We start from the raw sequence: 56,269 nt of genomic DNA, 5'->3' as shown, positions 1-56,269 counted from the left end.
TCGGGGAGCCGGCACTGCCAGTTCGGCGTCACCAGGCAGAACGAGTCCCAGCGCCGGTCCTGCCACTCGTGCCCGGCGGTCTCCGCCTCGAGCACGAGATGATCGACGTCGTGGTGGGCGAGCCACCGGCTCACCGACAGGCCGGCCTGCCCGCCGCCGACGACCACGACGGAACGGTGCGCGCCGTCGAGGTCGGACGTGGCGGGGGTGGGATCGGGGACGGCGCGCAGGTGGGTGGCCGGCTGCGACGGGGACATGAAGGATCAGCTCCTGAGGGGCTCCGACAGCGGTGGGGTCTGAGCCGGACCGTGACTGGCTCGGGGACCAGTTCACGGCGGAGCCGTTGCCGGGATGTGTCATCCGGAACGCATCTGTGTTTCCGGATCATGCTCATGTTGCGGCGAGGTGAGATCGGAGCAGCGCTCTCGCTCGGACGGGCCGGTGCACGGCCCGCTCCGAGGCCACGGCGAGAGCGCTTCGCGGGATCGCGGTGTTCGCGTTTCCGGGAACTCTCGCCGACCCTGTGCGGCCCCGCGACGAAATAGGCCGTGGAGTGAGCGAGCCGGGCCTGTCCGGACGCGGTGGAGTGCCGTAGGTCTCACTGCGACGTGCGCGATGTCCGAATCGTGGAGCTCGCAGCCACGACGCCGCCGGAGAATGCGCCACCGGGCCGAGGAAAGAGGTGTTGGGCCGAACAGCGCAACGGCGGCGGGAAGCGAAAGTCGCACGCTGCGGAAACCGGCCTCCTGCGGTCGCGTGAAGATCCGCTCGAGGGGTCGGTGCGCGTCGGACATCCCATCGTCTCCGGCCCTGGACCGCCGCGGCCCGCGGGCCGCGGTGCCGCCCTTCGCGCGCTCCGGCGGCCCGTGCCGCTTCGGCCCCCCGTCGAGCGTCCCGGTGGGGCCGGAGGTGATCCGCTTCGCGCCCTCCCCGGCCCCGGCGGCGGTCCGACCGGTCGGACCGGCTACCGGCGGCTCGCCTCGCCCCGCGGCCCGACTCCCCCTATGGTGCGGAACGGACGGGAGCGTGGCGAGGGTCATGCTCCGTGACGGGCCGTGGCAGAGCGCGACGCCCAGTAGGGCTCCCGGCGCCGAGGCGTCCGTGGGGTCCGACCGGGAAATCGGCGATGCACCTGCGGAAACCGCGGTGACCATTCGGCGCCCCGGGCGGTGCCCACAATTCGCCGGCATTAAACGATGTTGTGATGACGATCACGGAACCTCGCGATCGAATGTTGTCGACAACCGCCGACAGGTGCAGGTTCGCAATACCCCTGTTACGTTCGTTGGCCATGACCGCAGCCACCACCGACACCTCGGAACCGTCCGGCGACGAACCGGAACTGACGGTGGGGCCCCCGACGGTCGACGACGGCGTCGACCTGTGGCGGATGGCGGCGGAGTCCGGCGTCCTCGACGTGAACTCCCGGTACGCGTACCTCCTCTGGTGCCGCGACTTCGCCGCGACCTCGGTGATCGCGAAGCTCGACGGCCTGCCGGTCGGCTTCGTCACGGGGTACCGCCGCCCGGACGCCCCCGAAACATTGCTCGTCTGGCAGGTCGCCGTCGGCGCCGCCGCCCGCGGTCGCGGAGTGGCGGGCCGAATGCTGGACACGCTTTTCGCGCAGGTTCCCGGCGTCCGCTTCATGGAGACGACGGTGACGCCCGACAACGACGCGTCGAACGCCATGTTCGCCGCATTCGCGCGCCGCAACGACGCGGAGGTGTCGAGAACGGAATTGTTCCCCGGATCCCTTCTCGGCGACGGACACGAATCAGAGATCCTCTATCGAATCGGCCCGATCCCGACCGAAGGATGATGAGAAGAGAATGACCATCTTCGAGGACGTCGAGTCCGAGGTCCGCTCGTACTGCCGCAACTGGCCCGTCGTGTTCGACACGGCGAAGGGCGCTCGCCTGTGGGACGTCGACGGCAACTCGTACCTCGACTTCTTCGCGGGTGCGGGCGCGCTGAACTACGGCCACAACCCCGAGCCCCTGAAGAAGAAGCTGCTGGAGTACCTGTCCCGGGACGGGATCACCCACGGCCTGGACATGTACACCACGGCCAAGGGCGAGTTCCTGAAGACCTTCCGGGAGAAGATCCTCGCCCCGCGCAACCTGGACTACAAGGTCCAGTTCCCCGGTCCGACCGGCGCCAACGCCGTCGAGTCCGCGCTGAAGCTCGCCCGCAAGATCACGGGCAAGGAGGCGATGGTGAACTTCACCAACGCCTTCCACGGCATGACGCTCGGTGCGCTCTCGGTGACCGGCAACTCGATGAAGCGCGGCGGGGCCGGCATCCCGCTGGTGCACTCCACCCCGATGCCGTTCGACAACTACTTCGACGGCAAGGTGCCGGACTTCCTGTGGTTCGAGAAGGTCCTCACCGACACCGGCTCGAGCCTCAACGAGCCCGCGGCCGTGATCGTGGAGACCGTGCAGGGCGAGGGCGGTATCAACCCGGCGCGGATCGAGTGGCTGCAGGGCCTCGCGGACCTGTGCAAGCGCCACGACATCCTGCTGATCGTCGACGACGTGCAGATGGGAGTCGGGCGCACCGGCCCGTTCTTCTCGTTCGAGGCGGCCGGCATCGAGCCGGACATCGTCACGATCTCCAAGTCGATCTCGGGTTACGGGCTGCCGATGGCGCTCGTCCTGATCAAGCCCGAGCACGACGTCTGGGGCCCGGGTGAGCACAACGGCACCTTCCGCGGCCACAACCCCGCGTTCGTCACCGGTACCGAGGCCATCCACCAGTACTGGAGCGACGACACGCTCGAGCGGGACGTGATCCGCAAGGGCGAGAAGGTCGAGGAGGCCTTCAACCGGATCGTCGCCGACACCAAGACGACCGAGCTCACCGCGAAGGGCCGGGGCCTGGCCCGCGGCCTGCAGTTCGCGCAGGAGGAGCAGGCCGCCAAGGTGTGTGCCGCGGCGTTCGAACGGGGACTCCTGATGGAGACCTCGGGCCCCGAGAGCGAGGTCATGAAGATCCTCGCCCCCCTGACCATCACCGACGACGAGCTCGACGAGGGTCTCGCCGTCGTCGCCGAGTCCGTCAAGGCCGTCACCTCCGGAGGCTGAGCACTACATGATCGTCCGCAAGATCGAGGACGTCACCGGCACGAAGAACCACGTCGACACGCCCGGCTGGTACTCGCGCCGCATCGTCACCGCGCACGACCGGGTCGGTTTCTCCGTCGGCGAGACGGTGCTGCGGGCCGGCTCGACGAACGACTTCTGGTACGCCAACCACGTCGAGGCCGTCTACATCGTCTCCGGCGAGGGCGAGCTGTACGACAAGGACAACGACGAGACGTACCAGCTCGGCCCGGGCACGATGTACCTCCTGGACGGCAACGAGAAGCACCAGGTGCGGGTCAGGTCCGACATCACCTGCGTGTGCGTGTTCAACCCGCCGATCGTCGGCACCGAGGTGCACGACGAGAACGGGGTGTACCCGCTGCTCGAGCTGCCGCCGGAGCCGGCCGGCCAGGCCTGACGCCGTCGCGGCGCACCGCCGGGTCCGATCGGGCCCGGCGGTCGCGCCGTGTACCACCACCGCACCACCGAACGACCGCCGCACCCAACCGCAGAGGAAGGGCGGATCCACTCCCGCAGGGACCGACGAGGAAAGGAAGGGACGCATGTCTGCCCCGAGCAGCAGCCAGACCCGGACCACCCAGGACCGCTACTACACGCGCGTGTCGAGCGAGCCCGCGCTGATCGAGCGCGTCGAGCCGACCGTCTGGGGGAGCGAGTCCAGCGCCGGCATGTACGGCGCCCAGGAGCTGCACGGCCACGCCGAGAAGGGCTTCAGCCAGGTCCCGCAGCTGCTCACCCCCGACGAGGTCGCCGGGTACGCCGCGGAGCTCGACCGGCTGGCCGCCGACCCGCTGGTGCGGGCGGACGACCGCTGCATCGTCGAGAAGAAGTCCGACGAGGTGCGCTCGATCTTCGAGGTGCACAGGATCAGTGACGCCATCGCGCGGCTGGTCGCCGACGAGCGCGTGGTCGGCCGGGCCCGGCAGATCCTCGGCGGCGACGTCTACGTCCACCAGAGCCGGATCAACTACAAGCCCGGCTTCGGCGGCGGCGGCTTCTACTGGCACTCGGACTTCGAGACCTGGCACGCCGAGGACGGCATGCCCACCCCGCGCGCGGTGAGCTGCTCGATCTCGCTGACCGAGAACTACGAGTACAACGGCTGCCTGATGATCATGCCCGGGTCGCACAGGACCTTCGTGAGCTGCGTCGGGGAGACCCCTGAGGACAACTACCGGTCGTCGCTCAAGGAGCAGGAGATCGGCACGCCGGACCCGGACAGCCTCACGGCGCTGGCCAACCGGCACGGGATCGCCATGCTCACCGGCAAGGCCGGGTCGGCGACCTTCTTCGACTCGAACTGCATGCACGGGTCCGGGGACAACATCACCCCGTACCCGCGCTCGAACATCTTCGTCGTGTTCAACAGCGTGGACAACGCCTGCGTCGAGCCGTACTACGCGCCGAAGCGGCGCCCGGAGTACATCGGCGCGCGGGACTTCACGCCGGTGCGCTGACACCCCGCGCACCCATCGCGACGGACGGGGCGGCTCCACCCGGGAGCCGCCCCGTCGGCGTCGACAGGGTCAGACGGCGGGGAAGGAGCGGTTCAGCCGCTCCAGCGGGGCGAGCTCGGGGCGCTTGGGCAGGTAGCCGTCTCCGGTGTGCCCGCCGCGCAGCCGCCTGCGCACGTACGGCATCACGTGGTCGCGCACCCAGGCGAGGTCCTCGGCCTGGCGCGTGCGCCAGTTGGCCTGCTCGGCCACGGGCCACGGGGTGCGCCAGTCCGACGGCACCGGCTCGCCCAGGACCTCCAGGGCCCGCAGCGAGACGCGCTCGTGCGCCTCGGGGGTCAGGTGCAGCCGGTCGCTGGCCCACGCCCGGGGGTCGGCCAGCACGTTCATGCCCCAGAGGTCGACCACGCGGCAGCCGTGCCGGTCGGCGCTGGCGCGCAGGTTCTCGTTGAAGGTGGCCACGCGGCCGCGCAGCCGGCGCAGCAGCACGTGCATGCGGCGCAGGTCGAAGCCGGTGAAGATCAGCACGTCCGCCCCGGTGGCCACCAGCCGGGCGAGGGCGGCGTCGAAGCGCACCGCGAGGTCGTCGGGGTCGCACTGCAGGCCGATGATGTCGTTGCCGCCGGCGCAGAACGAGACGAGGTCGGGGCGCATCGCCTCGGCGACCGGCACCTGGTCGGCGACGATCTGGTCCAGCAGCTTGCCGCGCACGGCCAGGTTGGCGTAGGTGAAGCCGGGGCGCCCCGCGGCGAGCCGCTCGGCCAGTCGGTCGGCCCATCCGCGCGGCGACCCGTCGTCCCGGAGATCGTCCAGGCCCTCCGTGAAGCTGTCGCCGACGGCGACGAAGCTGTTCCACCGGTTCACGGCCCCCAGCTCCCTTCGCATCCGTTCTTCTGGTGTCCATCAGGGGGACACCTCATGCTCGAACAGGATCACCCATCCGTCACACAATCCGCCAGCACGGGGTGATCTCGATACCGGGATAGGGCACCCTTGCCTCTCGTGAGCACACCCGAGGGACCCGCGGGCCGTCCGGACGGCGGCCCCGGGAGCGACACCGAGCACGAGGGCGGGCGCGACGCGCGCCGGGAGGGCGCGGAGTCGCTGCGCGCGATCCTCGGCGGGCGCGGCGGGGCGATCGACGCCTCCGTGCCGGTCGTCGCGTTCGTGCTGGTCTGGCTGCTGGCGGGGGCGCTCGGCTGGTGGTCGCCGGTCGGCATTGCGGCGGGGGCGGCGATCCTGGCCGGGATCGCCGTCGCGGTCGTCCGGCTGGTCCGGGGCACCCGGCCGCGGGCGGTGCTGTTCGGCCTGCTCGGCGTGGCCGTCGCGGCCATCGTGGCGCTCTACACCGGCCGGGCCGAGGACTTCTTCCTGGTCCAGATCCTCGGCAACGTGGCGAGCGCGCTGGCCTGGGCGATCTCGATCGTGGTGCGGTGGCCGCTGCTGGGCCTGATCGTGGGCACCGCGCTCGGGCAGAGGACCCGGTGGCGGCGGGACCCGTACCTGCTGCGCGGCTACCAGCGGGCGAGCTGCGTGTGGGTGGCGCAGTACGTCGTGCGGGTGGCGGTGTTCCTGCCGCTCTACCAGGCGGAGTGGGTGTTCGCGCTCGGCGCGGCCCGGGTCGCGTTCAGCCCGGCGCTGGTGGCGTTGAGCGTGGTGCTGTCGTGGCCGGCGCTGCGGTCGGCGCTCCCGCCGGACCATCCGGGGATCCGGCACCCCCGGGTTCCGGGGGCCGATCCAGGAGGCCCTACGGTGGACGGTCCGCCCACGGACGGGTGACAACTCTCACTCATCGTGATCGTCAGGTGCGTTCACAAGATCGCCCACGTTCATATGGGGTGAGGAACCCCGGCAGCCCTCGCGTGATGTGAAACGGAGTCATGGCCCAGCAGCACCCCCGCCCGCAGTCATCCCGGTACCCGCAGGCCGGGCCCGGCCCGAACGGCCGACCCGTCCCGCCGCAGCCCGGCCCGCCCGACCTCCCGCGCACCGGGGCCGCCCAGCGGCCCGGCGCCGGACGTCCCGACGACCGCCGCCCCGGCCACCCCGGGCCGCAGCGCCGGTCGGGATCGGGGGGCGCCACGAGCTCCCGGGGCAGGGGCGCCAGCGGCGGCAGCGGCGGCTCGGCCGGTTCGGGCGCCACCCGTCGCGTGGGGCCGCCGTCCTCCGGGCTGCCCACCCAGGTCGCGACCACCACGGGACCGCAGCCGCGCACACCCTCCGGCGGGATGCCGACCCGCGCCACCTCGGCGGTCACGTCCGGGGGCGTCCCCACCGCGGCCGTCTCGGCCACGGTCGAGGAGAAGAAGCCGGACCTGACGGTCAACAAGATCATCGCCGGTGCGGGTGCCGCCGCCACCACGGCGGTGTTCGGCTCCTTCTTCGGTGCCACCGGCACGGTGGCCGGCGCGGCCCTCGGCTCGGTCGTGACGACCCTGGGCACGACGCTCTACCAGCGCTCGCTGGACCGCACCAAGGAGACGGTGCTGGCTCGGGTCAAGATCCCCGGCCAGAAGGACGCCGTGGTGATCGCTGAGCCGGTCGACCCGCTGGCCACCATCCCGCTGCAGCGCCGCGCGGACGAGGGCGCGGGCCCCACGATGCTCCAGCCGGCGCTCGGCGACGCGGCGGCGGAGGGCGCCCCGGAGCAGACCCGCCCCTGGTACACCCGCAAGCGCCTGCTGCTGGCGGCGGCCTCGACGGTCGTCGCGTTCGTGGTGGGCCTGATGGTGATCACCGGCGTCGAGTGGATCAAGGGCTCGCCGATCTCCGGCGGGACCTCCGGCACCTCGGTCAGCCGGGTCGTCTCCGGGACCCCGGTCACGTCGGACGAGAACACCGACCAGGGCGGCAGCACCGACACCACGGAGAGCTCCACTCCGACGACCACGCCGGAGCCGTCGGACGAGCAGGGCCGTTCCACCGAGCGGACCGGCAGCGACGAGCCGTCGCGCAACCCCACCGCGACCACGACCCCGCGGACCGGGTCGCCGACCCGCACCACGTCGCCGAACTCGGGGGACAGCGGTTCGGGCTCCCAGCAGGGCGGCGTCGACGGGCTGCTCGACGGCGGCGGCAACAGCGGCAGCGGCGGCGAGAACAGCGCGAACTAGATCGGTCCGGGCGGCGGTCCGGGTCAGGGCAGGCGCGCGCGGAGGGCCCGGGCCGCGGCCTCAGGGTCCTCCGCCTCCGTGATCGCCCGGACGACCACGATCCGGGTGGCGCCGGCGGCGAGGACCTCGTCGAGGTTCCCGCCGTCGATACCACCGATCGCGAACCACGGCCGGGCCGGTGCGCGGTCGGCGACCGTGCGGACCAGATCCAGGCCGGGCGCGGGCCGGCCGGGCTTGGTCGGGGTCGGCCAGCAGGGGCCCACGCAGAAGTAGTCGACGCCGGGCTCGTCGGCGGCCCGCAGGGTCTCCTCCGCGCTGTGCGAGGAGCGCCCGACGACGATCTCCTCGCCGGCCACCCGCCGGGCCCACCCGACTGGCAGGTCGTCCTGCCCGAGGTGCAGCACGTCGGCGCCCGCGGCCAGGGCCACGTCCGCCCGGTCGTTCACGGCGAGGAGCCGGTCGTGCTTCGCGCAGGCCCCGGCCAGGACCTCGAGGGCCTCGAGCTCCTGCTTCGCCTCCAGCGGCTCGCCGCCCTTCTCGCGGAGCTGGATGACGTCGACGCCCCCCGCGAGGGCGGCGTCGGCGAACTCGGCCAGGTCCCCACGGTCCCGTCGGGCGCCCGTGCACAGGTAGAGGCGGGCGTGGGCGAGCCGGGTCAGCAGCGTCTCACGGTCGAGTCGGGGCACGGTCCGGGAGCGTAGGCTGGGCGACCGGAAACGAGAGCTGTGGGTGCAGGGCACGGGAGTCCGCGCGCGAGCGGGCTGAGAGGGGACTGGCCGGTCCCGACCGTCGAACCTGATCCGGGTCATGCCGGCGCAGGGAGGAAGCAAGGTGGAGGACCTCGTCGTCGTCGGTGGCGGCGTCATCGGGCTGAGCTGCGCGTGGCGCGCGGCGCAGGCGGGACGGCGCGTCACGCTGCGGGACCCCGCTCCGGCGAGCGGGTCGTCGTGGGTCGCGGGCGGGATGCTGGCCCCGGTCACCGAGGCGTGGCCGGGCGAGGAGGGCCTGCTCGGGCTGGGCCTGGAGTCGCTGGAGATGTGGCCGGCGTTCGCCGAGGAGCTCTCCGCGGCCGCCGGGCAGCCGGCGGGGCTGCACCCGGAGGGCACCGTCGTCGCCGCGACCGGCTCCGGCGACCGCGCCGAGCTCGACGCCCTCGCAGGGCACCTGGGCCGGCTGGGCCGGCCCGTCGAGCGGCTGAGCGGGCGGGAGCTGCGCCGCCTGGAGCCCGGGCTGGGCCCGGACGTCCGCGGCGGGCTGTCCGTCCCGGGCGACCTGTCCGTGGACAACCGCGCGCTGCTCGCGGCCCTGCGGGCGGCAGCGGAGAAGGCCGGCGTGGTGGTGGAGGAGCGGGCGTGGGAGCCCGGTGACACCACCGCCGACACCGCCGCCGGGACCGTGCTGATCTGCGCCGGCGCCCACTCCGCGGCGCTGCACCCGGGGCTCGCCGGGCTGGTCCGGCCCGTCAAGGGCGAGATCCTGCGGCTCACGCACCGGCACGGGGCCTTCCCGGTGCCCACGAGGACGGTCCGCGCGCTGGTCGACGGCCGCCCGGTCTACCTCGTCCCGCGGCCCGGCGGCCTGGTCGTGGGGGCCACCCAGAGCGAGCACGGCTTCGACACCGAGCCGACCGTCGGGGGCGTCCGCGACCTGCTCCGCGACGCCGAGCGCATCCTGCCGGGCATCGCCGAGTACACGCTGGCCGAGGCGGCCGCGGGGCTGCGCCCGGGCAGCCCGGACAACGTGCCGATCGTCGGCCGGCTGGACGGGCGGACGCTCGTCGCCACCGGGCACAGCCGCAACGGGATCCTGCTGGCCCCGCTCACCGCCCGGCTCGTCGTGGGGCTGCTGGAGGGCGGGCCGGTGCCGGCGGAGGTCGACCCCGCGCGCTTCGGGAGGACGGGAACGTGAAGGTGGAGATCAACGGGGCCGCGCACGACCTCGCCGACGAGGCGACGGTCGCCGACGCGCTGGCCGCGATCGACGCGCCGGGGAAGGGCATCGCGGTGGCCGTCGACGGGCAGGTCGTGCGGCGGGCGGACTGGGCGTCGACCCGGCTGGCGGCGGGTGCCGCGGTCGAGGTGCTGACGGCGGTGCAGGGAGGGTGACAGTGCACGGGAACCTGGCGGACGAGACGCTGGTGGTGGGTGGCCGCAAGATCGGCTCGCGGCTGATCACGGGTACCGGCGGGGCCGCGAACCTGGAGGTCCTGGAGCGGGCGCTGGTCGCCTCGGGCACCACGCTGACCACGGTCGCGATGCGCCGCATCGACGCACGGACCGGCACCGGGGTGCTCGACCTGCTGCGGCGGCTGGGTATCGAGGTCCTGCCGAACACCGCGGGCTGCCGCACCGCCGCCGAGGCCGTGCTCACCGCCCGGCTCGCGCGGGAGGCGCTGGAGACGGACCTGGTCAAGCTCGAGGTCGTGGCCGACGAGCGGACCCTGCTGCCGGACCCGATCGAGCTGCTCGACGCCGCCGAGCAGCTGGTCGACGACGGCTTCACCGTGCTCCCGTACACCAACGACGACCCGGTGCTGGCCCGCAAGCTCGAGCAGGTCGGCTGCGCGGCCGTCATGCCGCTGGGCTCGCCGATCGGGACCGGGCTGGGCATCCGCAACCCGCACAACATCGAGATGATCGTGGCCGAGGCCGGGGTGCCGGTCGTGCTCGACGCGGGGATCGGCACCGCCTCCGAGGCCGCGCAGGCCATGGAGCTGGGGTGCGACGCCGTCCTGCTGGCCACGGCGGTGACCCGGGCGGCCGATCCGGAGCGGATGGCGCACGCGATGCGGCTGGCCGTGGAGGCCGGGTACGCCGCGCGGCACGCCGGCCGGATCCCGCGGCGGTACTGGGCGCAGGCGTCGTCGCCGGAGATCGACTGAGTGAGCGTGCGGAACGAACAGGGGCACGGGAGGAGCGTGCGGAACGAACTGTGGCACGGGCCCCGCATCGACTGATCCCGGCCGCGCTCGTGGCAGGGTGAGGCGGTGCCGCTGTTCTCCTTCGAGGGCCTCGCCCCGACCGTCCACCCGACCGCCTTCGTCGCCCCGACCGCCACGCTCGTGGGCGACGTGCGGGTCGAGGAGGGCGCCTCGATCTGGTACAACGCCGTGCTCCGGGCCGACTTCGGCCCGATCGTGGTGCGGGCCGGGGCCAACGTGCAGGACGGCTGCGTGCTGCACGGTGGCGACGACCCCGTGACCGAGATCGGCGCGGGCGCCACGATCGGGCACCTGTGCGTGGTGCACGGCAGCGTGATCGGCGCGGAGTGCGTCGTCGGCAACGGCGCCACGATCCAGGACGGCGCGCGGATCGGCGCGCGGTCGCTGATCGGGGCCGGGTCGACGGTGCCGCCGAACAAGGTGATCCCCGAGGGAACCCTGGTCCTGGGGCCGGCCGCGGCCACCAAGGGCGGCCTGACGCCGGAGGCCGAGCGGTGGGTGCGCACGAACCCGGACATCTACCGGGAGCTCGCGCAGCGGCACGCCAAGACGGTGACCCCGGTCGTACCCTGACGCGGTGTCCGCGCGGGGGCAGGGGCGCCGCGGGCCGCCGGTGGCGGCCCTGCTGACGGCTGTGCTGGTGGGCCTCGCGGGGTGCGGGGGCGGCGGAGCTCCCACGCCGCCGGCACCCACGACGACCGTCCCGGCCCCCGCGACGACCCGGCTCCCGGCCGCGGCCGGCGGCCTCGTCGTCTGGTTCGTCGGCTCGACCCCGGCCGGGGACCGGCTCTACCGCGAGCGCCGGGCGACCACCGAGGGCGGGCCGGACGGGGTGGCCCCGGACCCGGCGGGCGATGCCGTCCGGGAGCTGCTCGCGGGGCGTCCGCAGGACCCCGACCACCGCTCGGACTGGCCGGCGGGGGTGACCCTGCGCGGCCCGGTCACGCTCGCCGACGGGGTCCTCACGGTCGACCTGGCACCGCCCGGGCCGCTGCCGGGTCCGGCCGGTCTCGCCCTGCAGCAGCTGGTGCAGACGGTGCAGGACACCACCGGCAGCACCGCACCTGTGCGCGTGCTGGTCGACGGCCGCCCGGCGACCACACTGCTCGGGGAGGACGTCTCGCAGCCGCTGACGGCCGACGACCCCTTCCGCGTCCGGGCCCTCGTCCAGCTCGACGACCCGGTGGAGGGCGCCGTCGTCGGCTCGCCGGTCGTGGTGTCCGGCGAGGCGGCCGTGTTCGAGGCCACGGTGCTGTGGGAGGTCCGGGACCCGGCGGGCCGGATCGTGCGCTCCGGGTTCGCGACGACGAGCGAGGGCCAGACCTTCGCGCCCTACCGTTTCACCGTGCCGCTCGACCCCGGCACCTATGACCTCGCGGTCTCCGAGGACGACCCGAGCGGCGGGGAGGGCCGGGGGCCGATGACCGACTCGGCGCGGATCACCGTCCGCTGACCCGGGGCGCCCGGAGGCCGAGGGACCGCAGCTCGGCCTCGGCCAGCGCCGCGACGGCCGCCGGGTCGCCGGAGCGCCAGGCCTGGGCGGGGTCGGGCGCGATGCGCAGCAGGGAGCGCAGGGGGCGGTGCGTGAGCGCCCGCAGGGCCAGGACGTCCGGGCCGGCCTCGCGCGCCTCGGCGGCCGCCGAGGCCCGGCGGGCGTAGCGGACCCGCAGCGGCAGCCACAGCGCCAGCACGGGCAGCAGCCCCAGCACCGCGACCAGCACGCCCGCCCCGGTCGCCACGGCGGCGACGGTGTCGATCTGCTGCTGGCCCGCCGCCACGAGCGAGGACCCGGCGTCGGCCCCGGGCGCGAACGCCCCGGCCAGCCGGTCGCCGACGAACGGGACCTCCCCGGCGCCGCGGGCCGCGCCGTCGAACGCGCCGCGGATCGACTCGCCGGCCTGGACCAGCGTCCGGCCGGGGCCCTGCAGGCGCAGCAGCAGGTCGTGCGCGGCCACCCCCAGCCAGATCCAGAGGACCGCCCACGCCACCGCCACGACGTCGGCCAGAACCTGACCGGCGGCCCGCTCCGGCCGCTCCGCATACACCCGCATGGGGAGCGTCCTACCGGGCGCGGCCGGGTCGCGCGACCCGACCGGATCACGGCGGGGCGGCACCGGACGCCGGGCCGCCCGCCGCTCGGCCACCGCCGGGAGCCGGATCAGGCGTACGGTGGCGGTGTTCAGTTGGGCGGGCATCGTCACCCCCTGTGGACGGCTCGTGCCGTGCAGGGTTGCCGCTCGGCATTCGCGCCGCACACCGTTCGCGGCCGTGCGGCCTGCCGGAGGAGAACCGATGAGCCGCACCGCGCACGGATTCGGTAAGGACGACCAGGGCCGTTGGTCCGCGGCCCAGGCCGCCTACGAGGTCAGCTGCGAGGCCCAGAGCAGGCGGGCCCGGCGGGTGGTCGCCGGCATGGCGGTCGACGCCGCGGACTGCGCGGAGCTGCTGGACATGCTCGGCCTCGCCGGGAGGCCGACGACCCCGGCCTGAGCCGCGGGTGGCCGGCGCCGTTACTCCGCGCCGGCCCTCAGAGCAGGCCGAGCTTGGTGGCCGCGTACACGGCCTCGGCGCGGCGGGAGACCATCAGCTTGCGCATGAGGTTGCCGACGTGGAACTTCACCGTGGTCTCCGAAATGAACAGCTCGGCCCCGATGGCGCGGTTGGAGAGCCCGCGGGCGAGCAGCCGCAGCACGTCGAGCTCGCGCTCGGTGAGCCGCTCCCGGTCCGGGACGCCGCCGGAGAGCGAGCGCACCATCGCGGAGGCGCTGCGGGCGTCGAAGGCGCTCTCCCCGCGCGAGACCGCGCGGATGGCGCGGACCAGCTCGGTGGTGTCGACGTCCTTCACGACGTACCCGCGGGCGCCCGCCTGCACGGATTCGACGACCAGCCGGTCCTCGGCGAACGTGGTGAGCACCAGCACGCCGATGCCCGGGTGGGCGGCGCAGAGCTTGCGGCAGACGTCGAGCCCGTCCGTCTGCGGGCCGGACGTGAGCTTGAGGTCGAGCAGCACGACGTGCGGGCGGGTCGCGGCCACGGCGGCGATCGCGTCGGCCGGAGTGCCGGCCTCGCCGACCACCCGCAGGTCCTCCTCGCGCTCCAGCACGGCGCGCAGCCCCTGGCGCATGATCGAGTGGTCGTCGACCAGCACGATCCGCACGGGCATCGGGCGCGCCCGGTGCATCGGGCGCGGGGGCTGGCCCCCGGGCGGTGCGGTGCGAACGGCGCTCATGACGCCACCCCTCTCTCGTCGCTCCGGGCCTCGCCCTGCGCAGTGCCACAGCCCTGGGCACTGCCGCGGCCCTGGGCACTGCCGCGATCCTGGGCACTGCCGCGGTCCTGTGCACTGCCGCGGCTCGTCCGCCGCCCGCCGTCGGCCCCGCCGGCCGGCACGTCGACCTGGACCTGCAGCCCGCCCATGCGGGCCCGGCGGAACGTCACCGTCCCGCCCATCTCCACGGCCCTGGTCTGCATGTTGACCAGGCCGCGGTGCTCGCCGGACGGGGACAGCGCCGAGGCCCGCAGGCTGCGCCGGACCTCCTCGGGCCGGCCCTTGCCGTCGTCGGACACGGTCAGCCGGACCGCACCCGGCCGGTAGGCCAGGCGGATCGACGCGCGGGAGGCGTCGGCGTGCATGGCCGTGTTGAACAGCGCCTCGCCGGCGATGCGGAACAGCGACTGCTCCTGCTCGGCGGGCAGCCGCACCGGCTCGCCGCCGATCCGGACGTCGATGCGCAGCTCGTCCGGCATGTGGACCGTGGTGAGCTGCCGCAGCATCGCCGGCAGGTCCTGGTCGGCGCTCTCGTGGTGGTTGAGCGCGTAGATCGCCGAGCGCAGCTGCTCGACGGCCCGCTTGGTGAGGTCCTTCGCGGTGTCGAGGTGCTCGAGCAGCCGCGGCTCGACCAGCTCGCCGCGGACCAGCTCGATGTGCATGCCGGCGGACAGGGCGTACTGGGTGACGCTGTCGTGCAGCTCCCGGGCGATCCGGTGCCGCTCGTTGTCCAGCACCTCGCGTTGCCGGGCGGCGCCCAGCTGCTCCTGGGTGCGCTGCAGCTCGGCGTTGCGGGCGCGGAGGTCCTCGGCCTGGCGGGCGGTGCGGGCGTAGAGCTTCTCCGAGCGCTCCAGCAGCGCACAGTTCTGCAGCGCCGACGCCGTCTGCCCGGCCAGGATCCGCATGACCGAGTGGTCGGTGTCGTCGACCTCGCGGTCCCGCGGGGTCCACGCCACGAACCCGCCGACGGTCCGCCCGTCGAGCCGGACCGGGACGTGCAGGTGCGTGCGGGCGGTGTCCCGGTCGTGGGCGGGGCCCTCGTGGCCGGTGTCGTCGCCGCACCGGACCTTCTCGACGTGCGCCCGGACGGTCGCGGGCACGAGGTCCAGGTTCGTCCACTCCACGCCGTCGGGCCCCAGGACGAGGTGCCGCGGGCTGGCGTCCTTGAGTCGGCCGTCGACCAGCGCGAAGGCGACCCAGTCCGCGGAGAGGTGGTCCGCCGCGGCGTCGACCACGGCCCGGACGAGCGCCTCGGAGCCCTCCATCGTGCGGACCAGCGCGGCGGAGATGCGCTCCAGCGCGAGGATCACCCGGCGCAGCCGCACCGCCGACACCCGGTACTCCGGGTAGAACGACGGCTTGCCGGACCGCAGACCGGTCAGCGCGTCGAGGTCGGGGCCGGGCCACGGGCGGCCCGCGGGCGCCGGCGTGTCGGCCCGCCGCGGCGGCCAGGGGCCGGAGGAGGGCACGCTCGTCACCGCGGTTTCCTCACAGGGCGGCCCGGAACAGCGCCTCGACCTCGTCGACGGAGGCGGGGCGGGGGTTGGTGGTCAGGCAGGCGTCGCCGAGGGTCAGCACCGCGAGCCGCGGGATGTCCGCCTCGGTCACGCCGAGCGCGCCGAGCCCGCTCGGCACGCCGACCTCGTCGCCCAGCTTGCGGATCTCCGCGGCGACCATGTCGACGGCCTCGTCCCCCGGCACCCCGTACCCGGCCAGGCCCATCGCCTGTGCGATGGGCACGAACCGCTCGGGGGTGACGGCGCCGTTGAACCGGACGACGTGCGGCAGCAGCACGCCGTTGATCACCCCGTGGGGCAGGTCGAGCATGCCGCCGACCTGGTGGCTCATGGCGTGCGTGGCGCCGAGGATCGCGTTGGTGAAGGCCAGCCCGGCCTCCAGGGCGGCCTGGGCCATCGCCTGCCGGGCCCGGTGGTCCTCGGGCCGGACCATCGTGTGCGCCAGGTTGGCGTTGACCAGCGACACGGCCTGCAGGGCGTGGTGGTCGGTGAGCGGGCCGTGGGCCAGCGAGACGAACGCCTCGATGCCGTGGGTCAGCGCGTCGAGCCCGGTGGCCGCGTTGAGCCACTCCGGCATGGTGACGAGCAGCCGCGGGTCGATCACCGAGACGTCCGGGACCAGCGCCCGGCCCATGATCGTGATCTTGGTGTGCCGCTCGGTGTCGGTGACGATGCAGAACTGCGAGACGTCCGCGCCGGTCCCCGACGTCGACGGCATCATGATCAGCGGCGGGATCGGGTTGGCGATCCGGTCGATGCCCTCGTAGTCGAGGATCCGCCCGCCGTTCGACGCCAGCAGGGCCACGCCCTTGGCCGCGTCGATCACCGAGCCGCCGCCGAGGCCCATCACGACGTCGCAGCCGGAGGCCACGTAGTCGTGGTAGCCCTGCTCGATCTCGTGGTCCTTGGGGTTCGGCGTGACGTCCGTCCACAGCCGCGGCGCGAGCCCGGTCCCGCGCAGGTGTGCGAGCAGCTCGCTCGGCCAGCCCGCCTCGAACACGCCCGGGTCGGTCACCACGAACGGCCGCCGCGCGCCGAGCCGGACGGCGGCGTACGCGGCCTCGCGCAGCGAGTCCGGGCCGAACACGATCTCGGGGGCGTGGAACTTCGACAGCCGCGGGTTCGTGGGGCCGGCCGCCGGGGCGCCGCAGCCGCCGCCCCGGTGGACGGTGAGGTCCGGCTCCCGCTCGGCGGCGTCGTCCCGGAGCACGTCGTCCACCAGCACCGTCTCGCCCGCCCGACGGCACGCGTCGACGGTCCCGGTCGCGGGGATCCTGCCCTCGAGAGCCACGCTGCCCTCCCACACCTCGTCCGACCGCACACGACGACGTCCGGATACCCGGGGCATCCGGAGCGTGTGAGCCACGCTACTCCGCAGGGTGCGCTCGGGGTGCTCCGTGACGGGGCCGGCGGAGGCGGTGGGCACGGTGCGCGGCACCGGCATCAGCGGCGCCGGAGAAGGGGGCGGGACATGCGGGACCTCCTCGTCTGCACCCCCGCACGGTAGTCCGCCCGACGGCCCGGGGGACCGGTCCGACGGAGGGTGCGACCCTGTCCCGACGGTCAGGTGTGGCTGTGGATGGGCCCCTCGCGCTCCGCCAGCCGCGTCCCGGCGCCGCCCCAGTGCTGGGCGATCATCTCGGCCGCGATGGAGACGGCGGTCTCCTCGGGAGTGCGCGCCCCCAGGTCCAGGCCGATCGGGCTGGACATCTTCGCGATCTCCGCGTCGGTGAGGCCGCGCTCCTTGAGCCGCTCGATCCGGTCCGTGTGGGTGCGCCGCGAGCCCATTGCGCCGATGTAGGCGACCTGAGGCAGCCGCAGGGCCACCTCGAGCAGCGGGACGTCGAACTTCGGGTCGTGGGTGAGGACGGTGAGCACCGTCCGCCCGTCGATCCGGCCCTCCTCGGCCTCCTTGGCCAGGTACCGGTGCGGCCACTCGACCACGACCTCGTTGGCGCCGGGGAAGCGGCTGGCCGTGGCGAAGACGGGGCGGGCGTCGCACACGGTGACCCGGTAGCCGAGGAAGTTGCCCATCTTCGCGACGGCGGCGGCGAAGTCGATCGCGCCGAAGACGATCATGCGGGGCGGCGGGGCGAAGGACTCGACGAACACCATCAGACCCTCGCCGCGGCGCTGGCCGTCGACGCCGTACGTGATGGTGGCGTTGCGGCCGGAGGCGAGCAGGCCCCGGGCGTCGTCGGTGACCGCGCCGTCGAGCCGGTCCGACCCGGTGCCGCCGTCGACCGCGTCCTCCCAGACGATCAGCCGCTTCCCGAGCCGCTCGGCGGGGCCGGACACGACGGTGGCCACGGCCACCGGGGTCTCCTCGCGGATGGCCTCGGCGATCCGGCCGAACTCGGGATAGGCCTCGGGGGAGACCTCCTCGACGTAGACGTCGAGGATGCCGCCGCAGGTCAGGCCCACGGCGAAGGCGTCGTCGTCGGACACGCCGTAGCGCTGCAGCACGGGCCGGTGCTCGCCGAGGACCTCCTGGCCGAGCTCGTAGACCGCACCCTCGACACAGCCGCCGGAGACGCTGCCGACGGCCTCGCCGCCGGGGCCCACCAGCATCGACGCGCCGGGCTGGCGCGGGGCGGAGCGGAAGGTCGCCACCACCGTGGCGAGCGCCGCCGGCTCGCCGTTCTTCCACCAGCCCTCGAGCTGGTCGACGACGTCACGCATGGGGAACCTCCACTGGCCGGACCGCCCTGTCGGGCCGGTCAAGCATCTCTCATCACCGCGAGCAAACGTTCCAGGGTCTCCAGGCTGTGCCCGGCGAGCAGTTGGTCCAAGTGCGGCAGGACCGCGACTATTCCGCCCTGAACCGGGGCGTAGCCCTCCTTGCCGGCGTGCGGGTTGACCCACACCAGCTTGTGCGTGAGCCGGGAGAGCCGCTGGACCTGCCGGCCCAGCAGGTCCGGCTCGCCGCGCTCCCAGCCGTCCGAGAAGACCACGACGACGGCGCGGCGCGCGGCCCCGCGCTGCCCCCACCGGTCGACGAACGCCTGGACGGCCTCGCCGAGGCGGGTGCCGCCGGACCAGTCCGGGATCGCGCGCGAGGCGTCCCGCAGCGCGCGTTCGGCGTCGCGCTGGCGCAGCTCCCGGGTGACCCGGGTGAGCCGGGTGCCGAGGGTGAAGACCTCCGTGCTGCGCGGCGACCGCCGCACGACGACGTGGGCGAACCGGAGCAGCGCGTCGGCGTAGGGCTCCATCGAGCCGGAGACGTCGATCAGCAGCACCACCTTGCGGGGGCGACGGGTGGGCGCGCGCCGGTACAGCGCGCCGATCTCGCCCTCGTTGCGCAGCGCCGCGCGCAGCGTCCGGCGCGGGTCCGGGCTGCCGTGCCGCGACGGGCCGCGACGCCGGGAGGCGCGGGTCGGCGGGTCCGGCCGCAGCAGGGCCAGCAGCCGGCGGAGGTGCTCGCGCTCCAGTGGGCTCAGCTCGCCGAGGTCGCGGGTGCGCAGCACCTCGGCCCCGGTCGCCGTGGCCCGGACGACGGGGGACTCGTCGTCCTCGTCCTCGCCGGACTCCTCGCCGCGGTCCCGCGCGGGCATGAGCGACCGGAGCGTGGGTGGGGGCGGCGGCCGGTCCCCCGGCGCGGGCGACCGCGGGCCCTGGGCCGGGTCGAACCACGCGGCGAAGGCGGCGTCGTAGCGCCGGATGTCGTCCGGGTCGGAGCAGAGCGTGAGCCGGCCGGCCCAGTAGGTCTGCGTCCGGCTGGTGACGTCGAGGGTGTCGAGCGCCTCGGTGAAGGCGGCCACCCGGTCGGTCGTCATCGGCACGCCGGCGGCCCGCAGGGCGGCGGTGAAGCCGACCAACCCGGGGAACGGGTCGGCGTCCGGGGCCGGACCGGTGTCGGGCACCGCGCTGGGGTACTGCACGTCGGTCCGTCCGTCAGGAGGCGAGCAGGGAGTCGAGCCGGTTGCGCACCCGGTCGGCGTCCTCGCGGTACTTCAGCACGGCGCCGAGCGTGCGGGCGGCGCTGTCGACGTCGAGGCTGCGGGCGCCGATCAGCTGCAGGGCGCGGGCCCAGTCGAGCGACTCGGCGACGCCGGGCGGCTTGATCAGGTCGGTGGTGCGGAGCTTCTGCGCGGCGGCGGCCACCTGCTGGGCGAGCCGCTCGGGGACGCCGGGCAGCCGGCTGCGCAGGATCTCGATCTCGCGCGCGACGTCCGGGTGGTCCAGCCAGAGGTAGAGGCAGCGCCGCTTGAGCGCGTCGTGCACCTCACGCGTGCGGTTGGACGTGAGCACCACCACCGGCGGCACGACGGCGCGGACCTCGCCGATCTCGGGGATCGTCACCGCGTGCTCCGAGAGCACCTCGAGGAGGAAGGCCTCGAACTCGTCGTCGGCGCGGTCGATCTCGTCGACCAGCAGCACGGACGGGGTGGTCCGCAGGGCGCGCAGGATCGGGCGGGCCAGCAGGAAGCGGTCCTCGTAGAGGGAGGCCTCCACGGCGTCGGCGTCGAGCGTGGCGTTGTCGACGGAGGCCGCGGCCTCCAGCGCGCGCAGGTGCAGCAGCTGGCGGGGGAAGTCCCAGTCGTAGAGGGCCTGCGCGGCGTCGATGCCGTCGTGGCACTGCAGTCGGATCAGCTCCGCCCCGAGGACCTTCGCGAGGGCCTGGGCGAGGGCCGTCTTGCCGGTGCCGGGCTCGCCCTCGCAGAAGAGCGGGCGCTGCATCTCGAGCGCGAGGTAGGCGGCGGTCGCGAGGCCGTCGTCGGGGAGGTAACCGGTCGCCCGGAGGGCGTCGGCGAGGGCAGCGGGCGAGTCGGGCCGGCCGTCCCGGTGGGCGTCTGTCACCCCACCAGAATGGACCACGTTCGGCCGGGCAGCCACTGCGAGGCTCATCGAACGTTCACTCTGCGTCGATGTGACGCTCACCGTTCGTCATCGGATGCTTGTGAGCGAAACGACAATATTTCCGGATCGGTCGGAATCGCCGGGCCGTGATACATCCGTGATCTCGGTACCCTGACCAGGGGTTATATGGTTATCGATCGCATCACGGTTGCGTTACCGTGACCGAGGTCACCAATGATCGGTTTGACGGAAACGGCTGTTCGAAACGTAGCGTTCTCGGTCGGCCGCACCATCAGGGGCGGTCGGAAATGCCAGCCGGAACCGTCGCGCCAGCTCCCTGTCCCGCGGTTTCCGGTCCGTCGAGAGAAGAGAAGGGAACAGGGCGGGAAAGTATTTCCGGAACGGAAAGGTTCGCGTTCGTGAATCACACGGATGTGAGCCGGCGATACTCCCCAGGTCGCACCGTTCGCGGATCCCGGGCGATCGGAGACCCCACTCCGACCCGGCGCGATAACGGAGTTCCATCATGAAGCTGACCGGTCGAAGTCTCCTGCGTGTCGCCGTTGCCGGTGCCGTCGCCATCGGTGCGCCGGTGGCCCTGGCGGGCAACGCCAACGCCGCCTCCGCCTCCTCCTGGGACGCCCTCGCCCAGTGCGAGAGCGGCGGCAACTGGAGCATCAACACGGGCAACGGCTACTACGGTGGCCTGCAGTTCAACGCCACCACCTGGCGGACCTACGGCGGCACTGGTCTGCCGCACCAGGCCAGCAAGGCGCAGCAGATCGCCGTGGCCGAGAAGGTCCTGGCGAAGCAGGGCTGGAACGCCTGGCCCTCCTGCTCGAAGAAGGTCGGCGTGCGTGGCGACACCGCCGCGCCCTCGGGCGGCACCACCAAGGTCCGCGCCTCGGCTCCCGCCACCCCGGCCCCGGCCGCTCCCGCCGGCGGGAACTACGTCGTCAAGTCCGGCGACACCCTGAGCCAGATCGCCGCCGCGAGCGGCAAGACCTGGCAGCAGCTGGCGCAGGCCAACGGTCTGGCCGACGCCAACAAGCTGTCGATCGGGCAGGCCCTGAAGGTCTGACCCGGCCGCACCGGGCCGAGTGGGTCGCTCAGGTCGAGTTGACCCACTCGTCCGTGCCGTCGGCGAAGGCCTGGTGCTTCCACACCGGGAGCAGCCGCTTGACCTCCTCGACCAGTTCGGAGCAGGTCGCGAAGGCCTCCTGCCGATGGTCCGCCGAGACCGCGCAGGCGAGGGCGACGTCGCCGATGGCGAGCCTCCCGACCCGGTGGCTGACGGCGATCGCGCGCACGCCACGTGCCCGGCCTGCGACGTCCCGCGCCACCTCCGCCACGACGGTCGCGGCGGTCGGGTGGGCGCTGTACTCCAGCCCGCTCACCGACCGCCCGCCATCGTGGTCGCGCACGACACCGGAGAAGGTCACCACGGCCCCGGCCGCGGCGTCGTCGACGAGCCGGGCGTGCTCGTCGACGTCGAGCACCTCCTCGGTCACCGTGGCGCGCAACACCTTCGGCGCCGTGCCCGGTTCCGTGGACTCGGTGATCGGGTCCATCAGTGGTCACCTCCGCGGAGTTGGTCGACCGCATGGTCGAGGACGCCGTCCAGCACGGCCAGGCCGTCCCGGACCCCGCCGGTCGACCCCGGCAGGTTGACGACGAGGGTCCGCCCGGCCACCCCGGCGAGCCCGCGGGACAGCACGGCGGTCGGGACCTTCGGGGCGCCGTACGCCCGGATCGCGTCCGCGAGCCCCGGCACCTCGTAGTCCAGCACGGCGCGGGTGACCTCCGGGGTCGCGTCCGTGGGCGAGATCCCGGTGCCGCCGGTCGTGATCACCACGTCCGTGCCGGCCGCCACGGCCTCGCGCAGGGCGGCGCCGACGGGCTCCCCGTCCGGCACCACGGTCGGGTCGTCCGTCTCGAAACCCTTGCCGCGCAGCCACTCCGCGATGATCGGCCCGCCCTTGTCGGCGTAGACGCCCTGGGCGGCGCGGTTCGACGCGGTGATCACCCGGGCGCGGCGCACCGCTGCCGCGTCCGTCCCCGGGGACTCGAGCTCGCTCACGAGCGGTCCTCCGGGCGGGTCCAGGAGCCGGTCTTGCCGCCCTCCTTGCTCTCCACGCGCACGGCGTCGAGCACGGCGGCGGGGTCCACGGCCTTGACCATGTCGTGCAGGGTGAGCCCCGCGACGGCCACGGCCGTCAGGGCCTCCATCTCCACCCCGGTGCGGTCCGTGGTGCGCACGGTCGCCCGGATCCGCACCTCGGCCTCGCCGGGCTCCAGGTCCAGCGTGACGCCGCTCAACGCGATCGGGTGACAGAGCGGCACCAGGTCCGGGGTGCGCTTGGCGCCCATGATCCCGGCGATCCGGGCCGTGGCCAGCGCGTCGCCCTTCGGCAGCCCGTCCCGGCGCAGCAGGTCCACCACCTCGGCGGTGGTCCGCAGCACCCCGGTCGCGACCGCGGTACGGGCGCTCGGCTGCTTCTCCGAGACGTCGACCATCCGGGCGGCGCCGGCGGCGTCGACATGGGTCAGCTCCACGGGGGAGACCCTACGTGCGACGTGACGGCGGTCGCCGCCGGGGCCCGTTCGAAGTGTGATCTCAATCACAGCGACACAACCAAGACGTTCCGAATCCGAACCGTTTTCTGGCCGTTATACGTATCGCTGACCAGGGGAAACAGCGACTACCACAGATTCCGTCGGTCCGGAAGGCGGCGCGGGGACACGGTTCCGCTCCTGCTTTCGTCATCCGTCCGTCACACGTACGGTCGCTCCCGGCTCAGGCGGACTCCCCCATTGCCGCCCGGCCCCGGAACCGCAGCGCTCCCCTGTCCGGCGGTGACGGCCCCCGAAGCACGACGCGGGACAGGGACGGAACATCCGGCGGCCACCCACCGCCGTCGCCTTCCCCAGGGCGACATTCCGCAGGCGCCGCGACGGAGACGTGTCATGGCCCGTTACCGCGGCAAGCACCGCAAGCCGTCCACCGCCGGTCGCACGATCGCCCGCACCGCGCTGGCCGGTGCCGTCGCCGGTGCCCCCCTGGTCGTCCTCGCACCGTCGGCGAACGCGGCCACCGACTCGACCTGGGACCGTGTCGCCCAGTGCGAGAGCGGCGGCAACTGGAGCATCAACACCGGCAACGGCTTCTCCGGCGGCCTCCAGTTCACGGCGCAGACCTGGAAGGGCTTCGGCGGCGGGCAGTACGCCCCGGCCGCCCACCAGGCCACCCGCGCCCAGCAGATCGCCGTCGCCGAGAAGGTGCTGGCGAAGCAGGGCTGGGGTGCCTGGCCGGTCTGCTCGCGCAAGGCGGGCGCCACCGGCGAGTCGGCCACCCAGCGCACCGCTCCCGCCGCCCCGGCGCAGCAGGTCCGGCTGAGCGCCCCGGCGGTGCCGTCGACCGGCACGTACACCGTCAAGGCGGGCGACACCCTCGGCAAGATCGCGCAGGCGCACGGCATGGCGAACTGGAAGGACCTGCTCGCCAAGAACCCGGCGCTCACGTCCAACCCCAACCTGATCCTGCCGGGCAGCGTGCTCCAGGTCTGACCCTTCTCTCCAGGCCCTGGGACGCGCGCCCGGCCCCCCGCCCACCCCGTCACCGGACCGGTGGCGGGGTGGTCGCGTTCTCAGGAGGCGCCGCGGGCGCGGGCGAGCTGCTCGGGGGTGTCGACGTCGTCCGGGCTGGCGACGTCGCCGCACTCGACGAGCACCAGGTCCGGGTGTCCCTTCAGATAGCCCCGCGCCCCGGCGTCGCCGCGGGCCCCGGCCGCGACGGCGGCCCAGTGGTCCCGGCCGAGCAGCACGGGATGGGCGGGGTGCCCCGCGTAGGCCGCCCGGGCGAGCGCCCCGGGGGCGGCGAGGGCGGCGAGGCGGGCGACCGCCGCGGGCGTGACGCCCGGCAGGTCCACGAGGTGCACGACGACCGCCTCCGGGGCGGGGTCGCGGGCCGCCAGCGCGGCCAGGCCGGCGCGCAGCGAGGCGCCCATGCCCTCGGCCCAGTCCGGTGCGAGGACGACCGCCGTGCCGCTCGGGACCAGCGGGCGGACGCGCTCCGCCGCGGCCCCGAGGACCACGGTCGACGGCGTGCAGCCGCCCTCCGCCAGGACCCGCAGGGCCCGGCGGACGAGCGGCTCGCCCGCCAGCTCGACGAGGGCCTTCGGCCCGCCCATCCGGCGGCCGGCGCCGGCGGCGAGCAGCAGGCCCTCGGCCGGCACTACTTGTTGATCTCGGTGACGGGGTGCTCGTACGGGATCGTGTCGAGCGGGAACTCGACGTCGCCGAAGGGGGACATGTTCCCCTGCACCGGCCCGAGGAGCTCGGTCAGCGGGTGCTCGCCGTCCGGCAGGTCCGGCCAGTTCGGGTCGATGCGTCCGGCCTTCAGTGGCTTCGCCACGGCTCTCCTCCACGGTCTGTCGGGCACGTGCGACCCCAGTATCCCCGATCGGACGGCCGGGCGGGGCACCCGGCCCGACGCGACTACCGTGGAGGGCGATGACCGTCCCGCTGGTCGACTGGCTGCGTGCCCAGGACGACGAGACCCTGGCCGCGCTGCTGCGGCTCCGGCCGGACCTGGCCGTGCCCCCGCCCGCCGACGTCACGGTGCTGGCGACCCGCGCCGGGATCCGCGCCTCGGTGCACCGCGCGAGCGACGACCTCGACACCGTGGCCCTCGCCGTGCTCGAGGCCCTCGTCGTGGCCGACGCCGACCGGGTGGCCGCCGAGCGTGCGGAGATCGCCCGGCTGCTGGGCCCGGACGTCACCGCCGCGGCCCTCGACGCCGCCCTGGCCGCGCTGCAGGCCCGCGCGCTGGTCTGGGGGGACGAGGCGGGGCTGCGGGTGGTGCCGGCGGCCCGGGACGTCGTGCCCGCCTATCCGGGCAACCTGGGCCGGCGCGCGGGCGGGCCGGCGGCGTCGAGCGAGCTGCCGGGGCTGCTCGCCGGGCTGCCGCCCGAGGAACGCCGGGTGCTCGACGCGCTGATCGCCGGGCCGCCGATCGGCCGCAGCCGGTCCGCGGCGGAGCCGGACAGCCCGGTCGGGCGGCTGCTCGCCAAGGGCCTGCTGATCCGGCTCGACACCGAGACGGTGGAGCTGCCGCAACAGGTCGGGATCGCCCTGCGCGGCGACCGGCCGATGGGCCGGATCGAGGCCACCCCGCCGCCGCTGTCGACCCGGGAGCGGCCGGTGTCCCAGGTCGACGGGACCGCGGGCGGCGCCGCCATGGAGCTCCTGCGGCGTGTGGAGCGGCTCGTCGAGCTGTGGGGCACCGCCCCGCCCACCGTGCTCCGCTCGGGCGGGCTGGGCGTGCGGGACCTGCGCCGGACCGCCCGCGAGCTGGAGACGGACGAGGCGGGCGCCGCGCTGATCGTCGAGGTCGCCCTGGCCGCGGACCTGCTCGGGCAGAGCGACTCGCCCAATCCGGACTGGCTGCCCACGACGGCCGCCGACGCCTGGTCCGCGTCCGGGATCGAGCAGCGCTGGGTCGCGCTGGCGCGGGCCTGGCTGGAGCTGCCGCGCCTGCCCGGACTCGTCGGCCGCCGGGACGACGCCGACCGCCCCATCAACGCGCTCTCGGAGACGCTGCGCCGTCCCGTCGCGCCCCGGGACCGCAAACGCGTGCTGGCCGCCCTGGCCGACCTGCCGCCGGGCACCGCCGTCACCACCCCGGAGGCGCTGGGGGACCTGCTCGCGTGGCGCGCGCCGCGGCGGGGCGGGCGGCTGCGGGACGAGATCGTCCGGTGGACGCTGGAGGAGGGCACGCTGATCGGCGTCGTGGCCCTCGATGCGCTCGCCGAGCCCGGCCGGGCGCTGCTCGCCGCGGCGCCGGGGGAGAACGGCCCGGTCGTCGCCGCGTTGCGGGCCGTGCTGCCCGAGCCGGTCGACACCGTGCTCCTGCAGGCCGACCTCACGGCCGTCGCGCCCGGCCCGCTCGTCACGGCGCTGGCGCGGGAGCTGCAGCTGATGGCGGACGTCGAGTCCGCGGGCGGCGCGACCGTGTACCGCTTCTCCGAGGCCAGCGTGCGGCGCGCCCTCGACTCGGGACGCTCGGTCACGGACCTCAAGGACCTGCTCGAGGCCAAGTCGTCCACCCCGGTGCCGCAGGCCCTGACCTACCTGATCGAGGACGTCGGGCGTCGGCACGGGCGGCTGCGCGGCGGCGTCGCCTCGGCCTTCCTGCGCTCGGACGACGAGGTGCTGCTCTCCGAGGTCCTCGCGCACCCGGAGACGGCGGCGCTGGAGCTGCGGCGGATCGCGCCGACGGTCGCGGTGAGCCCCGCCCCGCTGGCGGAGCTGCTCGACGGGCTGCGGGCCGCCGGGTTCAGCCCCGCCGCGGAGGACGCCTCGGGCGGCGTGCTGGATCTGGGGCCGCGCGGGGCCCGCACGGACCCACGGCGGCCGCGGAACCGCGCGGTGCTCGCCGATCCCTCGGAGGAGCGGATCGACGCGGTGGTGGCCAAGATGCGTGCGGGCGACGCGCTGGCCGCGGCCCGGCGCGGGGCCGGGAACGCCTTGCCGGCCAACGGGTCCAGCCACACCCTGGCCACGCTGCAGGAGGCGGCGCGGGCGCAGCGTCAGGTGTGGATCGGGTACGTCGACGGCCACGGGGTGCAGGGCGAGCGGGTGCTCGCCCCGCTCACCGTCGGCGGCGGGATCGTCGAGGGGCGCGACGCCGTCGACGGGGAGGTCTATCGGCTGCCGCTGCACCGCATCACGCGGATCGCCCTCATCGAGAGCTGACCGTGGCGCCGGTCCCGGGCCGGGTGGGTGCCCGGTCCGTTGGGGCGGCGCGGGGACAGCGCCGGATCAGCGGCGGGCGCCGGCCGCCATGCGGGCGGCCATCGCGTGCTGGACCAGCGCGATCAGCGTCTGCTTCGTGGACTCCCGGTTGCGGGCGTCGCACATGACGATCGGGATCGACGGGTCGATGGACATGGCCTCGCGGACGTCCTCGACCCGGTGCGGCTGTTGGCCGTCGAAGGCGTTCAGGCCGACGACGTAGGGCAGGCCGCGGTCCTCGAAGAAGTCGATCGCGGAGAAGCAGTCCGCCAGCCGACGCGTGTCGACCAGCACGACGGCGCCGATCGCGCCGCGCACCAGGTCGTCCCACATGAACCAGAACCGGTGCTGCCCGGGCGTGCCGAACAGGTACAGGATCAGGTCCGAGTCGAGCGAGACGCGGCCGAAGTCCATGGCGACCGTGGTGGTCTGCTTGTTCGGCGTGGCGCTCAGGTCGTCGTGCCCGGCGCTGGCCTCGGTCATCACGGCCTCGGTCGTCAGCGGGTCGATCTCCGACACCGAGCCGACGAACGTGGTCTTGCCGACGCCGAAGCCGCCCGCGACCACGATCTTCGCCGAGATCGTGGTGGGCGTCGGGCCCGGCCGGGCTGCCGGGGACGGGCGGGACATCGCCGGGGTGACCGGCGGCCCGCCGACGGGGTAACTAGAGCCGACGGAGTCCACTCAACACCCTTTCCATCAGTGCGAGGTCCGGCTCGTTGCCGGTACTGCTCGCGGTCTGGTGCACGGTCACCACGCCGAGCCCGGCCATGTCGCCGAGCAGCACCCGGGCGACACCGAGCGGGATCGACAGCAGCGCGGCGACCTCGGCGACAGAGCGCGGCTGGTCGCACAGGTCGGCGACGGAGCGGTGCTCCATCTGCAGCATCGCCAGCTGCTCACGCCCCTGCGGGCTGGTCGAGACCAGCGTCTCGATGGCGAGGTCGAAGCCGGACTTGGTCCGGCCGCGGGTCCAGGCGTAGGGCCGCACCGCCGACGCCCCGGTCGGGACGGCGGGCGGGAGCGGCTCGTCCCGGACCGGTTCGATGGGGCCGGTCTGGTACCCGCCGTAGCCCGAGCCCGCGAACCCGGTGTCCCCCTGGGGACCCTGGGAGCCCTGGCTGTAGGCGACCTCGTTGGGGACCGGGCTGGGGGCCGGCGTGGCCGGGTACGCCGGCGGCGGGGCCTGCGGGGCCTCCTGCCGCTCGGCGTCCTCGTCCCGCCGGCGCCCCCACCGGCGGCGCTTGCGCGGGCGCCCCGAGTCGAGACTGAACCCGTTCATCACGTCGGCGAACGTCGGCTCCTGCTGACGCGGTGCGTCGTCGGGACCGCTGGTCATGAAACCTCACCTGCCTCGTGCCGGTCGTTCGTCGGACGGATGGACATGGGATCGGGCGCTGGGGGTCGACGCCGCGGCGTCAGGGCCCGAAGGAGCCCTGCAGCTCGGCCCGCAGCTCCGGGGTGAGCAGCTGGCCGACCCGGTCGACCAGCAGCGTCATCTCGTAGCCGATCAGGCCGATGTCGCAGCTCGGGGACGCGAGCACGGCCAGGCACGACCCGTCGCTGATGGACATGAGCAGGACGATCCCGCGGTCCATCTCCACGACGGTCTGCACCACGCCGCCCGCGTCGAAGCAGCGGGCCGCGCCCTGGGTCAGGCTGACCAGCCCGGACGCCACCGCGGCCAGCTGGTCCGCGCGGTCCCGGGGGAGCCGGTCCGACGCCGTGAGCAGCAGCCCGTCGGCGGAGACCACGATCGCGTGCGCGACCCCGGGGACCTTCTCCGCGAAGTTGGTGACCAGCCATCCGAACCGGCTGGGCTGGGTCTGTGGTGCGGTCACGCCGCGGCCTCCTCGACGTCGGTCGGGCCGGTGGGGGCGGCCGCAGGTGCGGTCTCCTGCCCGATCATCACTTCTCCTCGTCCTGCTCGGTCGTGCTCCGGGTCTGCCCGGTGCCGGCACCGCCCGCCGCCGACTGGCGGCGCAGCCGGCTCTCCCGGCCCTGCCGGACGCCCTGCTGGTAGCTCGCTAGGCGGCCACGGATGGCCTCGGCGTTGCGGGCCGGCCCCGAAGGCGGAGCCAGCACCGCGGATCCTGCCGCGCTGCCCGGGACGAGCCGCGCGCGGGGCCTGCGTTTCGGCAGCCCCGCTTCCGTGGTCTCGTTCGCGCCGCGCTCCGACTCGGCGGCCGCGGCCGCCGCGGTCGCGTCGGCGACCCGCCAGCCCTCGTCCGCCGCGGTGGCGAACCCGGTGTCGCCGCCGGCCGGGCGGTCCGTGCGGAGGGGGTCGGCCGGGGCCGACGCGCTCGCCGGAGCCGGGGTGCCCGGCGCGTCCTCGGTGCCCTCGCCGTCCGTCCAGCGGACCGGGACGGAGCGGTTCGAGCGGAACCAGGCCGACGCGATCTCCTCGAAGATCGGCGTGGTCTGGCCGAGGTCGAAGCGGGACGGCCCGCCGGCGGGCTCGCCCGGGCCGCCCGTGGGGGCGGTCGGGTCGGCCGGTGCGGCGCCGAACGCGTCGGCCGGGGCCGGGGTGCCGGTGCCGGGCAGGCCCGGGCCGGACGCGGCCGGGGTTGACCCGTTGCCGGTTCCGGCGGGGCCGATGCCGGTGCTGCCGGTGCCGGTGCCGTTGGGACCGACGCCGGTCGGGCCGGTTCCGGTGGGACCGGTTCCGGTGGGGCCGGTGCCGTTCGGGCCGGTCGGGGCCGGGGCCTGGGGACCGGGGGTCGGGCGGCGGGTCGGGAGGCCGGCCGGGCCGTTCGGAAAGCCGGTGCCTTGGCCGGCGGCCGTGCCCGGGGCGCCCGGGGTGCCGGTGCCGTAGGCGACGGGGCCGCCGTTGCGGTGCGGGCCGGGGCTCGCGGTCGGGCTCGTGGCCGGAGCCGGTCCCTGGGGCGCGGGCCCCAGGGACGCCGGGCCCTGAGGGGCCGGGCCCTGAGACGCCAGGCCCTCGGAGGCCCGGTTCTGGGTGGTCGGGTTCTGGGTGGCCGGGTTCGGGGCCGCCGGGATGTCGGCCGCCGCGGCCGGGTCCGCCGAGCTCTGGCCGGTGGTCCCGCCCGCGGGAGCGGTGCCGCCGGTCTGCTCCGGGCCCGGGATGGACGCGCCACCCAGGGCGCCCGCGCCGGTCGGCGCGGTGCCGTTGGTCCCGGTGACGTCGGACCCGATGCCGTCGCCGGTCCCGAGGCCGTCCGTGCCGGGGCGACGGGTCGACGGGGTCCGCGACTCGAAGCCGCCCGGACGGCGCAGCTGGCCGGTGGTGCTCGTGTCCGCGGGCGTGGAGGCCGAGAAGAGCGCCTCCGTGCCCTCGGTCGACGCCGACATCGGGCGGCCGGGCCGGCGCTGCGGCAGGCCGCCGGGGCCGGTCGGGTGGCTCGTGGGCCGATTGTCGGCGCCAGGCGCGACGCCGGGGATGCGCCGGGGCAGACCCTGCGAGCCCTCGACACCGGCGGCCGGAGCGGCCGGGGCCTGGCCGGCCCGGTCCCCGTTCGGGGCCTGGCCGGGCGTGCCCGGGGTGCGGCGCGGGAGCTCGACGCCCTCGGCGCCGGCCTGCGCGGCCGGACGCTCAGGCCGGGCCTCGGGCTCTTCGCCGCGCCGCGGCAGGGCCGACGGCGGTCGGCTGGGCCGCTGCCCGCCGTTCACGCCGGGCGTGCGCCGCGGCAGGCCCGCCGCGGTCGGCGGGACGGGCTCGCCGGTTGGACGGCCGCCGGTCGGCGTCCCCGCCTCGGAGTCGCCGGTCGCGCCCGTCTCGCCGGTCTGCTGGGGAGCCGCGGGCGCTGTGCTGCCCGTGGTGCCGGCCGACGTGGTGCCGGGAGTGCTGCCAGAGGTGCTACCGGGAGTGCTGTCGGCGCGCTCGGCGGCGGTGGTGTCGGTGCTGTTCGCGGCCCCCGCGCCCGGGGTGCTCGAGTCCGTGGTCCCGGCCGCGGAGCCCGAGGTCGGGCCCTCGGGCTGCGTGCCCTTGCCGGTCTCGTCGACCCGCCCGGAGCGGATGCCGGCGGCGCCGGTGAAGGCGGTCGCGGCGCCCGCGGCGAACGCGGCACCGGTGCGGCCCGGTCGGTCGGACCCGGCGCGCTCGCCGAGCCCGCTCCCCGCTGCCTCGCTGCCCGCTGCCTCGCTGTCCCGTGCCTCGGCGCCCGCTGCGACCTCGCCCGGTGCGGCGTTGGCCGATGCAGCACGGCCGTCGGTCTCGCTGCCCGGGGTCGCCGTGCGCTCGGTGGTGCCGGGCTCGGTGGTGCGGCCCTCCGGGGTGCGCCCCTCGGGTGCATCGCCGCGCTCGGTGGTGGAGGAGCCGGTCGGGCCGGACGGCGCGTCGCCGGACGTGGCGCCCGTACGCGCGGCCTCCGTGCCGGCCGTCGACCCGGCAGCGCTCTCGCGCTCCTCGTCCGCCTTCGCGCCGGACGGGGTCGCGCCGGACGGGGTCGCGCCGGCCTCGGCGGAGGTGCGGCCCGGGACCGCAGGACCCCGGCCGTTCGCACCGGGGGTGCCGGTGGTGCGGGGGTCGGCCGACGGCACGGTCGTGGCCGCGTCGGCGGTCGGCGAGATGCCGCCGGCCCCGATGACCGGGAAGCGGCTGGTGGCGGGCTCGTCCGCGTCGGTGTCCGCGCCGCTCGCGGCCGAACCCGTCGGCGGGGTGTGGTCGTCCGCCGGAGCGGCGCCGGGGGGGATCCGCTCGGTCTCGGTCGAGATGCCGTCCGTGTCGGCACGGTCGCTCTCGGCGCGGCCCGCGCTCTCGTCGGAGTCCTTGTCGGACTTGCGCAGGCCGGCTGCACCGGCGAGCCCGGCGGCGGCACCGGCCAGCGCGGCGCCGGCCGCGGCCACGCCGCGGCCGAGCTTCTCGCCCGGCCCCTCGGAGCCCGTCGACGGCGCGTCGTCCTGCCCCTCGCTGCGCGGCTGCGCCGCGTCGGTCGAGGAGTCGGCCGGCGAGTCGGCCGCCGGCGTGGCGGGACGCTCCTGCTCACGGGTGCGGTCGGTCGCCTCGCCCGGAGTGCCGCCCCGGGGCGTGCGCTTGGGCAGCGACGGCAGGTCACCCGGGCCGGACGCGGCCGGGCGCTCGCCGTGGACGGCGTGCCCGTTGGTCGGCCGGGTCGGGACGGTGGAGCCGTTCGGCGGCCGCCGCAGGCTCTCCACGGGCCACGGACCACGCTCCGGGCCCGCCGGCCGGCCACCGGGCGCCTGACGGCCGCCCTGCTTGTCCGGGGTGCGCCCGTCGGTCGCGGTGCCGCCCTGCTGGGCGGTCCCACGCTCCTCGCGCGTGTCCTGGTCCGACGGTGCGGTGGCCTCCGCCTCGTCCCGCCGCTCGGCCGGCGGCGTGGCCGCACCGGTGCCGAAGGCGTCGAAGCCGTCGTCCGGGCCGGAGCCATCCTGCGGGGGCACGCCCCCGGGCCGGCGCTGCGGCAGGCCCTTCCCGTTGAGCGGCGGGGTCGGCGGGCGACCGCCACCGAGAGCCGGGGCGGGGCTCATCGGCCCGTCGTCCCCCGCGACCAGCGAGGACAGCGACCGGGACTGGCCGGAGCCGTTGCTGCCCGGACGCGGCGCGGGGACGGTGCTCGGGGCGGGGCTGCCGCCGAAGGCGGACGCGCCCTGCCCCGCGGGGATGGCCGGCGCCGCGCCCGCGCGGACCGGCTGCCGGTCGATCGGCTCGGCCGACGGCACCAGCACGGCGGGCACGGTGACCGAGGCGGTGAGGCCGCCGGAGCCGCCGGTCATGCCGCCGCCGAGCCGGATGCCCAGCCCGTGCCGGTTGGCCAGGCGGCCGACCACGAACAGGCCCATCCGCCGGGACGCCGAGACGTCGACCGCGGCCGGGGAGGAGAGGCGCTGGTTGGCCTCGGCGAGCTCGTGCTCCGCCATGCCGACGCCGCGGTCGGCGATCTCGACGAGCAGCGAGCCGTCGCCCGCCCGGGTCGTGCTCATGACGACCTGCGAGTCCGGCGGGGAGAAGTTGGTGGCGTTGTCGAGCAGCTCGGCCAGCAGGTGGACGAGGTCGCTCGCGGCGCGTCCGGCGACCGTCGCGACGGGCGGCGGCTGCACCACGACGCGCTGGTACTGCTCGATCTCGGACACCGCGGCGCGGAGGACGTCGACCACCGGGACCGGGGCGACGTTGCGCTTCGCGAGGTCGGTACCCGCGAGGACCAGCAGGTTCTCGCTGTTGCGCCGCATACGGGTGGCGAGGTGGTCCAGCTGGAAGAGGTTGGACAGCTGGTCCGGGTCCTGCTCGTTGCTCTCCAGCTGCTCGATCAGCTGCAGCTGGCGCTCGACCAGCGCCTGCGAGCGGCGGGAGAGGTTGACGAACATGTTCGACACGTTCGACTGCAGCGCGGCCTGGTCGGCGGCGAGGCGGATCGCCTGCCCGTGCACGGCGTCGAACGCCCGGGCCACCTGGCCGACCTCGTCCCGGCCCGCGAGCGGCACCGGCTCGACCATCGCATTGAGCGGCTGGCCGGAGCGCATGCTCTCGACGGCCTGGGGCAGCCGGCGCTCGGCGACCTCGAGGGCGGAGCGGCGCAGCACCCGCAGCGACCGGATCAGGCTGCGGGCGAGCAGCACGATGATCGCGACGCCGAGCAGCACGCCCAGCATGAGCAGCACGGAGTTGACGCCGGCCTTGTTGCTCGCGTCCTCCTGCGCCTGGGTGGAGGTGGCGGTCAGCTCGTCGGCCACGCCGGACCCGGCGCGCTCGACGACCTGGGCGGCCTGCTGGTACGCCGCGTCCCACGCCACCGGGTCCGCCTGCAGTGGCCGGTCGGTCGGGGTGGCCATGATCTGGGTCCGCAGCCGCTCGAGCTCGACGTTGGCCCCGTCCGTGGCGAAGTTGCCGTAGCGCGCGAGCTGCTCCGGCGTGAGACCCACCTGGTAGTCGGCGAAGGCCGTGCCGAACGCCGCGGCGGCGCCCGTGACGGTGATCTTGTCCTGCTCGCTCAGCCGGCCCGCGGCGATGGCGCCCGCGATCACGGTGTGCTGCAGGGCCAGGGCCTCGCGCGCCTCGCCGGTCGCGGTGAGCGCGTCGCCCAGGCCGCCGGCGTACGTGGTCTCGCCCTGGCGGACCAGCGCCCGCTCCAGGACGTCCGTGCGCTGGACGATGGTCGTGTACCGGGTGGTGACGTCGTCGACCGCTGCCGGCGAGCCCGCCACGTCCGTGCGCAGCACCGGGAGCTGGGTGAACCCGCCCTCGGCCTGCTGCAGCGCGGTGGTGCTGCTCGCGTCGAGCAGCGAGGGGTCGGCCAGCGCCGACCGCACCTCGCCGAGCTTGGCGTCGGTGTCCGCGGCGGCGGCCGCGAGCGCGCCGCGGTCGCCCGTGCGCCCGGCGGCGACGAAGAGCACGGCGCCGTTGCGCTCGGCCTGCAGCGCCTGCGCCGTGGCGGCGACGTCCTGGCGGATCTCCAGCAGGCGGTTGTCCCGGCCCAGCTGCTCGGCCACGCCTGCCTGGTCGGAGATGCGCAGGACGCCCAGCACCAGGGCCAGCAGGGTGGGCACGAGGCCCACGGCCACCAGCTTGGCGGCCAGGCTCCAGTTGCGGGGGTTCAGCCGCTCCGACCACGCGGGGTGGCGTTCGGTGCTGGTCACGTCAACGTCTCCCTGATGTGGCTCGCGACGACCTGACCGACCTTGACACGCGGACCCGACGATTCGCGCCCCGCGGGCACCTGGCGGAGCCGAGGTGCCCGTTGGTAGCGGCCAGTGGCCGAGCGGCTCGCACGCGTGTTCGGCGAGGCCGGGGGCGGTGCGGGGGAGCCGGCGGGGAGCGGGGCGGTGATCGTCTGGGCCTTCCGGTCGTGGACCGGCCGCGCGGCCGCGCCCGGCCGAGGCCGGGCCCTGGACGCCGCCGGTCCGCTTCTCCTGCAGTGGTTTCCGCGACACGCGGCCGCTGGGGAGGCCGCCCGCCCGGAACCGGGGATAGGATCGTCGTGGCACACGTACGTACTGCGGACAGTGCCCGGCCAGCATAGCCGGAGGTGGCGCGACGCCCGCCCTGGACGAACGACTCGTCCATCACCCCGATCGGGTGGCGCCGTCGCCGACCGCTCACCGTCCGTGGGAGACCGCCCGACTCACGACGAGTGGCGGGTCGTGCACCGATCGACACCCCCGAAGGGATCCGCGCGTGACCGACGGACCACTCATCGTCCAGTCCGACAAGACCCTCCTGCTCGAGGTCGACCACCCCGCCGCGAACGACGCACGGATGGCGATCGCCCCCTTCGCGGAGCTGGAGCGCGCCCCCGAGCACGTGCACACCTACCGCGTCACCCCGCTCGCGCTGTGGAACGCCCGGGCGGCCGGGCACGACGCCGAGCAGGTCGTCGACGCCCTGGTCCGCTTCTCCCGCTACGCCGTCCCGCAGCCGCTGCTGGTCGACGTCGTCGACACCATGGGCCGGTACGGCCGGCTGCAGCTGTCCAACCACCCCGCGCACGGCCTGGTCATGACCGCGCTGGACCGGGCGGTGCTGGAGGAGGTGTTGCGGCAGAAGAAGATCGCGCCGATGCTGGGCGCCCGGATCGACCCGGACACGGTCGTCGTCCACCCGTCGGAGCGCGGGCACCTCAAGCAGATGCTGCTCAAGGTGGGCTGGCCGGCCGAGGACCTGGCCGGCTACGTCGACGGCGAGGCGCACCCGATCCACCTGGTCCAGGACGGCTGGACGCTGCGGGACTACCAGGCCCAGGCCGTCGACGGGTTCTGGGACGGCGGCTCCGGCGTGGTCGTGCTGCCCTGCGGCGCGGGGAAGACGCTGGTCGGCGCCGCGGCGATGGCCCGGGCCAGGGCCACCACGCTGATCCTGGTCACCAACACGGTGTCGGGCCGGCAGTGGAAGCGCGAGCTGATCGCACGCACCAACCTGACCGAGGACGAGATCGGCGAGTACTCCGGCGAGAAGAAGGAGATCCGCCCGGTCACCATCGCGACCTACCAGGTGATCACCCGCAAGACCCGGGGCGAGTACCGGCACCTCGAACTGTTCGACTCCCGGGACTGGGGCCTGGTCGTCTACGACGAGGTGCACCTGCTCCCCGCGCCCGTCTTCCGGATGACGGCGGACCTGCAGTCCCGCCGCCGGCTCGGGCTGACCGCGACGCTGGTCCGCGAGGACGGCCGGGAGGGCGACGTGTTCTCCCTCATCGGGCCGAAGCGCTACGACGCCCCGTGGCGGGACATCGAGCAGCAGGGCTGGATCGCGCCCGCCGAGTGCACCGAGGTCCGGGTCACGCTCACCGAGAGCGAGCGGCTCGGCTACGCCACCGCGGAGGCCGAGGAGCGGTACCGCATGGCGTCGACGGCACGCACCAAGCTGCCCGTCGTCAAGGCCATCCTGGCCCGGCACCCGGACGAGCCGACACTGGTCATCGGCGCCTACCTCGACCAGCTCGACGAGCTCGGCGAGGTGCTGGACTGCCCGGTGATCCAGGGCTCCACGAAGAACCGGGAGCGGGAGGCGCTGTTCGACGCCTTCCGGGCCGGCGAGCTGAAGCGCCTGGTCGTCAGCAAGGTCGCCAACTTCTCGATCGACCTGCCCGAGGCCACCGTGGCCGTGCAGGTCTCGGGCACCTTCGGGTCCCGGCAGGAGGAGGCGCAGCGGCTGGGCCGGCTGCTGCGGCCCAAGGGGGACGGCCGGCAGGCGCACTTCTACTCGGTCGTGTCGCGGGACACCCTGGACACCGACTACGCCGCGCACCGTCAGCGTTTCCTCGCCGAGCAGGGGTACGCGTACCGCATCGTGGACGCGGACGACCTGCTCGGACCGGCCCTGCCCGAGGTGGGCTGACCGGAGCGTGACGACGGTTCCCCGGACGGGGGTACCGCCTCACCCCGATGCGGCCGTGCACCGAAAGGCCAGGTCGGGGACACTCGGTGGCGCAACCGTGACAGGGAGCCGAGGAATGTCCGTCGCCGGCTGGATCGTCGTCGGGGTGCTGGCCTGGGTGGCCGTCGCCCTGGTCGTCGCGGTGCTCGTCGGGCGGATGGTGCGGCTGCGGGACCGGCAGGTCCCCGAGGACCCCTTCCCGCATCCTGCGCCGGCGCCGGAGCAGGACCCGTCGTGGCCGCACACCGGCGGGCGCGCGCCCCGGACCCCCGAACCCCGCCGACCCCGGCGCTGATCCGGGTCGGTCTCCGGGAGGGATCCGGGGCCGACCCCGAGGTGCGGGCCCCGCGCCGCGGGCAGGCTCGTGGTCATGGAACAGCAGACCACCACCGCCACCCCCGACCAGCCGGCCGTCGTCCCCGCCCCGCGGGAGCAGAAGCCGTTCCGGCTGCACCGCAGCCGCTCCGACAAGATGCTCGCCGGCGTGTGCGGCGGGCTCGCCGAGAGCCTGAACGTCGACGCCGGCCTCATCCGGATCGCGCTCGTCGCGCTGACCGTGCTGGGCTTCGGGTTCGGCATCGTCCTCTACCTCGCCGCCTGGTTCCTCGCGCCCGAGGAGTGAGTCCCGGGTGAGCCCGGGGACGGGGCGCACCTCTGCACTTGGGTGTGTCGCAGCTCACCGGGTGTGTGTCATCGTCCGCGGGTGCGTCAGAACCCCGCGACCGAGCGGGCCGCCGAGCGGCGGCACCTGCTCGACCTGCTGCTCGCCGAGCGCGAGGGCCTGCTGTCCGTGTTGGACCGGGTCCTCGCCCTGCGGGGCACCGCCCGGCTGATCCGCGAGGCCGCCGGCGCCGACGCCGGCTTCCTCGGCGAGCGGGTGCCCGGCGGCGGCACCGTGATCCGCTGGACGGACGGCACCCGCACCGACGCCCTGCAGGACCTCGCGGTCGACGTCGGGCGCGGGGTGGGCGGCCGGGCCCTCATGCTCGGCGAGCCCGTCCGGGTGCGGGACTACGTGTCCGCCCCGACGATCACCCACGACTACGACGAGCGCGTCCGCCGCGAGGCCCTGGGCGCCCTCGTCGCGGTCCCGGTCCTGGACCGCGACTGCCCGCTGGCCGTCGCCTACGCCGGGCTGCACGGGCCGGGAACCTTCGGCGACGCCGCCGTCGACGCGCTGCGCCGGGCCGCGGACCGGGCCGTCCCGACCCTGCGGCTGGCCGACGCCGCCGCGGCCAACGTCGACGGCGCCGTCGCCGTCGAGCGCCGCCGGATGCAGGCCTCGCTGCACGACTCCGTTGGCGCGCTGCTCTTCTCGATCGGTGCCCAGGTCCGCGACCTGCGCGCCGACCTGCCGGACAACCCGGCCCTCGCCGGGCGGCTCACCCGGATCGAGGCCGAGGTCTCCGAGGCCTCCCGCGCCCTGCGGGAGGCCCTCCTGGCGTTGGCGGAGAGCTCGCCCGAGCGCGCGCTGCCCGTCGAGCTGGCCGAGCACTGCCGCAGCTTCCAGACCCGGACCGGCGTGACCTGCCGCTTCGTGCAGCTCGGCCCGGTCGCGCCGCTCGACGGCGAGCGCACCGCGATCCTCGTCGCCGTCGCCCGGGAGGGGCTGCTCAACGCCGAGAAGCACGCCGGCGCCAGCACCGTGATCGTCAGCCTCGCGCCGGACGACGCGGGCGGGGTCCAGCTCGCCGTGGCCGACGACGGCGGTGTCGCCGAACCCGCGACGTCGGTCGGGAGCGGCCTGGGCGTGCGGATGCTCGCGGCCCGTGCGGAGCGGCTCGGGGGACGGGTCGGCCTCATCCATGACGAGGACGGCGGCACCACCCTGCGGGTCGCCCTTCCGGCAGCCCCGGTGCTCCCCGTGCCGCCGGCGCGCCCGGTGCCCGGCCGGTGAGCGCCGCCCGGGTGATGGTCGTCGACGACCATCCCGTGGTGCGCGACGGCGTCGCGCTGCTCCTCCGTGGCGAACCGTCGCTGGCCGTGGTCGGGTCCGCCGAGTCCGGGCGGACCGCGCTCGACCGGGCCAGGGAGCTCCGCCCCGATCTCGTGCTGCTCGATCTCCGGCTGCCGGACATGCTCGCGCCCGAGGTCGTCGTCGGGCTGCGGGAGGTGTGCCCGGGGGCCCGGGTGGTCGTCTTCACCGCGCACGGCGACCACCACGGCATCCGGGCGGCGCTCGACGCCGGCGCCCACGGCTGCCTCGTCAAGGACGCGGCGGCGACCGACCTCGTCGCCGCCCTGCGCGCGGTGCTCCGCGGGGAGCGCGTGGTGGACCCACGCATGGTCCCGGCGGCCGACGCCGCCGCCTCGGCGCTCGAACGCACCGGCCTGACCCGCCGCGAGTACGAGGTGCTCCGGCTCGCCGCCCAGGGCCGGACGAACCCGGAGATCGCCGAGGCCACGGGCCTGACCCGCAACACCGTGAAGACCTACCTGCAGTCCGCGCTGCACAAGCTCGGGGCCCGCAACCGGGTCGAGGCGATCGGCAAGGCCAGCGAGGCGGGTCTGCTCTAGCCGCTCGGCACGTTCCGTGATCGTGACGTCCCGTTCGTCCGAACCTCTCCACCTGGGGGTGTGGCGAGTCGTGTGACCGGCACCACGATGTGCGCCGACCGGCCGCGCGGCCGGGGGAGGCGGTGCGACGGGTGCTGAGCGTGCGCGGGCTGTCGGTCCGCTACGGGCGGTCGGTGGGGGCCCTCGAGGAGGTGGACCTCGAGGTCGGCACGGACAGCGTGCTGGCGGTGCTCGGCGGCAACGGCGCCGGGAAGTCGACCCTGCTCCGCGCGGTGTCGGCCACGCTGCGGCTGCACGGCGGCGGGATCACGGCCGGTGAGATCCGGTTCCGCGACGAGCGCCTCGACCGGCTGGACCCGGCGGCGGTCGTGCGGCGGGGCGTCGTCGCCGTGCCGGAGGGCCGCCAGGTCTTCGCCCGGATGACGGTGGAGGAGAACCTGCGCGCCGGCGGGCTCGGTGCGCGCTCGGCGACGGTGCGTTCCGCCGCGCGGGAGCGCGTGGCCGAGCTGTTCCCTCTGCTGGCCGAGCGGTCGTCGCAGCGGGCGGGCCTGCTCTCCGGCGGCGAGCAGCAGATGCTGGCCATCGGGCGGGCGCTGATGTCCGGGCCCGAGCTCCTGCTGCTCGACGAGCCCTCGCTCGGCCTCGCCCCGCAGATGGTCGGCCGGATCGCCCGGATCGTCTCCGAGATCCACTCCCAGGGCACCGCGGTCGTCCTCGTCGAGCAGAACGCGACCATGGCGCTCGAGGTCGCCGACCACGCCGCCGTCCTCGAGGTCGGCCGGATCGCGCTGACCGGCACCGCCGCGGAGCTCGCCGCGAGCGACGACGTCCAACGCCTCTACCTCGGCGGGCACGCCGAGTCCGCCGAGCGGGCCGAGGCCGAGCAGGCCGAGGCCCTGGCCCACCGCCCGCGCCGGACGCTGACGAGGTGGGCCGGATGAGCGCCGCCGCTCCTCCGGACGTCCGGGAGGACGTCCGCACCCTCGCCGTCGACGACGTCACGCTGCGCTTCGGCGGGATCACCGCGCTGTCCGAGGTGTCCTTCGCCGTCCGGCCCGGCACCGTCCACGCGTTGATCGGCCCGAACGGCGCGGGCAAGTCGAGCTGCTTCAACGTGATCAGCGGCCTGTACCGGCCCACCGCCGGCCGGGTCCGGCTTGGCGACACCGACGTCACCGCCACCGCGCCCCACCGGCTGGCGGCCCTCGGCATCGGCCGCTCCTTCCAGAACATCGCGCTCTCGCCCGGCAGCACCGTGCGCGACAACGTCCTGCTCGGCCGCCACGCCCTGACCCGCGGCGGGTTCGTCAGCGGCGGGCTGCGGCTGCCGAGGACCGTCCGCACCGAGCGCCGGCACGTCGCGCGGGTCGAGGAGCTCTGCGCCTTCCTGGGCGTCGCCGACCGGCTCGACGTCCCGGTCGGGGCCCTCCCCTACGGCGTGGCGAAGCGGGTCGACATCGCCCGCGCGCTCGCCCTCGAGCCGACCCTGCTGCTGCTCGACGAGCCGGCGGCCGGCCTGAACGCCACCGAGACCGCCGAGATGGGTGTGACGATCCGGGACCTGCGGGACGCGTTGGGGATCTCGGTGCTGCTCGTCGAGCACGACATGGGACTGGTCATGGGCATCGCGGACCGGGTGAGCGTCCTTGACTTCGGGCGGCTGATCGCCGACGGCTCGCCCGCCGAGGTCCAGAACGATCCCGAGGTGATCCGCGCGTACCTGGGGACCGGCGGGGAGGAGGCGGAGTGAACACGTTCCTGCAACTCGTGCTCAACGGTCTGGGCAAGGGCGCGGTCTACGCCCTGCTCGCGCTGGGCTTCGTCGTGATCTTCAAGGCGACCGAGGTGGTGAACTTCGCGCACGGCTCGCTCGTGCTGATCGGCGGGTACCTCGTCTACGCGACCAAGGACGCGCTGGGCTGGCCGGCCGCGGCCGCGCTCGGGATCGTGTCGGCGGCGCTCGCCGCCCTGCTGATCGAGCGGCTGCTGATCTCGCGGGCCACCCGGGCCGACGTCAACAGCCTCGCGCTGCTGACGATCGGCATCGACGTGATCGTCACCGAGGAGATCGTGCGCCGCCTGCGGGCGGACATCCCCTTCATCGGCGACCCGTACGACGCCCAGCCGCTGCAGTTCGCGGGGCTGACGGTGTTCCGGACCCAGCTGGTGGCGCTCGTCGTCGGGATCGTGCTGATCACGGCGTTCTTCCTGGCCTTCCGCTACTCGTCCTGGGGCGTCGCGATGCGGGCCCAGGCGGAGAACCGCGAGGCCGCTGCGCTCATGGGCATCCGCAGCTCGCGGGTGACCGCCACGGCCTGGCTGCTCGCCGGAGCGCTGGCCGGCGTGGCGGTCCTGTTCATGGCGACCCAGGACTTCTCCGGCGCCGGGCTCGGCCGCGGCACGCACGCGATCGCCCTGATCGCCTTCCCCGCCGCGATCCTGGGCGGGCTCGACTCGACCGTCGGCGCGGTCGTCGGCGGGCTGATCGTGGGCCTGACCGAGGCGCTGTCGGCGCAGTACGTGTCCTTCGAGTTCTCCAAGAGCGCGGTCTTCCTGGTGATGCTGCTGGTCCTCGTGGCCAAACCGAGCGGGTTGTTCGGGACGAAGGAGCTGTCCCGTGTCTGAGGTGACCGCGACCCCTCCCGAGACCGCCGAGGCGCCTGCGACGCCGGCACCCCGCCGGCCACGCAGCTGGGCGAAGATCGTCGGCGTCGCGCTGCTGCTCCTGGTGCTCGTGCTCTTCCCGGTGATCACGGGGACCGAGGTGGCCTACCTCAAGGCCGGGCAGTACGTCCTGATCGGCGTGGTCGGCGCGATCGGCCTGACCCTGCTCGTGGGGCAGGCCGGGCAGCTCTCCCTCGCGACGCCCTTCTTCCTGCTGGTCGGCGCGGTCGGCTACGCGGTGCTGGCCGGCGACTCCGGGGACTCCGGTGACCTGGTCGGGCTCGGCTGGCCGCCCCTGCTCGCGGCGATCGGCGCGGTCGTGATCTGCGGACTCGTCGGCCTGGCGTTCGCGCCGGTGTCCGGCCGGCTGCGCGGGATCTACCTCGGCGTCGCGTCGCTGTCGTTGGTCTTCCTCGGGCTGTACCTGGGCCAGTCGCTGGACATGCTCAGCGGCGGCACCTCGACCGGTCGGCCGCCGCCGACCTTCGAGCTGTTCGGCTTCCGCTTCGCCAACACGGAGCCGGCGCCGACGATCCTCGGCGTCGCGGTGCAGAAGCAGCAGCGGCTCTGGTACCTGTTCCTCGTCCTGGCCGTCGGCGCCTACCTGCTGGCCCGGGGCGCCGTGCGCAGCCGCATCGGGCGGGCCTGGCGCGCGGTACGGGACAACGAGGCCGCCGCGACCGCGATGGGCGTGCACGTCTCCCGCGTGAAGGCGGGGGTGTTCACCGTCTCGTCGGCCTACGCGGGCCTGGCGGGCGTGATGACGGCGCTGTGGCTCGACCTGGTCAAACCCGACGAGAACGAGTTCGTCGGCACCTACTCGATCACCGTCGCCATCGGCTACCTCGCCATGGTGATCATCGGCGGCCTCGGGTCGGTCCCGGGCGCCGTGGCCGGCGCCGTGCTGGTCAACGGCCTGCCGCAGCTGCTCACCCTCGGCGCCACCGAGTTCGGCTGGTTCTCCGGTGCCCAGTTCGGCGGCGCGTCCCCGGTCCTGATCAGCGCGTTCGTCTACGGCGTCGCCATCGTGCTGGTCGTGATGTTCGAACCCGGCGGGCTGGCGGCGATCGGCCGCAGGCTCGCCCACGTGGGGGCAGCCCGCCCCACCCGAGGAGGAGATCGACGATGATCGACAGGCGGAGGCGGCTGGCCGCGCTCGCCGGCGGACTCGCGGCCGGCCTGGTGCTGGCCGCGTGCGGCAGCACCGCGGACAACGCGTCGTCGGGCGGCGGGTCGGGCGGGGTCAAGACCGACAAGGGCGTCACGGACACGACGATCACCCTCGGCGTCATGACCGACCGCACCGGCGTGTTCAAGAACCTCGGCGAGGCCCTGACCGGCGGCAACGAGCTGTGGGTCAAGGACGTCAACGCCGCGGGCGGCATCTGCGGGCGTCAGCTGGCGCTCGAGATCGTCGACCACGGGTACAAGGCGGACACCGCGAAGACGCTCTACCCACAGCTCGAGCCCAAGATCCTCGGGATCACCCAGCTCGTCGGGTCGCCGGTGCTCGCGGCGCTCAAGCAGAACCTGATCGACGACAACGTGCTCACCGCGCCGGCGTCGTGGTCGTCGGAGATCCTCAACAACCCCAACGTCATGATGATCGGCACGACGTACGACCTCGAGATCATCGACGGCCTGGCCTACCTGCAACAGCAGGGCCTGCTCGCCGACGGCGACACCATCGGCCACATCTACATCGACGGCGAGTACGGCGGCAACGGCCTGCGCGGCTCCAAGTACTACGCGTCGAAGCACAACATGACGGTGCAGGAAGCGAAGATCACCTCCACCGACAACGACCTGGCCAACATCGTCACCGGGCTCAAGGGCGCCGGGGTGAAGGCGATCGTGCTGACGACGACGCCCGGGCAGACCGCGTCGGCGATGTCGAACAACGCCGCGCTCGGACTGAACGTCCCGGTGCTCGGCAACAACCCGACCTTCGACCCGGCGCTGCTGCAGAGTCCGGCCGCGGCGTCGCTGGACAAGCTGTACGTGGCGGCGTCGAGCGCGCCGTTCTCGTCGCCGACGCCGAAGGCGGTCGAGGTGGCCAACGACTACAAGGCCACCTACCCGGACAAGCCGAAGAACGCGGGCGCGCAGGCCGGGTACGTGGAGAGCCTGGTGTGGCAGTCGGTGCTGGAGAAGGCCTGCCAGAACGGCGACCTCACCCGGGCCGGGGTGCAGACCGCGCTGAAGTCGCTGACCTCGGTCACGACGGACAACCTGGTGGCGCCGCTGGACTACAGCATCCCGGGCGCCCCGCCCACCCGCGGCGTCTACATCGCCAAGGTGGACCAGAACGCCGAGGGTGGGCTGACGGAGGTCGCGCCGCTCTTCACCGCCCCCGACGCCCAGGGCTACAAGGCCCCGCACCAGCAGTCCTGACCCACCCGCGAGTCGGTACTTCTGGCAGCGCGAGTCGGTACTTCTGGCAGCGCGAGTCGGTACTTCTGGCAGCGCGAGTCGGTACTTCTGGCAGCGCGAGTCGGCGCTTTCGGGGTCACCGAGTCGGCGATGTCAGGAGGTCGGGAGATCGGGCCGGGGCGCTCACCGCGAGCGCCCCGCCCCTTCCGCGCCAGCGGCGGTCCTCGTCAGCGGTGGCCGGACATCACCGGCGCCGCCCCGACCAGTTGGCGAGCCGCTCGGTCGGGCCCGCGTCCGGCCCCGACTCGACCACGGATGCGAACGGGAAGTCCCCGCCCCGGCCCTCGGCAGGGATCATCTGCCGGGCGACCACCAGCATCGCCTCGGCCAACTCGGGGTCGGCCTCGGCGTCCTGCCCCGTGGCGACGGCGAGGTCCCAGCCGTGCACGAGCGTCTCGTTGACGTAGCCCCACACCGCACCGCGGCCGGGGCCGCTGCCCCACGGGACGGTGACCTCGCGGTCGAGCAGGGCGTCGTCGGACCAGACGGTCCACATCCGCGTCCGTGCCTCGGCGAAGGTGGCGGGGTAGTCGGCCGCGGGCGGGACCTGGAACGGCATCGTGAACGGCGAGCCGCCCTCACCGATCACGCGGATCTTGTCCACCGTCGCGACGAGGTGCCGGAGCAGGCCCTCGACGTCGAACTCGGGGCAGGGCGTCGCGTCGCGCAGCTTCTCCGGGCGCACCTCGGCGAGCAGCCCGGCGGCCCAGTCGAGGGCGGCGCGGTAGTGGGATCGGGGGTCCGTGACGATCTCGGTGGTGGTCATGGCGGCAACCCTCTCGCCGAAACACGACATCTCCTGTCGTGTATTTCTGGCAGGCTTCGGGCATGCGCGCGGACCGGCTGCTCTCGCTCGTCCTCCTGCTGCGCCACCGAGGCCGGATGACGGCGCCCGCGATCGCCCGCGAGCTGGAGGTGTCGACCCGGACCGTGCTCCGGGACGTCGAGGCGCTCTCGGCCGCGGGCATCCCCGTGTACGCCGAACGCGGCCGGCACGGCGGGTTCGCGCTGCTCCCGGGCTTCTCCACCGATCTGACCGGGCTGACGCCGGACGAGGCGGTGGCCCTGCTGACCTCACCCGCCCGCGCGACGTCGGACGCCCTCGGCCTGGGTGAGGCGTTCTCGTCGGCCATCCGGAAGGTGGTCGCGACGCTGCCCGAGGGGTCGCGCGAGGCGGCGACCGACGCGACCGGGCGGGTGCTGGTCCGGCGGGGCGGCTTCCTGCGCGACGCCCCCGAGCCGCCCGCCGCCGACGCCCTCCACACCGTGCAGCGCGCGGTGTTCACCGGGCACCGGTTGCGGATCCGGTACGCCGCGCGCGGGGAGGAGGAGGGTCGGTGGCGGACCGTCGACCCGCTGGGCCTGGTCGAGGCCGCGGGCGCCTGGTACCTCCTCGCACTCCACGACGGCGCCGACCGCACCTACCGCGTCTCCCGCATCGAGGCGGCGGAGGAGCGCGACGAGCCCGCGCGGCGCCCGACCGGTGTGGACCTCGAGGAGCTGTGGCAACGCCGGCGGGACGAGTTCCGTCGCGCCCTGCCCCACGTCGTCGCCAGGATCCGGGTGCGGGAGGAACGCCGGGCGGAGCTCGCCCGCACCGCCCTCTCGGTGGCCGACGCCGAGGACGTCGGGACCACTGAGGACACTGCAGAGACTGAGGTGGAGCCCGGTAGGGCCGGCCAGGGCGTCGAGGCCGGCGGCCGGTCTGTGGTGACCGCGGCGTTCGGCGACCTCCGGCACGCGGTCCGCGTGGTGTGGTCGCTCGCCCCCGACGCCGAGGCCCTCGACCCACCCGAGCTGGTGACCGCCCTCCGCGAGCGCGCCGTGGCCGTCGCCGCCGCCCACCGGCCATGATCGGGTGCGCCTGCTCACCACCATGTCACCAAGATCCATCCGGCGGTCACAAGAGCGCTCTCGCACAGACGCTCCCGTGACCCTCGGATCGATCACGGGAGCGGTGATCGACGCGAGCGGTACCCGAGCGTCGGGCACCCGACCGCACCGTGTCGCTCGGAAGGATCATGAACTGACCGCAGTTGGGAGCCGTCCAAGGGGCGTGCTGAATCGACCGTTCCGGGGCTCCGCGGCGGTGGCGGCCGGGTGGGTGACGCCCGGGCAGCTGCGCGGCCCCCGTTTCCACCGGCTGTTCTCCGACGTCTACGTCCCCGCCGCACCCGGACTCGACCCGTCACACCTGGCGGTGCGCGCCCGAGGCGCCTACCTGCTCGTCGAGGGACGCGGTGCGGTCGGCGGATGGGCCGCGGCCGAGCTGCTGGGTGCGTCGTGCGGCCCGGCGAACGCGCTCGTGGACCTCGTGGTGCCGGGCGGCACGCAGCGCGGACAGCCGGGCCTGCGGGTGCGCCGAGGCCGGCTCCTCCCGGAGGAGACCACGTCGGTCGACGGCGTGCCGGTGACCTCGGCCCGGCGCACCGCGTTCGACCTCGCCTGTCGCGGCCCGCTGTGGGACGGGATCGTGGCCGTCGACGCCCTGGCACGGGTCGGGGAGTTCGAGCCGAGCGAGCTGCTGGCGCTGCGGACACGACACCTCGGTGCACGGGGGAGCGCGCGCCTCCCGGAGATCGTGCGGCGCGCCGACCGCCGCTCGGGGTCGCCGATGGAGACGCGGATCCGGCTCGCGATCGGCGACGCCGGCCTGCCACGCCCGGTCCTCCAGCATCCGGTCGGCCCGTACGAGCTCGACCTGTCGTACCCGTTGCTCCTGCTCGCCTTCGAGTACAACGGCGGCGACCACCTCGAGCCGGAACGGGCACTGCGCGACCTGGCGCGGGAGGCGCACCTTGCGCGGGCGGGCTGGCGGGTGGTGCGCTTCTCGGCGGTCGAGGTCCACCGGCACCCGGAGCGTGTGGCGGCGAGGGTGCGCCGCGAGCTGGAGGCGGCCTGCCGGGCAAGGGGGTTCGACCCGGCCCGGCTGGCGGGTCACCTCTGAGCGTTCCGAATGATCGCTGCGAGCGGCACAGGAGCGCCTCCGCCCCGACGATCACGTGTCACTCGCAATGATCACAGCCCGCGAGAGTCACGGGACTGCTGTCGCAACAGCCGTAGGGTGACGCCCGGAAGGATCACCTGCTGGCCACCGCCGGCTGTGGTGGTGGCACGACTGCCCCGCGACCTGCGGATTCGTAGCGTCGAGCCCGTGACCACGACCCCGCACCACGGTCCCGATGCGGCTCGGGGGACCCCGCCCACCGCCCCACCCCTTCCCGCACCCCGCCTCCCCACCCACCCCGCCGGCCTGCCCGAGGGCGGGCCCGGGCCCCACGGGCGCCGGCCGGCGCCGTCGACGGTGCTGGCGACGCGGGTCGCCGGGCTGACCCTGACGATCCTCTGCGCCTTCTGGCCGGCCCTGTTCGGGCTGATGGGGATCGCGTTCGGGCTGGGTCTGGCCGACGCGGGCGGCGTGGTGTTCGGCGCGGTCATGGGCGCGGTCGCGATCGCCTGGCCGATCGGTTTCTGGTTCGCGACGAGCGGGGCGCGGCGGGTCTGGCCGGTGCTGATCGCGCTGGTCCCGACCTTCCTGGTGGCCGGCGGCAGCGTCTGGCTGTGGATCGCGGGCTGACCCCGAGAACGCCGCAGGGGCGGCGGGCCGAAGCCCACCGCCCCCGCGGGACGAACCAGGTGGCTGAACTCAGAAGTCCATGCCGCCCATGCCGCCGGTCGGGTCGCCGGCCGGAGCGGCGTTCTTCTCCGGCTTGTCGGCGATGACCGCCTCGGTGGTGAGGAACAGGGCCGCGATCGAGGCCGCGTTCTGCAGCGCCGAGCGGGTGACCTTGGCCGGGTCGATGATGCCGGCCTTGACCAGGTCCTTGTACTCACCGGTGGCCGCGTCGAGGCCCTCGCCGGCGGGAAGGTTGCGCACCTTCTCCGCCACGACGCCGCCCTCGAGACCGGCGTTGATCGCGATCTGCTTGAGCGGCGCCTCCAGGGCGACCTTGACGATGTTCGCCCCGGTCGCCTCGTCGCCGTCCAGGCCGAGGCCCTCGAACAGGCCCGCACCGGCCTGGATCAGGGCGACGCCGCCGCCGGCGACGATGCCCTCCTCGACGGCCGCCTTCGCGTTGCGGACGGCGTCCTCGATGCGGTGCTTGCGCTCCTTGAGCTCCACCTCGGTGGCCGCGCCCGCCTTGATGACCGCGACACCGCCGGCCAGCTTGGCCAGGCGCTCCTGCAGCTTCTCGCGGTCGTAGTCCGAGTCGGTGCGCTCGATCTCGGCGCGGATCTGGTTGACGCGACCGGCGATCTGGTCGGCGTCGCCCGCACCGTCGACGATGGTGGTCTCGTCCTTGGTCACGACGACCTTGCGGGCGGTGCCCAGCAGCGACAGGTCGGCGTTGTCCAGCTTGAGGCCGACCTTCTCCGAGATGACCTCGCCGCCGGTCAGGATCGCCATGTCGGCGAGCATGGCCTCGCGGCGGTCACCGAAGCCCGGCGCCTTGATGGCGACGGACTTGAAGGTGCCACGGATCTTGTTGACGACGAGCGTGGCCAGGGCCTCGCCCTCGACGTCCTCGGCGATGATCGCCAGCGGCTTGCCCGACTGCATGACCTTCTCCAGCAGCGGGAGCAGGTCCTTGACGGTCGAGATCTTCGAGCTGACGAGGAGGATGTACGGGTCCTCGAGCTCGACCTCCATGCGCTCCGCGTCGGTCACGAAGTACGGGGAGATGTAGCCCTTGTCGAAGCGCATGCCCTCGGTGAGCTCGAGCTCGAGCCCGAAGGTCTGCGACTCCTCGACGGTGATGACGCCTTCCTTGCCGACCTTGTCCATCGCCTCGGCGATGAGCTCGCCGATCTGCTTGTCGGCGGCGGAGATCGACGCGGTGGCGGCGATCTGCTCCTTGGTCTCGACCTCCTTGGCCGACTTCAGGAGCGCCTGCGAGACGGCCTCGACGGCCTTCTCGATGCCGCGCTTCAGACCCATCGGGTTCGCGCCGGCGGCGACGTTGCGCAGGCCCTCGCGGACCAGCGCCTGCGCCAGCACGGTGGCGGTGGTGGTGCCGTCACCCGCGATGTCGTCGGTCTTCTTCGCGACCTCCTTGACGAGCTCGGCGCCGATCTTCTCCCAGGCGTCCTCGAGCTCGATCTCCTTGGCGATCGACACACCATCGTTGGTGATGGTGGGCGCGCCCCACTTCTTCTCCAGGACGACGTTGCGGCCGCGCGGGCCGAGCGTCACCTTGACGGCGTCGGCGAGGGTGTTCATGCCGCGCTCGAGCCCGCGGCGCGCCTCCTCGTCGAACGCGATCTGCTTCGCCATGGGGGTGGTCCTCCGGTTGGGATGACTCGTCGGTTCGAACACGGCGCCCGCGACGGACGGCCGGCAACCCTGCGCCGGCCTCACCGGCCCGACCTGGCACTCCCGACAGGCGAGTGCCAGCGCCGTTTTTAGCACTCGGGGTGGGCGAGTGCAACCGAGCCCGGGCCGACCCGCCCGCGGTAGCGGCCCTGCGGCAGGATGGCCGGTGTGAGTGCCGCGAAACCGCCCCGCACCGTCGAGGAGCATCGGGCCGTCGTCGCGGCCCTCCTGCCGCCCACCGGGGTGGAGGTCGTGTCGCTCGCCGAAGCGCGCGGGCGGGTCCTCGCCGAGCCGGTCACCGCCGCGATCTCCCTGCCGCCCTTCGACAACTCCGCGATGGACGGGTACGCCGTCCGGGCCGCCGACGTGGCGGGGGCCACCGCGGACGCTCCGGTCACCCTGCCCGTCGCCGCCGACATCCCGGCCGGGCGCACGGACGTGCCGCCGCTGGAGCCCGGCACCGCCGCCCGGATCATGACCGGCGCCCCGGTGCCGGCGGGTGCCGACGCGATCGTGCAGGTCGAGCTGACGGACGGCGGCACCGACGAGGTGGCGATCTCCGCGGCACCCGCGGCCGGCACGCACGTGCGCACCGTCGGCGAGGACGTCCACGAGGGCACCGCGGTGCTCGACGCCGGCACCGTCCTCGGCGCCGCGCAGATCGGGGTCGCCGCCGCGGTCGGCCGGGCCACGCTGCCGGTGCGCCGCCGGCCGCACGTCCTCGTCCTCTCCACCGGCTCCGAGCTCGTCGCGCCCGGCGAGCCGCTCGCGCCCGGGCAGATCTACGAGTCCAACGGCGCCATGCTCGCCGCGGCGGTCCGGGACGCGGGCGCCACCGCGGACCAGCTCCGCTTCGTCCCGGACGACGTCGAGCAGTTCCGGAAGGTCCTCGCCGAGCGGATCGTCGCGGGCGTCGACCTGGTGGTGACCTCCGGTGGGGTGAGCGCCGGGGCCTACGAGGTGGTGAAGGACGCGCTGACCGGGCACGGCGTGGAGTTCGTCAAGGTCGGCATGCAGCCCGGGGGGCCGCAGGGCGCGGGCGTGGTCGAGTTCGGCGAGGTCAGCTGCCCGGTCGTGACGCTGCCGGGCAACCCGGTGAGCTCCCAGGTCTCCTTCGAGGTGTTCGTGCGGCCCGTGCTGCGCCGGGCGATGGGCCATCCGTACCCGGACCGGCCGGTCGTCACGGCCCGCTCGCGCGAGACCCTCCGCTCGCCCGCCGGGCGCACGCAGTTCCGCCGCGGCACGCTCGACGCGCGGGACGGCACGGTCGGCGAGGTCGGGTCGCCCGCCTCGCACATGCTCGCCGCTCTGGCCAGGGCGGACTGCCTGTTCGTGGTGTCGGCGGAGGCCACCGGCGTGCAGCCGGGGGAGGAACTCGAGGTGTGGCTGCTCGACAGCGGCCTGTGAGGGGCCTTTAGGGGGTACGGCGTGCCCCTGTCACCCGGAAAGTGGTACGCATCACATGCGGAGGGTGCAACACTTCGCCCCGCCCGGACGTCTTACCAGGTGAGTGTTCGGCCGATCGGTGCAGATCATCCAGTTCCTCGTGGATTGATCTGGACGATCGGTCGGGTGCTGGGGATACTTTCAGCGGGGGGCGGGTAACCACCTCTCGACGCACAGGACCTACCGCCCGTCGCTGGGGAGCGGACGAGCGGTTCCAAGGCCGGGGTCGCCGTCTCGGGGGATGGCGGCCCCGGCCCTTTGCTGTGACCGTCCAGTACCGCCCCCGGCCGTTGGGCCCGCAGGGGCCCCACCGCCAGGTCCCGGGATCGCAGTAGCGTGGCGCCCGCGCCCTCCCTCCCGCACCGGCCGGGAGACCGGGAGAACCGGCGTTGCCGACGAGGAGCCGCTGGCACCATGGCCGCGACCACCCCCGCGACCCCGCCCCCGGGCGCACCCGGGGCCGGCCCCCACGACAGGCCCGGGACCTCCGCGCTGCATCCGGCGGGTGCCCCGCCGGCCACCGGCGGCGAGAACCCGGTGCTGCACGCCGCGAAGCTGGTGCGCGAGGCCGTCCCGCCGCTGCACCCCGGCGGCCGCCCGGTCATCGCCGCCGTCGCGGCCGCGGCCGGCGCCGTCCGGCTGCTCACCGGCCGGGGCACCGGCGTGGGCCTGCTGGCCACCGCCGCCACCGCCGCCTTCTTCCGCGAGCCGCGGCGCGTGCCGCCGCCGCGCCCGGGCGCCGTCCTCGCCCCGGCCGACGGCACCGTCGCGCTGATCTCCGAGGTCGTCCCGCCCGCGGAGCTGGACCTGCCGCGCGAGCCGGTCACCCGGGTCAGCGTGTTCCTCTCCGTGCTCGACGTGCACGTCCAGCGCATCCCGATGCACGGCCGGATCCGCTCGGTCGAGTACCGCCCCGGCGCCTTCCTCTCCGCGGACCTGGACAAGGCGAGCGAGGACAACGAGCGCAACGCCCTGGTCCTGGAGACGCAGACCGGGCACCTGGTCGGCGTCGTCCAGATCGCCGGGCTGCTGGCGCGGCGGATCCGCTGCGACGTGAAGCCGGGCGACGAGGTCGCCGCCGGCGAGACCTACGGGCTCATCCGGTTCGGCTCGCGCGTCGACACCTACCTCCCGCCGGGCGTCGCCCCCGAGGTGTCGGTGGGGCAGCGCACCATCGGCGGGGAGACCGTCCTGGCGGACCTCGCCGTGGTGAAGGACGCCGTGGTGAAGGACGCCGTGGTGAAGGACGCCGTGGTGAAGGACGCCGTCGAGAAGGACCGGACGTGAACACCTACCAGGCGGGCGTGCGGCTGCTGCCCAACGCCGTCACCGTCCTCGCGCTCTGCGCCGGGCTCTCGGCGGTCAACTTCGCGCTGGCCGGCCGGTTCGAGCTGTGCATCGCCGCCGCGGGCGCGGCCGCGCTCTGCGACGCCCTCGACGGCGGCCTCGCCCGCCTGCTCGACGCCAGCAGCCGCATCGGGCAGGAGCTGGACTCGCTGGCGGACCTGGTGTCCTTCGGCGTCGCCCCGGCGCTGGTCATCTACATCTGGTCGCTGGAGGGGACCCGGCTCGGCTGGGTGGTCGCGCTGATCTTCGCCGTCTGCATGGCGCTGCGGTTGGCCCGCTTCAACACCCTGATCGACGACGAGGACCAGCCGCCGTTCGCCAAGGAGTTCTTCGTCGGGGTCCCGGCCCCGGCGGCGGCGCTCACGGCCGGCATCCCGCTCTACCTCTTCCTGCACTTCGGCCCGGGCTGGTGGTCGTCGCCGGTCACGGTCGGGGTGTGGGCGCTGTGCACCGCGGCGCTGATGGTGAGCCGCATCCCCACGCTCTCGCTGAAGACCGCGCGCGTGCGCCCGCGGTACGTCGCGCCGTTGCTCGTGCTGGTCGGCGTGGCCGCGGCGATCCTGCTGACCGCGCCCTTCCTCGGGATGGCGCTGATCGGCGTCGGCTACCTGCTGCTCATCCCGTACACGGTCTACCGCTACAAGTGGCTGGAGCGGCACCCGGAGGCGTGGGGCGTGCCGGTGCGCGAGCGCCGGGCCGTCGCCCGCGCCGCCCGGTCCGCCCGCCGGCTCGGCCTGCGGCCGCCGCTGCGCCGCCGGGTCGCCGGCCGGACCATGGCCGTCGCCCGCAACATGGGCGGGATGGTGCGCCGCCGCAGCGCGGAGGACCCCGTCGAGCCCTTCGACGGCGGGCCCGCGCGCCCGGTCCGGCCGATGCGCCCGCTCGGCCAGACCCGGCGGCTGCCCAGTACCGAGCGCCGCCGGGGCCTACGTCGTCGCTGACGGCCGTCGCTGAGCCCCGGCCCGACCCCGCAGCACGCCCCGGACGGATCGATACGGTGAACCGGTGCCCGTGATCACGCTGGTCGCCCGCCTCGCCACGTCCGCCGTCGACGCCCGGCGGGGCGTGGTGCGGCTCCACCCCGAGGTGCTCGACGCGCTGCACCTGCGCAGCTGGGACGCCGTCACCCTCACCGGCGCCCGGGTCACCAGCGCCCTCGCCGTCGCCGGCGAGCCGGCGGCCGCGCCCGGCCAGGCCCTGCTCGACGACGTCACCCTCTCCAACGCCGGCCTCACGGACGGGGCGTCCGTGGTCGTCGGGCCGGTGGCGGTGGCTCCGGCCCGGCGGGTGGTGCTCGCCGGCTCGCGGCTGGTGCGCAGCGCCGTCCCGCCGGCCACCGCCCGGCTCGCGCTGCTCGGCAAGGTCCTCACCGGCGGCGACGCGGTGTCCCTGCTGCCGCAGGACATCGCCCCGCCGCCCGGGGCGGACGTGCCGAAGGCCCGCCGCGCCCTCGCCGCCGCGATCGGCGGGGCCTGGACCAGCGAACTGGTCACGGTCTCGCAGACCGACCCGCCCGGCCCCGTCTCGGTGCACCCGACCACCGTCGTCGGCTGGCTGGACGGCCCGACCACGGCGGACTCCCCGACGGCCCCGGCCGCCGCGGCGCGGCCGTCGAGCAGGCCCGCCGCACCGCACCCGGCACCGCCCGCCCGGCCCGCCCCGGACGAGACGGCGGAGCCGACGCTCCCGCTCGACGCCCTGGTCGGCAACACCGCGCCCGCCCGCCGGCTCGTCGAGTGGCTGGAGCTGACCTTCTCCCGGCCCGAGCTGCTGGTCCGCCTCGGCGGCACGCCCCGGCTGGGGGTGCTGGTGACCGGGCCGGAGGGCGTCGGGAAGACGACGCTGGTCCGCAGCGTGGCCGGTGCGGTCGGCGCCGGCTGCGTGGAGCTGCCGGGGCCGGCGATCGCGGCGCTGGAGCCGGTGTCGGCCGCGGCGCGGGTGCAGGAGTGCCTGACCCGGGCCCGCGGCGAGGCCGGTGCCGGACGTCCGGTGGTCCTGCTGGTCACGGACGTCGACGCGCTGCTGCCCGCCGCCTCGCCGCCGCCGCTCGCCACCCTGGTCCTCGACGGGCTGCGGGAGGCGATCGGCACCCCGAACCTCGCCCTCGTCGCGACGACGGCGGCGCCCGAGGCCGTCGACCCGCGGCTGCGGGCCCCGGACCTGGCCGACCGGGAGCTCGGGCTGGGGCTGCCGGACGCGTCGGTGCGGGCGGACCTGCTGCGCCGGCTGCTCGCCGACGTCCCGCTGGCCGAGGACGTCGACCTCGCCGCGGTCGCCTCGCGGACCCCCGGCTTCGTGGTGGCCGACCTGGCCGCGGTCCGGCGCGAGGCCGCGGTGACGGCGGCGCTGCGCCACGGCGCCGGGAGCAGCCCCGCCGAGGTGCCCGCCCCGGCCGTGGTCGACGACGCCGCCCCCGGTCCGGTGGAGCCCGCGGCCGCCCCGGAGGCGGACGGCGCCCGGATCGAGATGGCCGACCTGCTGGGTGCGGTGGGGTCGGTGCGCCCGATCTCCATGTCCTCCACCGGCACCCTGCAGACCGGCGGCCTCACCCTCGACCAGGTCGGCGACATGACCGAGGTCAAGCAGGCGCTCACCGAGGCCGTGCTCTGGCCGCTGCGGTACCCGGACTCCTTCGCCCGGCTCGGCGTCGAGGCCCCGCGCGGCGTGCTGCTCTACGGCCCGCCCGGCGGCGGCAAGACCTTCCTGCTCCGCGCGCTCGCCGGGTCCGGGCAGCTCAACGTGTTCTCGGTGAAGGGCGCCGAGCTGCTGGACAAGTACGTGGGCGAGTCCGAGCGGGCGGTCCGCGAGCTGTTCCGCAAGGCCTCGGACGCCGCGCCGGCGCTCGTGTTCCTCGACGAGGTCGACGCCCTCGCCCCGCGCCGGGGCGGCTCCACCGACTCCGGCGTGGCCGACCGGGTGGTCGCCGCCCTGCTCACCGAGCTCGACGGGGCCACGCCGTTGCGCGACGTCGTGGTGGTCGGCGCGACGAACCGGCCGGAACTGGTCGATCCGGCGCTGCTGCGCCCGGGGCGCCTGGAACGGCTGGTCTTCGTGCCGCCGCCCGACGCCGAGGCGCGCGTCGACATCCTGCGCGCGGCCGGCCGCAACACCCCGCTGGCCGCGGACGTGGACCTCGCCGCCCTCGCCGCCGGCCTGGAGGGCTACTCGGCCGCCGACTGCGCGGCCGTGCTGCGGGAGGCCGCGCTGACCGCGATGCGGGAGTCGCTCGACGCCACCGAGGTCACCGCCGCGCACCTGGAGAAGGCCCGCCGGGCCGTCCCGCCGAGCCTCGACCCGCTGCAGGTCGCCGAGCTGGAGGCCTACGCCGCCCGCCGCGCCACGGACTGAACCCCTCGGAACGGCGAACGGCGCGCCCCGGGAGGGGCGCGCCGTGCGCTGGGGAGCGGATCGGTCAGTGGGGTGTCACTTGCCCTTGTAGTCCTGGGTGACGATGACGATGAGACCCGGGCTGGCGTCCTGGATGCCGTCGAAGCGCGGCTCCACGCGCAGCCCGTACTCCTGGGCCAGCCGGTCCGCCGAGGCCTGCTCGCTCGTGCCGGGCCGGTAGTAGACGGTGCTGCTCGGGATCACGCCGTACGGGTAGCCGGTGGTGTCGGTGACCGTCCAGCCGCCGTTGCGGAAGTCCGACGCGGCCCGGGCGGCCAGGCCCTCGACCGTGCTGTTGTTGTAGACGCGCAGCGGCAGCGTGGGGGCGGCCGCCGCGCCGCCGCCGTAGCCCCCGGCGCCACCCGCACCTGCG

Annotated in this window: 54 protein-coding genes and 1 riboswitch (1 of these 55 cut by a window edge); of the genes, 32 read left to right on the top strand and 22 right to left on the bottom strand. The window is 74.8% G+C overall.

From position 1 onward, the window contains the following. Positions 1-257, bottom strand: partial view of an MSMEG_0569 family flavin-dependent oxidoreductase gene (locus AB0B41_RS15680; protein ID WP_358203439.1) — the start only. 1,153 nt of this gene lie to the left of the window's left edge; 257 of the gene's 1,410 nt are visible here — the first part of the coding sequence; its start codon is at positions 255-257; its stop codon lies beyond the left edge, outside the window. A gap of 947 nt (positions 258-1,204) precedes the next feature. On the opposite strand from AB0B41_RS15680, the gene ectA reads away from it, so the two are divergent. The 4 genes from ectA (at position 1,205) to thpD (ending at position 4,564) form a co-directional block, all read left to right on the top strand. Next, entirely contained in the window at positions 1,205-1,819 is a 615-nt protein-coding gene (gene ectA, locus AB0B41_RS15675; protein ID WP_358203437.1) for a diaminobutyrate acetyltransferase, read from the top strand. Positions 1,820-1,829: 10 nt separating this feature from the next. Next, positions 1,830-3,086 (top strand): diaminobutyrate--2-oxoglutarate transaminase, encoded by a 1,257-nt coding sequence (ectB, locus tag AB0B41_RS15670; RefSeq protein WP_358203436.1) that lies wholly within the window; start codon positions 1,830-1,832, stop codon positions 3,084-3,086. A 7-nt stretch (positions 3,087-3,093) separates the two neighbouring features. Next, complete coding sequence (locus AB0B41_RS15665) at positions 3,094-3,504, top strand: ectoine synthase (RefSeq protein ID WP_358203434.1); 411 nt, start codon at positions 3,094-3,096, stop codon at positions 3,502-3,504. 145 nt (positions 3,505-3,649) lie between these two features. After that, positions 3,650-4,564 carry an ectoine hydroxylase gene (thpD, locus tag AB0B41_RS15660; RefSeq protein WP_358203431.1) on the top strand — a complete coding sequence of 305 codons (915 nt, stop codon included), beginning with the start codon at positions 3,650-3,652 and terminating at the stop codon, positions 4,562-4,564. Positions 4,565-4,633: 69 nt separating this feature from the next. Here thpD and AB0B41_RS15655 read toward each other — a convergent pair whose 3' ends face one another. Further along, complete coding sequence (locus AB0B41_RS15655) at positions 4,634-5,425, bottom strand: SGNH/GDSL hydrolase family protein (protein WP_358203429.1); 792 nt, start codon at positions 5,423-5,425, stop codon at positions 4,634-4,636. Between the two features lie 138 nt (positions 5,426-5,563). Between AB0B41_RS15655 and AB0B41_RS15650 the strand changes: the two genes are divergently transcribed. After that, entirely contained in the window at positions 5,564-6,340 is a 777-nt protein-coding gene (locus AB0B41_RS15650; protein ID WP_358203427.1) for a DUF3159 domain-containing protein, read from the top strand. Positions 6,341-6,789: 449 nt separating this feature from the next. After that, positions 6,790-7,674, top strand: coding sequence for a hypothetical protein (locus tag AB0B41_RS15645; protein ID WP_358203424.1), 885 nt, complete (start codon positions 6,790-6,792; stop codon positions 7,672-7,674). Between the two features lie 23 nt (positions 7,675-7,697). Here the strand turns inward: AB0B41_RS15645 and thiE are convergent, their stop codons facing one another. Then, a complete protein-coding gene (gene thiE, locus AB0B41_RS15640; RefSeq protein ID WP_358203422.1) occupies positions 7,698-8,360 on the bottom strand; it encodes a thiamine phosphate synthase in 663 nt (220 codons plus the stop codon). 51 nt (positions 8,361-8,411) lie between these two features. Next, a riboswitch (TPP riboswitch) is annotated at positions 8,412-8,497 on the top strand. Positions 8,498-8,505: 8 nt separating this feature from the next. Between thiE and thiO the strand changes: the two genes are divergently transcribed. The 5 genes from thiO (at position 8,506) to AB0B41_RS15615 (ending at position 12,068) form a co-directional block, all read left to right on the top strand. Beyond that, positions 8,506-9,582: a glycine oxidase ThiO gene (gene thiO, locus AB0B41_RS15635; protein WP_358203419.1), complete on the top strand. Its 1,077-nt coding sequence runs from the start codon at positions 8,506-8,508 to the stop codon at positions 9,580-9,582. Continuing rightward, positions 9,579-9,779 carry a sulfur carrier protein ThiS gene (gene thiS / locus AB0B41_RS15630; RefSeq protein WP_358203417.1) on the top strand — a complete coding sequence of 67 codons (201 nt, stop codon included), beginning with the start codon at positions 9,579-9,581 and terminating at the stop codon, positions 9,777-9,779. The genes thiO and thiS overlap by 4 nt, the downstream gene beginning before the upstream one ends. Positions 9,780-9,781: 2 nt before the next feature. Further along, on the top strand, positions 9,782-10,555 hold the full coding sequence (locus AB0B41_RS15625) for a thiazole synthase (RefSeq protein ID WP_358203415.1): 774 nt from the start codon (positions 9,782-9,784) through the stop codon (positions 10,553-10,555). 105 nt (positions 10,556-10,660) lie between these two features. After that, positions 10,661-11,188, top strand: coding sequence for a gamma carbonic anhydrase family protein (locus AB0B41_RS15620; protein ID WP_037048673.1), 528 nt, complete (start codon positions 10,661-10,663; stop codon positions 11,186-11,188). 4 nt (positions 11,189-11,192) lie between these two features. Next, positions 11,193-12,068: a Gmad2 immunoglobulin-like domain-containing protein gene (locus AB0B41_RS15615; protein WP_358203412.1), complete on the top strand. Its 876-nt coding sequence runs from the start codon at positions 11,193-11,195 to the stop codon at positions 12,066-12,068. On the opposite strand, the gene AB0B41_RS15610 is transcribed toward AB0B41_RS15615, so the two are convergent. Further along, positions 12,055-12,666 carry a hypothetical protein gene (locus AB0B41_RS15610; protein WP_358203409.1) on the bottom strand — a complete coding sequence of 204 codons (612 nt, stop codon included), beginning with the start codon at positions 12,664-12,666 and terminating at the stop codon, positions 12,055-12,057. The genes AB0B41_RS15615 and AB0B41_RS15610 overlap by 14 nt on opposite strands. Before the next feature lie 241 nt (positions 12,667-12,907). On the opposite strand from AB0B41_RS15610, the gene AB0B41_RS15605 reads away from it, so the two are divergent. After that, positions 12,908-13,105, top strand: a complete 198-nt coding sequence (locus AB0B41_RS15605; RefSeq protein WP_358203407.1) for a hypothetical protein — start codon at positions 12,908-12,910, stop codon at positions 13,103-13,105. Positions 13,106-13,142: 37 nt separating this feature from the next. Here AB0B41_RS15605 and AB0B41_RS15600 read toward each other — a convergent pair whose 3' ends face one another. The 6 genes from AB0B41_RS15600 to AB0B41_RS15575 all read right to left on the bottom strand — a co-directional run bounded on the left by AB0B41_RS15600 (position 13,143) and on the right by AB0B41_RS15575 (position 20,200). After that, positions 13,143-13,796, bottom strand: a complete 654-nt coding sequence (locus tag AB0B41_RS15600; protein ID WP_037048681.1) for a response regulator transcription factor — start codon at positions 13,794-13,796, stop codon at positions 13,143-13,145. Positions 13,797-13,840: 44 nt separating this feature from the next. Next, complete coding sequence (locus AB0B41_RS15595) at positions 13,841-15,361, bottom strand: GAF domain-containing sensor histidine kinase (RefSeq protein WP_358203405.1); 1,521 nt, start codon at positions 15,359-15,361, stop codon at positions 13,841-13,843. Between the two features lie 10 nt (positions 15,362-15,371). Next, positions 15,372-16,691 carry an iron-containing alcohol dehydrogenase gene (locus AB0B41_RS15590; RefSeq protein WP_358203403.1) on the bottom strand — a complete coding sequence of 440 codons (1,320 nt, stop codon included), beginning with the start codon at positions 16,689-16,691 and terminating at the stop codon, positions 15,372-15,374. Positions 16,692-16,963: 272 nt separating this feature from the next. Then, complete coding sequence (locus AB0B41_RS15585; protein ID WP_358203401.1) at positions 16,964-18,082, bottom strand: XdhC family protein; 1,119 nt, start codon at positions 18,080-18,082, stop codon at positions 16,964-16,966. A 38-nt stretch (positions 18,083-18,120) separates the two neighbouring features. After that, positions 18,121-19,281, bottom strand: a complete 1,161-nt coding sequence (locus AB0B41_RS15580) for a VWA domain-containing protein (RefSeq protein WP_358203399.1) — start codon at positions 19,279-19,281, stop codon at positions 18,121-18,123. Positions 19,282-19,294: 13 nt separating this feature from the next. Further along, positions 19,295-20,200 (bottom strand): MoxR family ATPase, encoded by a 906-nt coding sequence (locus AB0B41_RS15575; RefSeq protein ID WP_358203397.1) that lies wholly within the window; start codon positions 20,198-20,200, stop codon positions 19,295-19,297. Positions 20,201-20,726: 526 nt separating this feature from the next. Here AB0B41_RS15575 and AB0B41_RS15570 point away from each other — a divergent pair. Beyond that, complete coding sequence (locus AB0B41_RS15570; RefSeq protein ID WP_358203394.1) at positions 20,727-21,281, top strand: transglycosylase family protein; 555 nt, start codon at positions 20,727-20,729, stop codon at positions 21,279-21,281. A gap of 28 nt (positions 21,282-21,309) precedes the next feature. Here the strand turns inward: AB0B41_RS15570 and AB0B41_RS15565 are convergent, their stop codons facing one another. From AB0B41_RS15565 to moaC, 3 genes are read right to left on the bottom strand one after another with little or no spacing between them, the layout of a single operon-like run. Next, entirely contained in the window at positions 21,310-21,771 is a 462-nt protein-coding gene (locus AB0B41_RS15565; RefSeq protein ID WP_358203392.1) for a molybdenum cofactor biosynthesis protein MoaE, read from the bottom strand. Next, complete coding sequence (locus AB0B41_RS15560; protein WP_358203390.1) at positions 21,771-22,280, bottom strand: MogA/MoaB family molybdenum cofactor biosynthesis protein; 510 nt, start codon at positions 22,278-22,280, stop codon at positions 21,771-21,773. The genes AB0B41_RS15565 and AB0B41_RS15560 overlap by 1 nt, the downstream gene beginning before the upstream one ends. After that, positions 22,277-22,756, bottom strand: coding sequence for a cyclic pyranopterin monophosphate synthase MoaC (gene moaC / locus AB0B41_RS15555; RefSeq protein ID WP_308190899.1), 480 nt, complete (start codon positions 22,754-22,756; stop codon positions 22,277-22,279). The genes AB0B41_RS15560 and moaC overlap by 4 nt, the downstream gene beginning before the upstream one ends. 411 nt (positions 22,757-23,167) lie before the next feature. Between moaC and AB0B41_RS15550 the strand changes: the two genes are divergently transcribed. Further along, complete coding sequence (locus AB0B41_RS15550) at positions 23,168-23,767, top strand: transglycosylase family protein (RefSeq protein ID WP_358203387.1); 600 nt, start codon at positions 23,168-23,170, stop codon at positions 23,765-23,767. A gap of 80 nt (positions 23,768-23,847) precedes the next feature. Here the strand turns inward: AB0B41_RS15550 and AB0B41_RS15545 are convergent, their stop codons facing one another. Both AB0B41_RS15545 and AB0B41_RS15540 read right to left on the bottom strand, forming a co-directional pair. Further along, positions 23,848-24,435 carry an NTP transferase domain-containing protein gene (locus AB0B41_RS15545; protein WP_358203385.1) on the bottom strand — a complete coding sequence of 196 codons (588 nt, stop codon included), beginning with the start codon at positions 24,433-24,435 and terminating at the stop codon, positions 23,848-23,850. After that, positions 24,435-24,614, bottom strand: a complete 180-nt coding sequence (locus AB0B41_RS15540; protein WP_358203383.1) for a hypothetical protein — start codon at positions 24,612-24,614, stop codon at positions 24,435-24,437. The genes AB0B41_RS15545 and AB0B41_RS15540 overlap by 1 nt, the downstream gene beginning before the upstream one ends. A gap of 98 nt (positions 24,615-24,712) precedes the next feature. Here AB0B41_RS15540 and AB0B41_RS15535 point away from each other — a divergent pair, with 98 nt between their 5' ends. Next, positions 24,713-26,956, top strand: a complete 2,244-nt coding sequence (locus AB0B41_RS15535; protein ID WP_358203380.1) for a helicase-associated domain-containing protein — start codon at positions 24,713-24,715, stop codon at positions 26,954-26,956. A 66-nt stretch (positions 26,957-27,022) separates the two neighbouring features. Here AB0B41_RS15535 and AB0B41_RS15530 read toward each other — a convergent pair whose 3' ends face one another. The 4 genes from AB0B41_RS15530 to AB0B41_RS15515 all read right to left on the bottom strand — a co-directional run bounded on the left by AB0B41_RS15530 (position 27,023) and on the right by AB0B41_RS15515 (position 34,549). Then, positions 27,023-27,625: an ATP/GTP-binding protein gene (locus tag AB0B41_RS15530; RefSeq protein ID WP_358203378.1), complete on the bottom strand. Its 603-nt coding sequence runs from the start codon at positions 27,623-27,625 to the stop codon at positions 27,023-27,025. A gap of 34 nt (positions 27,626-27,659) precedes the next feature. After that, positions 27,660-28,334: a DUF742 domain-containing protein gene (locus AB0B41_RS15525; protein WP_358203376.1), complete on the bottom strand. Its 675-nt coding sequence runs from the start codon at positions 28,332-28,334 to the stop codon at positions 27,660-27,662. A gap of 79 nt (positions 28,335-28,413) precedes the next feature. Continuing rightward, entirely contained in the window at positions 28,414-28,836 is a 423-nt protein-coding gene (locus tag AB0B41_RS15520; protein WP_037048693.1) for a roadblock/LC7 domain-containing protein, read from the bottom strand. 67 nt (positions 28,837-28,903) lie between these two features. Beyond that, positions 28,904-34,549 carry a nitrate- and nitrite sensing domain-containing protein gene (locus tag AB0B41_RS15515; protein WP_358203374.1) on the bottom strand — a complete coding sequence of 1,882 codons (5,646 nt, stop codon included), beginning with the start codon at positions 34,547-34,549 and terminating at the stop codon, positions 28,904-28,906. A 538-nt stretch (positions 34,550-35,087) separates the two neighbouring features. Between AB0B41_RS15515 and AB0B41_RS15510 the strand changes: the two genes are divergently transcribed. The 10 genes from AB0B41_RS15510 to AB0B41_RS15465 all read left to right on the top strand — a co-directional run bounded on the left by AB0B41_RS15510 (position 35,088) and on the right by AB0B41_RS15465 (position 44,363). After that, positions 35,088-36,749 (top strand): DNA repair helicase XPB, encoded by a 1,662-nt coding sequence (locus AB0B41_RS15510; RefSeq protein ID WP_358203372.1) that lies wholly within the window; start codon positions 35,088-35,090, stop codon positions 36,747-36,749. 115 nt (positions 36,750-36,864) lie between these two features. Next, positions 36,865-37,083 (top strand): hypothetical protein, encoded by a 219-nt coding sequence (locus AB0B41_RS15505; protein ID WP_358203370.1) that lies wholly within the window; start codon positions 36,865-36,867, stop codon positions 37,081-37,083. A gap of 75 nt (positions 37,084-37,158) precedes the next feature. Next, positions 37,159-37,410 carry a PspC domain-containing protein gene (locus AB0B41_RS15500; protein ID WP_232867981.1) on the top strand — a complete coding sequence of 84 codons (252 nt, stop codon included), beginning with the start codon at positions 37,159-37,161 and terminating at the stop codon, positions 37,408-37,410. Positions 37,411-37,491: 81 nt separating this feature from the next. Next, entirely contained in the window at positions 37,492-38,685 is a 1,194-nt protein-coding gene (locus tag AB0B41_RS15495; protein WP_358203367.1) for a GAF domain-containing protein, read from the top strand. A 14-nt stretch (positions 38,686-38,699) separates the two neighbouring features. Then, a complete protein-coding gene (locus AB0B41_RS15490; RefSeq protein ID WP_037048832.1) occupies positions 38,700-39,305 on the top strand; it encodes a response regulator transcription factor in 606 nt (201 codons plus the stop codon). A gap of 131 nt (positions 39,306-39,436) precedes the next feature. Next, positions 39,437-40,246 carry an ABC transporter ATP-binding protein gene (locus tag AB0B41_RS15485; protein ID WP_358203365.1) on the top strand — a complete coding sequence of 270 codons (810 nt, stop codon included), beginning with the start codon at positions 39,437-39,439 and terminating at the stop codon, positions 40,244-40,246. Further along, on the top strand, positions 40,243-41,055 hold the full coding sequence (locus AB0B41_RS15480; protein ID WP_358203363.1) for an ABC transporter ATP-binding protein: 813 nt from the start codon (positions 40,243-40,245) through the stop codon (positions 41,053-41,055). The genes AB0B41_RS15485 and AB0B41_RS15480 overlap by 4 nt, the downstream gene beginning before the upstream one ends. Then, the gene (locus AB0B41_RS15475; protein WP_358203360.1) at positions 41,052-41,930 is read left to right on the top strand and encodes a branched-chain amino acid ABC transporter permease; all 879 of its coding nucleotides are present in this window, start codon (positions 41,052-41,054) and stop codon (positions 41,928-41,930) included. Before AB0B41_RS15480 ends, AB0B41_RS15475 begins: the two co-directional genes overlap by 4 nt. After that, entirely contained in the window at positions 41,923-43,098 is a 1,176-nt protein-coding gene (locus AB0B41_RS15470) for a branched-chain amino acid ABC transporter permease (RefSeq protein ID WP_358203358.1), read from the top strand. Before AB0B41_RS15475 ends, AB0B41_RS15470 begins: the two co-directional genes overlap by 8 nt. Further along, positions 43,095-44,363: an ABC transporter substrate-binding protein gene (locus tag AB0B41_RS15465; RefSeq protein WP_358203357.1), complete on the top strand. Its 1,269-nt coding sequence runs from the start codon at positions 43,095-43,097 to the stop codon at positions 44,361-44,363. The genes AB0B41_RS15470 and AB0B41_RS15465 overlap by 4 nt, the downstream gene beginning before the upstream one ends. A gap of 223 nt (positions 44,364-44,586) precedes the next feature. On the opposite strand, the gene AB0B41_RS15460 is transcribed toward AB0B41_RS15465, so the two are convergent. Then, positions 44,587-45,168, bottom strand: coding sequence for a TIGR03086 family metal-binding protein (locus AB0B41_RS15460; RefSeq protein WP_358203355.1), 582 nt, complete (start codon positions 45,166-45,168; stop codon positions 44,587-44,589). A gap of 62 nt (positions 45,169-45,230) precedes the next feature. Here AB0B41_RS15460 and AB0B41_RS15455 point away from each other — a divergent pair, with 62 nt between their 5' ends. From AB0B41_RS15455 to AB0B41_RS15445, 3 genes are all read left to right on the top strand, one after another. Beyond that, positions 45,231-46,256 carry a WYL domain-containing protein gene (locus tag AB0B41_RS15455; protein ID WP_358203353.1) on the top strand — a complete coding sequence of 342 codons (1,026 nt, stop codon included), beginning with the start codon at positions 45,231-45,233 and terminating at the stop codon, positions 46,254-46,256. 202 nt (positions 46,257-46,458) lie between these two features. Continuing rightward, the gene (locus tag AB0B41_RS15450) at positions 46,459-47,349 is read left to right on the top strand and encodes a DUF559 domain-containing protein (protein ID WP_358203350.1); all 891 of its coding nucleotides are present in this window, start codon (positions 46,459-46,461) and stop codon (positions 47,347-47,349) included. A gap of 207 nt (positions 47,350-47,556) precedes the next feature. Then, positions 47,557-47,979: a hypothetical protein gene (locus AB0B41_RS15445; protein WP_358203348.1), complete on the top strand. Its 423-nt coding sequence runs from the start codon at positions 47,557-47,559 to the stop codon at positions 47,977-47,979. A 69-nt stretch (positions 47,980-48,048) separates the two neighbouring features. Here the strand turns inward: AB0B41_RS15445 and groL are convergent, their stop codons facing one another. Then, complete coding sequence (gene groL / locus AB0B41_RS15440; protein WP_037048718.1) at positions 48,049-49,677, bottom strand: chaperonin GroEL; 1,629 nt, start codon at positions 49,675-49,677, stop codon at positions 48,049-48,051. 198 nt (positions 49,678-49,875) lie between these two features. Between groL and glp the strand changes: the two genes are divergently transcribed. From glp to AB0B41_RS15420, 4 genes are all read left to right on the top strand, one after another. Then, positions 49,876-51,123 (top strand): gephyrin-like molybdotransferase Glp, encoded by a 1,248-nt coding sequence (glp, locus tag AB0B41_RS15435; RefSeq protein ID WP_358203346.1) that lies wholly within the window; start codon positions 49,876-49,878, stop codon positions 51,121-51,123. A 453-nt stretch (positions 51,124-51,576) separates the two neighbouring features. Next, positions 51,577-52,449, top strand: coding sequence for a phosphatidylserine decarboxylase (locus AB0B41_RS15430; protein ID WP_358203343.1), 873 nt, complete (start codon positions 51,577-51,579; stop codon positions 52,447-52,449). Continuing rightward, a complete protein-coding gene (locus AB0B41_RS15425; protein ID WP_358203341.1) occupies positions 52,446-53,450 on the top strand; it encodes a phosphatidylcholine/phosphatidylserine synthase in 1,005 nt (334 codons plus the stop codon). The genes AB0B41_RS15430 and AB0B41_RS15425 overlap by 4 nt, the downstream gene beginning before the upstream one ends. Before the next feature lie 64 nt (positions 53,451-53,514). Next, positions 53,515-55,857 carry an AAA family ATPase gene (locus AB0B41_RS15420; RefSeq protein WP_358203339.1) on the top strand — a complete coding sequence of 781 codons (2,343 nt, stop codon included), beginning with the start codon at positions 53,515-53,517 and terminating at the stop codon, positions 55,855-55,857. A 75-nt stretch (positions 55,858-55,932) separates the two neighbouring features. Here the strand turns inward: AB0B41_RS15420 and AB0B41_RS15415 are convergent. Then, a partial coding sequence (locus AB0B41_RS15415) for a LytR C-terminal domain-containing protein (RefSeq protein WP_358203337.1) occupies positions 55,933-56,269 on the bottom strand: 337 nt, incomplete at its 5' end.

Source organism: Pseudonocardia sp. NPDC049154 (assembly GCF_040648315.1).
Classification (GTDB): Bacteria; Actinomycetota; Actinomycetes; order Mycobacteriales; family Pseudonocardiaceae; genus Pseudonocardia.
This window is presented reverse-complemented; position numbering and strand designations above follow the sequence as displayed.

Bases quoted from the DNA above. Each gene is read 5' to 3' on its own strand.
- AB0B41_RS15455 (WP_358203353.1), top strand. From the start codon at position 45,231: ATGCGCGCGGACCGGCTGCTCTCGCTCGTCCTCCTGCTGCGCCACCGA.
- AB0B41_RS15465 (WP_358203357.1), top strand. From the start codon at position 43,095: ATGATCGACAGGCGGAGGCGGCTGGCCGCGCTCGCCGGCGGACTCGCG.
- AB0B41_RS15535 (WP_358203380.1), top strand. From the start codon at position 24,713: ATGACCGTCCCGCTGGTCGACTGGCTGCGTGCCCAGGACGACGAGACC.
- AB0B41_RS15645 (WP_358203424.1), top strand. From the start codon at position 6,790: ATGCCGACCCGCGCCACCTCGGCGGTCACGTCCGGGGGCGTCCCCACC.
- AB0B41_RS15460 (WP_358203355.1), bottom strand. From the start codon at position 45,168: ATGACCACCACCGAGATCGTCACGGACCCCCGATCCCACTACCGCGCC.
- thpD (WP_358203431.1), top strand. From the start codon at position 3,650: ATGTCTGCCCCGAGCAGCAGCCAGACCCGGACCACCCAGGACCGCTAC.
- AB0B41_RS15665 (WP_358203434.1), top strand. From the start codon at position 3,094: ATGATCGTCCGCAAGATCGAGGACGTCACCGGCACGAAGAACCACGTC.
- AB0B41_RS15430 (WP_358203343.1), top strand. From the start codon at position 51,577: ATGGCCGCGACCACCCCCGCGACCCCGCCCCCGGGCGCACCCGGGGCC.
- AB0B41_RS15500 (WP_232867981.1), top strand. From the start codon at position 37,159: ATGGAACAGCAGACCACCACCGCCACCCCCGACCAGCCGGCCGTCGTC.
- AB0B41_RS15600 (WP_037048681.1), bottom strand. From the start codon at position 13,796: ATGCACCGGGCGCGCCCGATGCCCGTGCGGATCGTGCTGGTCGACGAC.
- AB0B41_RS15505 (WP_358203370.1), top strand. From the start codon at position 36,865: ATGTCCGTCGCCGGCTGGATCGTCGTCGGGGTGCTGGCCTGGGTGGCC.
- AB0B41_RS15525 (WP_358203376.1), bottom strand. From the start codon at position 28,334: ATGACCAGCGGTCCCGACGACGCACCGCGTCAGCAGGAGCCGACGTTC.
- AB0B41_RS15570 (WP_358203394.1), top strand. From the start codon at position 20,727: ATGAAGCTGACCGGTCGAAGTCTCCTGCGTGTCGCCGTTGCCGGTGCC.
- glp (WP_358203346.1), top strand. From the start codon at position 49,876: ATGGCCGGTGTGAGTGCCGCGAAACCGCCCCGCACCGTCGAGGAGCAT.
- AB0B41_RS15605 (WP_358203407.1), top strand. From the start codon at position 12,908: ATGAGCCGCACCGCGCACGGATTCGGTAAGGACGACCAGGGCCGTTGG.
- AB0B41_RS15565 (WP_358203392.1), bottom strand. From the start codon at position 21,771: ATGGACCCGATCACCGAGTCCACGGAACCGGGCACGGCGCCGAAGGTG.
- AB0B41_RS15490 (WP_037048832.1), top strand. From the start codon at position 38,700: ATGGTCGTCGACGACCATCCCGTGGTGCGCGACGGCGTCGCGCTGCTC.
- AB0B41_RS15480 (WP_358203363.1), top strand. From the start codon at position 40,243: ATGAGCGCCGCCGCTCCTCCGGACGTCCGGGAGGACGTCCGCACCCTC.
- AB0B41_RS15530 (WP_358203378.1), bottom strand. From the start codon at position 27,625: ATGTCCCGCCCGTCCCCGGCAGCCCGGCCGGGCCCGACGCCCACCACG.
- AB0B41_RS15585 (WP_358203401.1), bottom strand. From the start codon at position 18,082: ATGCGTGACGTCGTCGACCAGCTCGAGGGCTGGTGGAAGAACGGCGAG.
- ectB (WP_358203436.1), top strand. From the start codon at position 1,830: ATGACCATCTTCGAGGACGTCGAGTCCGAGGTCCGCTCGTACTGCCGC.
- groL (WP_037048718.1), bottom strand. From the start codon at position 49,677: ATGGCGAAGCAGATCGCGTTCGACGAGGAGGCGCGCCGCGGGCTCGAG.
- AB0B41_RS15610 (WP_358203409.1), bottom strand. From the start codon at position 12,666: ATGCGGGTGTATGCGGAGCGGCCGGAGCGGGCCGCCGGTCAGGTTCTG.
- ectA (WP_358203437.1), top strand. From the start codon at position 1,205: ATGACGATCACGGAACCTCGCGATCGAATGTTGTCGACAACCGCCGAC.
- AB0B41_RS15550 (WP_358203387.1), top strand. From the start codon at position 23,168: ATGGCCCGTTACCGCGGCAAGCACCGCAAGCCGTCCACCGCCGGTCGC.